Origin of the sequence: Pseudomonas sp. B14(2022) (assembly GCF_012030485.1) — a bacterium.
Taxonomy (GTDB): domain Bacteria; phylum Pseudomonadota; class Gammaproteobacteria; order Pseudomonadales; family Pseudomonadaceae; genus Aquipseudomonas.
The window spans coordinates 1-56,712 of sequence record NZ_JAAUVM010000025.1; the positions used below are offsets into that span (position 1 = coordinate 1).

A 56,712-nucleotide genomic window follows, 5' to 3' on the forward strand; every position below is an offset into this window, starting at 1 on the left:
AAAGTCGCGTGGTTGAAGTAGGCGTGGGCTGACACGCCTCGGTCTGAATGTGGGAGGGGGCTTGCTCCCGATGACGGTGGATCAGCTAATAAATCAGTTGACTGACACTCCGCTATCGGGAGCAAGCCCCCTTCCACAGTTGGGTCGTTTTACTGCTCTTGGCTGCAATCCCGCGGCGTGATGCCTTTTTCCTGGGCCAGGCGCAGCGCTTCGACGTTGAGAATGCCGTTGACCACGCCCAGGTTGTAATCCACGGTGCCGAAACGCTTGGGGTCGGCCAGGTTGCCCTTGCCGGCGTCCCCGCACTCGGCTAAAGCAAGGGAGCTGCCAAGACCATTGCGCAATTACTGGAAAACTACCCAAGGAATACACCCATGCGTGAACGAAAGGCCGCACGACTGCTGGTGATCAACCCCGCGCACGAGGTGCTGTTGTTCAGGTTCGCCCATAAAGACGGCGCATTGGCCGGTAAAAATTACTGGGCAACCCCCGGCGGCGGCGTTGAAGCCGGGGAGACTTTCGAGGCGGCTGCCATCCGTGAACTGCGCGAGGAAACCGGTATCCAGGTGCAGGTCGTTACTGCGTCCATCGCTGAGCGCCGATTTGCGCTGATGCTGCCCAGCGGTGAAACGGTGTCGGCCGTCGAGCACTACTTTGTGGTCCGCGCCGCCAGCAGCGAACTGTCCAAGGCCGAATGGACGCTGGAAGAGACCCAGGTAATGGCGGACCATCATTGGTGGTCGGCCCAGGCGCTGCGTGCCACCGAGGAAACGGTGTGGCCCGAAGCGCTGGTTGACATGCTGGCGCAGGCCGGCGTGTTCAGCGCAGAGCGCTGAGAATCCCAGCCGTCTCGAACACCCTGGCGTAGTCCATTGCCAGGTTGCTCAGCGACAGCGCGTGCACGTCCTCGGCCGGCCACAGGCGCCCGGACAAATCGGTTTGATCGAAGGTGTAGCAGGCGTCGGCGGCGACGATCACGTCAAAGCCAAGATTGCCGCCTGTGCGCGTCGTTGCTTCGACGGAGTTGTTGGTGATCACCCCGGCGATCACCAGTTGCTTGATCGAACGCGCATGCAGCCAGCGTTCCAGCCCCGTGGCGGTGAAGGCACAAGGTACGTTCTTTTCCACTACGTGTTCGTGGGCCAGCGGTTGCAGCGCAGGCTGAAATTCGCAGCCCGGCTGGCCCGGCCAGAATACAGAGCCGGGGGTACGGGAGATGTGCCTGACGTGTACCACAGGCCGCCCCGACTGCCGCCAGGCGCCAAGCAACTGCTGCAACTGCTGCTCGGCCTGCGGATTATTGCGGCGCCCGAGCTTCGAATCATTCATACCCTGCTGCATGTCGATGATCACCAGTGCAGCGTTGGTGGCTAACGGTTCCATGGCACATCCTTTGGCTCGTGAGGCACAAAACATAGCAGCCATTGAGTGCGCCTAAACAGCGATTTGTTCGAAGCCTTCGCCATTTGCCTTTACACTGCCGCCCCCGAATTTCAGCAAGGATGCGTTGGATGCGTACGCGACTCAGCGGTGTACTCCTGTCCCTGGCCCTGGCCGCTCCCGTCATGGCCGAGCCCCGTTCGTTCTCGGTCAATGACCCCAGCGGTCAATACCTGGTCGAGGTGTTGTTCCCGGAGTTGCCGCAGGACTTGCAGCACCTGGCGCCGGCGCTCATCACCCTGCGCGATAAAAGCTCACTCGAAATCCTTCAGCAATTGCAGACCCCGGATGCCCATGTGCCGTTGGACCAGCAAGGTAAAACCGAGGACTGGCGCCTGATGGGGGAGAACGGCGTGGTGTACTTCGCCGATATCAACCAGGATGGCCGCCAGGACCTGGCGATCCGCAATGGCAACGGCGCGGATAAAGACTTTCAGTCGAGTTACGACGTCTACCTGCAAGACCCGCAGAAGCCCCACTGGGTGCTCAATGGTCCCTTGACCGAGCTGGCCAACGAGACCTCCGGCGGGATGTTTTCGGTCAATCCCAAGGACGGCACTATCCATTCGCAGACCGACCGAGGTTGCTGCTGGACCCGCGCCAGCCGCTATCAGATGCGCGACGGCGAACTGGTAAAACTCAGCTCGTACACTCAGGCAGAAGTGCCCGCGACCGACGATGACGCCAACAACAGCATGCCCAGCGGCTACATGCTGCGCACCACCGGCGAGTGGAAGGACGGTCAATGGCTGGAAACGCCAAGGCTGGAAGGGCCGGTAAACGAAGACCCCGAGTTCCTGGCCGGCACCCTCAACGGCAAGATCCCGGTGCAACTCTGGTACCAGCAACAGGGCGCGGTGCTGATCGGTGAGTTGCGCTACACCAAAAGCGGCAGCGGCAAGCCGATCAAGCTGGTGGGTAATCAGGGTGAATACGGCGACCAGTCGTTTATCTACCTGCACGAATATGCCGATGACGGCCGTCAAACCGGCATCTGGCGCATCACGCGGGAAACCGTCGAACCCTATGCCTACGCGGGCACCTGGGTCAGCGGCGCCAAGGGCGACCAGCCTGAACTGCAGATTCAACTGCACAGGCAGGACCGGGAGCCTGAGTACGACAAACTCGGCGACGTGGCCCGTGACCAGCGCGATGGCCATTACCAGATGCGCGACGACTTCCTCGGCCGCGACGGTGACCTCGACCTGAAAATCCTTCCCGACCGCGATGCCCAGGGCCGGGAGGTGGCGGAACTTAGCGTGACGCTCAAAGACACCGGCACCGACAAGGTCATCATCACTACGCACCAACGCGTGCCGATGGAAACCGCAAACCTGATCATCGTGCGCACACCCCAGGCGCCGCCTCGGGCCGGGCCGTATCACATCCAACTGGTGAAGGGCTTCGCTGTGATCGAGCACAACTCGGCGCCGGACAGCCAGGACTATCTGACCGGGTTTTATCGTAAGCAGCCCTGAGGCAAGGGAGCAATGCTGCCTGAGTGTCGATCCTGGCTCAGGCGGTTAAGCAAATCGGGTATCTTTAGCCGTTTCAGCCGCCGGCCTGCCTCAGGCCCCGCGCGCAATCGATTGATCAGGGAAACATGCAATGGCACTCAGGGTGATGGTGATCGGCGGCTACGGCAACTTTGGCAGCATCATTTGCCGGCACCTGGCGGGCGCGCCGGGCATTGAACTGGTGGTCTCGGGCCGCCACCCACAGAAGTTGCAGGGCAAAGTCGATGCGTTGAAAACGTCCTCCGGCCGCGTCTGCGAAAGCTGGTGCGGCGATGCCATGGCGGCCGGGTTCGCTGGCGTCTTGCAGTCGATGGACATCCAGTTGGTGATCCACACCGGCGGCCCGTTCCAGGGGCAATCCTATGCCGTCGCCCAGCACTGCATCGACGCGGGCGTGAACTACTGCGACCTGTCGGATTGCCGGACCTTCGTCAATGGCGTCGGCGTGCTGGATGCGAAAGCCCGGCAGGCGGGCGTGGCCGTCCTCAGCGGTTGCAGCTCTGTGCCGACGTTGTCGTCCGCCATCATCGACCGGTACCGCTATCGCTTTATGCGCATCGACACCATCGAGCATGGCATTTCCTCTTCGGCGAAGATGCCGGGGCTGTCGACCATCGAAGGTGTGCTTGCCTACGCGGGCAAACCGATCAAGCAACTCAAGCAGGGCCAAGTGCACGAAGTGCTGGGCTGGCAGGACCTGACCCTGCGCAGGATGCCCCAGCTCGGCACGCGGGTGCTGGCCAATGTGGACGTGCCTGACATGGATATATTCGCTGGACGTTATGGCGCCCATACCCTGCGCTTCAAGGCCGGTGCGGGGCTCAAGCTGGGCGGTGTCGCCAATTATCTGCTGGCGCAAGCGCTACGCATGGGTATCGTGCGCGACCACCTTGCATGGGCCGCCAGACTGCATCGCCTGGGCACCTGGTTCGAACGATTGGGTGATGGCAAAAGCGCGATGTACATCGACGTGCAAGGCCTGGGCATGCACGGTCAGCCGCTGACCCTGGCGGTGCAACTCACGGCCCTGGACGACAAGGGCCCGGAAATCCCCAGCTGCGCAGCCGTCGCCCTTGCCACCAAAATGGCCCACGGTTACGTGCCCGAACCCGGTGCCCGCCCGTGCGTAGGCGAAATCAGCGTCGACGAATACATGGCCGCCATCAACGAACCGACCAAGCTGAGCCTGACGGTGCACTTCTCTGACGGGCAGGCCTGACGGATGCTCTACCTGTGCCTGAAGTACCTGCACATCATCGCGGCGATTTTCCTGTTCGGCTTCGGCATGGGCTCGTACCTCTACCTGATCGCCGCCAGTCGCACCGCCAACCCGCAAGTGATCGCCCATGTGGCGCGCATGGTCGTACGGTTTGATACCTGGATTACCACGCCGGCGGGCGTTATTCAGATCATCACGGGCCTGCTGCTGATCCAGCTTGCCGGGCTGTCTGTGACCACCGAATGGGTACTGACCGCGTTGATCATCTTCCTCTGCGTGGGCTCGCTGTGGCTGCCGGTGCTGGTACTGCAGAAGCGCTTGCAGCAGATGGCCTCTCGGGCGGTCGAGACCGACACGGTGCTGGATGATGGATACCGTGGTGTGTACCGGCAATGGTTCTGGCTGGGCGTCTTCGGGTTCTTGGGGATGTTTGTGATCGTGATGATCATGGTGACGAAGATGACGCCGTGGCAGTTGGTTGGGCTATTGGCGGGGGCTGAATAAACGAGCGGCGAGTGGTACGGCGGCAATCAGGTTTTTCTATCAGCACTGGATGTTGCGCTCAGGTGAGCGCCCTCTGAGGGCTTGGCACACCAAGCCACCGCGCACAGCGCTAACCCAGCGACATTCAGCGACACAGGATTAAACGCCTCCCTGAGCAGCGCCGGACTGAACACCGCCACATCCACCAGCAGCCCCGCCAGTGACATTGCAGCCACCGCAATCGGCCAGGCACTGCGCGGCGAAAGTACTATCCATAACGCCAGAGCTATCTCCCCAACCCCAGCCAGCATGGCAACCACCTGCACCTGCTCGATCCCATGCGCGTGGATCATCGTCCGCTCGCCCTCGCTCAACCACAGCAGCTTTGGCACCAGCCCATGGTAGCCAAACATGAACGCCAAGCCGCCCCGGGCGATCCAGTTAATGCGCACCAAGGTGTTCATAACGGCCCCTTCAAAAAGCGCTGCTCATGATCCGCATCCGGCAACAGGCAAGTGTCGTATTTGCCGAAGAGCCGATAGCGATTACGCGCGATGCGATCGTAGGCCCAATCCCGCAGTACGCGCGGGATACCGCGCAACAGCAGCAAGGGACGCCAGGCGCGAGGCAGTTGCGCGATGATTTCCAACACTGCATCCGAACGCACCCAATAGTGCCTGTCGCGAATCACCGCCAGGGTGTCGAACTGATCCAGCGGCAACCCGGCCCAGGCCAGCAGTGCCTGCCCTTCGGGGGATTGCACCGCTGCCAGCCGCACGCGTCGTTGACGGTCATGGCGAATCAGGAACCTTGCCCAGCCGTTGCACAGTTTGCACACGCCGTCGAACAACACCACGGTTTCGCCGGGCTTGAGCAAGGGCGCGGGAGCAGGGCGGGTTTGGGAGGTGGGCATATGCGTGGGTCCAATCGGCCGGGGGCAGCCTGGATCATACCCGCTCAGTGGCGTGTGGCGCTGTTGTTCAATTGAAGCGTGAGGACCCGATAAGCAAAGGGCATCCCGTGTAGCAGCTGACGAGCTTCAGCGAGGCTGCGTCGGCCGCTGCTACGGTTTGGATGGTGTGAGTGCTTAACGCGAGAGCAGCGGCGCCGGGCTTTTGTCCTCATCGCCCACGTCATGCAGCGAAATCCTCGACGTCTCCGGCAACGCCAGGCCACCCGCCAACGCCAGCAACGCCACGGCAATCAGGTAGAACGCCGGTGACAGGTTGCTGCCTGTGGTGCTGATCAACCACGTGGCCATCAGCGGCGCGGTACCGCCGAAGATCGTATACGCCATGTTGTAGGTGATCGCCGAGGCGGTATAGCGCGTGCGGGTCGGAAAGGTCTCCGACAGCAACGCCGCCGTGACCACCCCGCACAACACCGCGCCCACCGCCAGCAACATCACCCCGACGATAGATGCCGCGAAGGAGCCGGAACTGGCCATCAGGAACGACGGATACACCACCACCATCAACAACACGCACGCCGTCATCACCGTGACCCGACGCCCCACGCGATCCGAATACAGCCCCGCCAGCGGGCAAATCGCCGCGGCGAAGATCAGCGCGATCAGCGACACCAGCAACGCCATCGCCCGACTCAGCCCACCGGCCACTTGCAGGTACGTCGCAAAGTAGGTGGTGAACATATAAAACGACAGCGCCGTCAGTGACACAAAAGCGCCCAGGCAGCAGATCGCCGCACCATGGTTGCGCAAGGTTTCCTTGAGCGGAGAGTGGGCGACCGCGCGCTCCTGCTTCACGGCCTGGAAGGCAGGCGTCTCATCCAGCTTCCAGCGCAGGTAAAGGCCCACCAGGCCCAGCGGCGCGGCGATCAGGAACGGCAGGCGCCAGCCCCAGCTGCCCATCGCCTCGGCGGACAACGACGCTTCAAGGGCGTATGCCACCACGGCGGCGGCGGCGAAGGCGGAGAACGTCGACACCGGCACGAAGCTGCCGTACCAGGCACGTTTGTCGCTGGGTGCATGCTCCATCAGATAGGCACAGGCACCGGCGTATTCGCCGCCGGCGGAGAAGCCCTGGGCGCAGCGGATCAGCGACAACAGAATCGGCGCCGCGACGCCGATGGCGGCGTAGGTGGGCAGCAGGCCGATCAAGGTGGTGGCGCCGGCCATCAGCAGGATGGTCATGGCCAGGGTGCGTTTGCGCCCGATACGGTCGCCGAGCATGCCGAAGAAAATCCCGCCCAGGGGCCGGAAGGCAAATGCCACGGCGAATACCGCGAAGGTTTTGAGCAAGGCCGCGCTGGCGTCGCCACTGGGGAAGAATTGTTGGGCGATGGTGGTGGCGAGGAAACCGTAGACGGCGAAGTCGAACCACTCGACGAAGTTACCGATGCCGGCGGCGATAATGACCTTGCGCAGGGTCTGGGGGCTTACCTGTTCGGTGGAGGGGCTCGTCATGGGGAAGGCCTCGGAAGGGGTCGGGGATGCTGGATTATCCGGGGAAGGGGGATAGGCGGCCGGGCTCAAAAGAGTCGTCCGCATAGTCAGTAGCGACTGGTTGGGAGTGGAGGAGGCAGGAATTGGGCCAGGTCAGGCGGGGATCTATCGTTACCGCGCAGACTTGCGATACGTCAGCAGCACAATCCCGGTCACCACGATGACGCCGCCGAGCATCTGCCCGGCGCTGAGCATTTGATCGAGCACGATCCAGCCCATCAGCAACGTCGCCAGCGGCTCAATGTTCATGACCGGCGCATTGCGCGGCATGTCCAGGCGCGGGACCGAAATGAACAGCACGATAAAACCGGTGCCATACAGCACCACCAACGTCGCGAGTGCCAGCCAGCCGGTACTGGTGGCCGGCAGGTTCAGGCCGCCGGGAAGGGCGCCGCTGAGGCCGGCGAGGTTGACGCTGCTGAACACGACGAAGATCGTCAGCAGGCTGCGCACTGAACCGCGAACCTGGGACAACTTATGGTCGGTGATCCATAGCGCGCAGGCGAACACGAAGGCGGCGCAGAAGGCCAGGCTGACGCCGAGCAGCCATTGCGGGCCGATATCGGCGCTGGTTGAGAGGCGGCCGGGTACGTCCAGCACAAACACCAGGCCCAGCAGGATCAAGCCCATCAGCAAGGCGGTGCGCGTCGTTGGGCGTGGGCCGCCTAATACCCAGGTGAGCAGGGCGAGCAAAATCGGGAATACGTTACCCACCAGTAGCGCGAGCGCTACCGGCACGCGGGCGACGGCGGAGTAGAGGCACAGGCTCTGGGTGGCGATAAGCAGGCCCAGCAGCACTTGCCAGCGCCATGCACCTGCCGGCAGGCGCAGGCTTTGGCGTTGCCACAGCACCAAAGCGGCCAGCACCAGCAAGGTGCCACCCGAGCGCAGCAGAATGGCCAACAGCACACCGGCGCCATCATCGAAGGCGACGCGAGCGGCGATGTGATTGCCGGCGAAGGCACAGCCCATGCAGAGCAGAATCAACACGGCAATGGGGCGGGAGAACAGGGCAGGGGTGCTTTGCAGGGAGACGGGGGCAGTCATGAAGGGCTCGGGCAGTAGGCACCATCGTCGGGGATGGGGATTTGTTTTTAGGTTGTCGTACAACTTCGTGGTGGGATTTGTAGCGTGTTTGTGTCGAAGGGGCAAGGAGGTATTTCGTTTGAGTGGTTATAGTTGTGGCGAGCCCGCTCGCCACAACTATAAGAGAGACTTGTCTGCCTTTAGCGATTGAAGCGCTCAACCAACGCGTATTGGGTGGACGCGGTATTCGTCAATTCCTTGCTCAGGTCCGTGGATTGATGGGCTTGTATCGAGGTCTGGTCGGCCAGTTCGGCGATGGTGGTGATGTTGCGGCTGATCTCCTCGGCGACGGCGCTTTGTTCTTCGGTGGCGGCGGCGATCTGGGTGGTCATCTCGGTGATATGCGACACCGCTTCGCTGATGCCCACCAGGGCCTGGTCCGCTTCCAGCACCCAGGCCACGCCTTCCTGGGCTTGGCGATGGCCGTTTTGCATGCTTTGCACCGCGTTGTTGGAGGACGCCTGGAGCTTGGTGATCAGGCCATGGATCTGGGTGGTCGATTGCGAAGTGCGCTGGGCCAGTTGGCGCACTTCGTCGGCTACCACGGCAAACCCTCGGCCTTGCTCGCCGGCCCGCGCCGCTTCAATCGCAGCGTTGAGGGCGAGCAGGTTGGTCTGGTCGGCGATGCCTTTGATCACATCCACCATACTGCCGATTTCGTCACTGTCCCTGGCCAGTTGCGCCACGGTCACGCCGGTCTCCCCGACGACGACGGACAGGCGCTCGATGGCTTCGCGGGTATCGCGCGCGACTTCGCGGCCGCGGCCGGTCAGGACATTGGCCTGCTGAGTGGCATCCGCAGTGCGCTGCACATGGCTGGCGACTTCCTGGGTGGTCGCGGCCATCTGGTTGACGGCCGCCGAGACCTGTTCGGTCTCCTGGCGCTGGCGGTCCAGGCCTCTGGCGCTGGCGCTGGCCAGCTGATCGGATTGCCCGGCCAGGGTACTCAGTTGCTCGGCGCTGTCCTGCAGGCGGGTGAGGCAGGTCTTGAGGCGTGCGGCCTGGCTGATAAACGCGGTTTCCAAGCGTGACTGCGGGCCACGTGCATCACTGTACATCTGCGCGATCAAGGCATCCGACGTCGAGGGCTCAACCCCCTCCAGCAGCCGCAAGGTACTGCTCTGGCGCCCGCGTGAGCACAACAGGCCTACCGGCAGCGCGACAGCCGCAGCCACTGCGACAGCCACCGGTGCGCTGAGAAACAGCCCGGCGACACTGCCAGCAATGGCGGTTGCAACATAAGGCACGCAGCTCAAGGCCGCCGGCAGCCAGGCATCCTGGCGGGGCACGCCCGGCTGGCCTTGGCTGAGACGCCGGTAGAGGGCCTGGGCGCGGCGGATTTCATCGGCTGTGGGCTTGACCCGCACAGACTCAAAACCAACCACCCGGCTGCCGTCGAAGATTGGCGTGACATAGGCATTGACCCAATAATGATCGCCATTCTTCGAGCGATTCTTGACGATGCCCATCCACGGCAAGCCTTGCTTGAGCGCACTCCACATGTGCGCAAAAACGGCCGGCGGAACATCGGGGTGACGCACGATGTTCTGGGGGGCGCCGATCAGGTCGACGCGTTCAAAGCCGCTGATATCGACGAAGGCGTCGTTGCAATAGGTGATCATCCCTTGAACATCGGTGGCGGAGATGAGTTTTTGCGAAGGCGCGAGTGAAACCTCGCGCTGTGTAACGGGCTGATTGTTGCGCATTCCGATTACTCCCTGGTTCCAAACAGTCCATCGGCGCGAACGTGCAGAAGATTAATGCACATTGACGATTTCGTCAGCCACTGGTCAAAAGCCTGAAACTTCCCAATGAAAAACCTCATAATAGCGGCCATTTTTGTTTAGCCCGTTATTCTGGTGTGCCCCCATGGAAATCAAGGTCAACTTTCTCGACAACCTCCGGCTTGAAGCCAAGTTCGATGACTTCACGGTGATTGCCGACCAGCCTATTCGCTATAAAGGCGATGGCTCGGCACCGGGGCCGTTCGATTACTTCCTGGCTTCGTCGGCGTTGTGTGCGGCGTACTTCGTCAAGTTGTACTGCAGCACGCGCAACATCCCCACGGACAATATTCGCCTGTCGCAAAATAATATTGTCGATCCGGAAAACCGCTATAACCAGATCTTCAAGATCCAGGTGGAGTTGCCGGCTGATATTTCCGATAAAGATCGCCAGGGCATCCTGCGTTCCATCGACCGTTGCACCGTGAAGAAAGTGGTACAGGCCGGGCCGGAGTTCGTGATCGAAGAAGTCGACAACCTCGACGCCGATGCCCAGGCCTTGTTGATGCCGAGCGCGGGCAGCGAGGCGGGCACTTATATTGCGGGCAAGGACCTGCCGCTGGAGCAGACCATCGCCAACATGTCCGGGATCCTCGCCGGCCTGGGTATGAAGATTGAGATCGCCTCGTGGCGCAATATCGTGCCGAACGTGTGGTCGCTGCATATCCGCGATGCGCACTCACCCATGTGCTTTACCAACGGCAAGGGCGCGACCAAGGAGGGCGCCCTGGCGTCGGCGTTGGGCGAGTTCATCGAGCGACTCAACTGCAACTTCTTCTACAACGACCAGTTCTGGGGTGAGGAACTGGCCAATGCGCCGTTCGTGCATTACCCGGACGAACGCTGGTTCCAGCCGGGCCCGAATGATGAACTGCCCAGCGAAATCCTCGACGCCTACTGCTTGAAGGTCTACAACCGCGACGGCGAGCTGCGCGGCTCGCACCTGTTCGACACCAACTCCGGCAATGAAGCGCGCGGCATCGTTTCGCTGCCGTTCGTGCGCCAGTCGGATGGCGAGGTGGTGTATTTCCCGTCCAACCTGATCGAGAACCTCTACCTCAGCAACGGCATGAGCGCGGGCAACACCTTGGCCGAGGCCCAGGTTCAGTGTCTGTCGGAGATTTTCGAACGGGCGGTGAAGCGCGAAATCATCGAGGGTGAATTTGCCCTGCCGGACGTACCGGCTGACGTGCTCGCGAAGTACCCGAGCATCCTGGCGGGTATTGCAGGCCTGGAAGCCCAGGGGTTCCCGGTGCTGGTCAAGGACGCGTCTCTGGGCGGCGAGTTCCCGGTGATGTGCGTGACCTTGATGAACCCGCGCACCGGCGGCGTGTTCGCCTCGTTCGGTGCGCACCCAAGCCTGGAAGTGGCGCTGGAACGCAGCCTCACCGAACTGCTGCAGGGCCGCAGCTTCGAAGGCTTGAATGACCTGCCGCAGCCGACCTTCGAAGCCCAGGCGGTGACCGAGCCGAACAACTTTGTCGAGCACTTTATCGACTCCAGCGGTGTGGTGTCGTGGCGCTTTTTCAGCGCCCAATCGGACTACGAGTTTGTCGAGTGGGACTTCTCCGGCCAGGGTGAAGATTCCAACGCCCAAGAGGCCGCGACCTTGTTCGGCATTCTGGAAGGCATGGGCAAAGAGTCCTATATGGCGGTGTACGAACACCTCGGCGCAACCGCCTGCCGCATCCTGGTGCCGGACTACTCGGAAATCTACCCGGTGGACGACCTGATCTGGGACAACACCAACAAGGCGCTGTTTTTCCGCGAGGACATCCTCAACCTGCACCGCCTGGACGAAGCCGAACTGCAGGCGCTGGTCGAACGCTTGATCGAAAGCGAGCTGGACGACTACACCGACATCACCACCCTGATCGGCATCGAGTTCGACGACAACACGGCCTGGGGCCAACTGACCATTCTCGAATTGAAGCTGCTGATCTTCCTCGCCTTGCAGCAGTACGAAGAGGCCAAGGAGTGCGTGGAGATGTTCCTGCAGTACAACGACAACACCGCCGAGCGTGGCCTGTTCTACCAAGCGATGAATGCGGTGCTGGAGATGGAACTGGACGACGACCTGGAACTGGCGGACTACGAAGCCAACTTCCGCCGCATGTTCGGCAATGAGCGGATGGACGCGGTGATCGGCTCGGTCAACGGCAGTGTGCGCTTCCATGGGCTGACACCGACCAGCATGAAGCTGGAAGGGCTGGACCGGCATTTGCGCTTGATCGAGAGCTACAAGAAGCTGCATTCGGCGCGTGCCAACATAATCCAGGCGTGACGCCTACTCAATGTAGGAGGGGGCTTGCTCCCGATGGTGGTGGTTCAGACAAATATTCAGTGCCTGACACGCCGCTATCGGGAGCAAGCCCCCCTCCCACAGTTGATCTTTGTTGGCTGGGGGATTTATATCCGTGCCAGGGCCTGCGCCAGGTCCGCTCGTAGATCCTCTACATCTTCAACCCCCACCGACAACCGCACCAACCCATCACCAATCCCCAACTGCGCGCGGGTCGCTGCCGGGATGCTGGCGTGGGTCATGATTGCCGGGTGTTCGATCAGGCTTTCCACGCCGCCCAGGCTTTCGGCCAGTGCGAAGAGCTTGACGGTTTCCAGGAAGCGCGTGGCGCCGGCCAGGTCGCTGTTCAAGTCGATTGAAATCATTCCGCCAAACCCGCGCATCTGCCTGCGTGCCAGTTCGTGCTGTGGGTGGGACGCCAGGCCTGGGTAATAAACCCGTGATACTTGCGGTTGCTGTTCCAGCCAGGTGGCCAGGTCGAGGGCGTTGCTGCAATGGCGCTCCATGCGCAGGGCCAGGGTTTTCACGCCGCGCAGGGTGAGGAAGGCGTCGAACGGGCCGGCGATGGCGCCGACCGAGTTTTGCAAAAAGCTCACGCGCTCTGCCAGTTCGGGGTTGTCGCCGACGATGGCGATGCCGCCGATCACATCGGAGTGGCCATTGAGGTACTTGGTGGTGGAATGCACCACGATGTCGACACCCAATTCCAGCGGACGCTGGATCCACGGGCTGGCGAAGGTATTGTCGGCCACGCAGAGAATGCCGCGGCTGCGGCAGATCCGGGCGATGGCACTGAGGTCGGTAAGGCTCAGCAGCGGGTTGCTCGGGGTCTCGACCCAGACCATGCGGGTGTCGTCCTGCAAGGACGCTTCGAACGCCGCCACATCACTCAGGTCGACAAAGCTGAAACGGTGCCCGGCGCTGCGCTGGCGCACCTTGTCGAACAGGCGGAAGGTGCCGCCGTACAGGTCGTTGCCGGACACGATATGGGCGCCGGCATCCAGCAACTCCAGCACCGTTGAGATCGCCGCCAGCCCGGAAGCGAAGGCAAACGCCTGGCTGCCGCCTTCGAGGTCGGCCACGCAGCGCTCCAGGGCAAATCGCGTGGGGTTGTGGGAGCGGCCGTAGTCGAAGCCCTTGTGTACGCCGGGGCTGTCTTGCAGGTAGGTGGAGTTGGCGTAGATCGGCGGCATCAGCGCGCCCGTGGTCGGGTCGGGTGATTGCCCGGCGTGGATCACACGGGTGGCAAACGCGCTTTTATCGGGCTGGCTCATGCAAGGGATCTCCGCAGGTGGTTGAGCAGGTCGACGCGGGTGATCAGGCCGTGAAAGCCCGTCGCGTCGGCAATGATGGCGACCAGGCCACGGTCCAGTTCGGCCTGCAGTTCGGCCAGGCTGGCGCCGGGGTCCAGGGTTTGCAATTTGTCGCTCATGGCGCTGGCGACAATCATGGAGAAGTCCGCCGCATCATGATGCAGACCCAGCAGGATGTCGGACTCATCGATCACTCCCACCAGTTCGCGGCCGCCCACCAGCACCGGCAGTTGCGACACGTCCGCCAGGCGCATGCGCTGGAAGGCGGTGAGCAGGGTGTCGTCGGGGCTCACGCTGATCACGCGGCCATCTTCGAAGCGCCGCGCGATCAGGTCGCGCAGGTCGCCGTAGTGCTTGTAGTGCAGCAAGCCGGCATCGGTCATCCATTGGTCGTTGTAGACCTTCGACAGGTAGCGGGTGCCGGTGTCGCAGACGAAGGTGACCACGCGCTTGGGCACGCTCTGTTCGCGGCAATAACGCAGCGCCGCCGCGAACAGGGTGCCGGTGGATGAACCGCCGAGAATGCCCTCGGCCTTGAGCAGTTGGCGGGCGTGGTCGAAGCTGTCTTCATCGCTGATGGAGTAGGCGTGGCGCACGCTGGACAGGTCGGCAATCGACGGGATGAAGTCTTCGCCGATGCCTTCCACCGCCCAGGAACCGGGTGTTTCCAGTTTGCCGCTGCGGCTGTATTCGGCCATCACCGAACCCACCGGGTCGGCGAGGACCATTTCCAGCTCGGGCTGCACCCGCTTGAAGAAGCGCGTCAGGCCGGTGAGGGTGCCGGCCGAGCCGACGCCCACCACAATCGCGTCCACATCGTGTTGGGTTTGCGCCCAGATTTCCGGCGCGGTGCTGGTTTCGTGGGCCAGGGGGTTGGCCGGGTTGTTGAATTGGTCGGCGAAGAACGAACCGTCAATATCCTTGGCCAGTCGCGCGGCCATGTCCTGGTAATACTCGGGATGGCCCTTGCCGACATCGGAGCGGGTGATATGCACCTCGGCGCCCATGGCCTTGAGGTGCAGCACTTTTTCCGTAGACATCTTGTCGGGCACCACCAGCACCACCCGATAACCTTTCGCCCGGCCGACCAGCGCCAGGCCCAGGCCGGTGTTGCCGGCGGTGGCTTCAATGATAGTGCCGCCGGGGCGCAGGCGGCCGTCGCGTTCGGCGGCGTCGATCATGGCCAGGCCGATGCGGTCCTTGATGGAGCCGCCGGGGTTTTGGGATTCAAGCTTGAGGAACAGTGTGCAGGGGCCGGTATCGAAACGGCTGACTCGCACCAGCGGCGTGTTGCCGATCAGTTCGAGTACGGCAGGGCGGGGTAGTGTGGGCATGTCGTCACCTGGGGGCTTAGGGTGGGGGACAGCAAATGGCACAGCATGGTCTGGAACAGTAGGTCGGTATCGGGTCGGTCGCAACCGAGGGGGCCATTGAATGTCTTTTTTTGGCGCATGGGCGATGCCCGGGTGCGCCATCTACGCGCACGTTTTGCGGCGATACCCGCGTAATCATTGGCAGAGTGACCTGGCGTGGGCTTTGCTTTAGAGAAATCCAAACTTGGATACAAGATGGAGTTTCCCATGCACAACGTTTTTGGCTGGACCCTCGGTGAATGGCAGGCCGCTTACCGCAGCGGCGCGATCACCCCGGATATTCTGCTCACGGTGGCCACCCAATACCCCGCCGAGGACACCGCCTGGATCGCCCACGCTCAACCGCAGGCATTGGCCGGGCAACTGGCACAGTTGAGCGAACGGCTGGCAGCGCTGGGCGGCGATATGACCAAGCTGCCGTTGTATGGCGTGCCGTTTGCGATCAAGGACAACATCGATGCGGCCGGCTGGGACACCACTGCCGCCTGCCCCGAATTTGCCTACCGGGCGACGCAGGATGCCTCGGTCGTGCAGAAGCTGCGCGCAGCCGGCGCGATCCTGATGGGCAAGACCAACCTCGATCAGTTCGCCACCGGCCTGGTGGGCACGCGCTCTCCGTATGGTGCGGTGGGCAACAGTTTTGATGGGGGTTACGTCAGCGGCGGCTCCAGCTCCGGCTCTGCGTCGGTGGTCGCCCGTGGGCTGGTGGCGTTTTCCCTGGGCACCGACACGGCGGGCTCCGGGCGTGTACCGGCGGGGTTCAACAATATCGTCGGCTTGAAACCGACCAAGGGACGGTTGTCCAATACCGGCCTGGTGCCGGCTTGCCGTACGGTGGATTGTGTCTCGGTGTTTGCGCTGACCGTGGAAGACGCCGAGACCGTGGCGCACGTCGCGGCGGGATATGACCCCAGCGATGCCTATTCCCGCGCCAATCCCAACACGGCGCCGGTGGCGGTGGGCGCTTCGATCAAGCTGGCCATCCCGCAGGCCCTGGAGTTTTTCGGCGATACCCAGAACCAGGCCGTGTTCGAACACGCGGTCGAACACTTCAAGGCGCTGGGCGCGGTGATCACCCCGGTAGATTTCACTGCGTTCAAGGAACTGGCGGACCAGTTGTACTTTGGCCCTTGGGTCGCTGAACGTACCGTGGCCGTGGAAAGCATGCTGGAAAACCAGCCCGAGGCAATCAACCCGGTGGTGCGCGGCATTGTCGAAAATGGCCGCCAGTACAGCGCCTGCGATGCCTACAAAGCCGAATACCTGCGGGCCGAACTGAGCCGGCGCATCAATGACAGCCTGGCCGGTTTCGATGCCTTGCTGGTGCCGACTTCGCCAACCCTGCGCACCCTGGCCGAGATGGCTGAAGAACCGGTGCGCTACAACTCGCAGTTCGGCTACTACACCAACTTCACCAACCTCGCCGACCTCTCGGCCCTGGCGCTGCCGGCCGGTTTGCGCGCCGATGGCTTGCCCAGCGGCATTACCCTGCTCGCACCGGCCTGGCATGACACGGCGCTGGCGCACTTGGGCAAGCGCTGGCAAGCCAGCCTGGAGCTGCCTTTGGGCGCCACCCAGCGCTCTCTGCCGGCACCGTCCGCACCCGCCCAAGCGCCCGGCTGCGTGCGCGTGGCGGTGGTGGGCGCGCACCTCACCGGCATGCCGCTCAACGTGCAGCTCACCCGCCGCAACGCGGTGCTGGTGGAGCAAACCCTGACGGCCGACACGTACCGCCTGTACGCGCTGCCGGGCACCGTGCCGCCCAAGCCAGGGCTGGCCAAGGCGGACAGCGGTCGGGCGATCATCGTCGAGCTGTGGGACATACCCCTCGCACGCTTCGGCGAGTTCGTCGCCGAGATCCCCGCGCCGCTGGGGATCGGCAACCTGCTGCTGGCGGATGGGCGCAGCGTCAAAGGCTTCATCTGCGAGCCATGGGCGCTGGCCGATGCCCTCGACATCACCGAGTTCGGTGGCTGGCGCGCCTTTATTGCGAGTCGCGGTTAAGGATGCGGGCCAAGACACGCCCCGACAGCCTGGCCGAGCAGATCTACGCACAGCTCAAGGCGGATATTTTCGACTTCCGCCTGCTGCCAGGTGATCGCTTCAGCGAAGGCGAGGTGGCCGAACGCATGCACGCCAGCCGCACGCCGGTGCGTCAGGCACTGTATCGCTTGGAGCGGGAAGGGTATCTGGAGGTGTATTTCCGCAGTGGCTGGCAGGTGAAACCGTTCGATTTCGCCTACTTCGAAGAACTCTACGACGTGCGCATCGTGTTGGAACTGGCCGCTGTCAGCCGGTTATGTGCGATGGACGAACCGAACCCGATGCTGCACGCGTTGCAGGCCACCTGGCAGGTGCAGGAGGACGAGCGCCTGCGGGACGCCCAGGCCGTATCGGCGCTGGATGAGCGTTTTCATTGCGCGTTGGTGGAAGCCACCGGTAACCGTGAAATGGCGCGCATGCACTACGCGCTCACGGAGCAGATCCGCATCATCCGGCGGCTCGACTTTACCCAGGCGCCCCGTATTGCAGCGACGTACGAAGAGCATGGGCAAATACTCGCGGCCATCGTGCAACGGCAGGGTGAACAGGCGCAGCATCTGCTGAAGCGGCATATCGAACTGAGCAAGCAGGCGGTGCGCGAGATCACGTTGCACAGGCTGCATATGGCCCGGCAAGTGGGGGGGCAGATTTCCTGATGCCCTGAGCTTCTGTGGTGAGCGGGCTTGCCCCGCGCGAGGCAAGCTCGCTCACCACAGGTTACTGGGCGTGGCGTGAAAGCCGTTGCAGTTTTGCGATGACCGCCTCGGTTGCCCGCTGCATCGGCGCCCGCAACTCACTGTCGATCAACCCCTCCAGCGCCAGCGCGGCTTTCACTGGCGCGGGGTTGGGCTGCATGAACAGCGTGTTGATCAACGGCACCAGGCCAAGGAACGTCGCCCGCGCCTCAGCCAACTGGTTATCCCGTACCTGTTGCCACAGCGCCACAAACTGTTCGGTGCACACATGGGCCGACGCGGCAATCGCGCCGCTGGCGCCCAGGCACAGCGCATTGAAGATCTGCAGATCCTCGCCACACAACACATCCGCCTCACCGCTGGCCAACACCGCCAGGGTATTGCCCAGGTTGCCGCCGCAGTCCTTGATCGCCACGATCCGCGGGTGCGCGACGATGTTCAGCAAGGTGGCCTGCTCGAAGGTCACGCCGGTGCGGTAGGGAATGTCGTAGAGAATGATCGGCACGCTGGACGCATCGGCCACCGTGCGAAAGAACGCTTCAAGGCCGGCCTGGGAAGGGCGGATGTAACTCGGCGCCGGCACCAGCAAACCCGCCAGCGGGCGCTTGAGGATCTCGGCCTGGAATTGCAGCAGCTCAATCTGGTTGTTGCCCGCCAGGCCCATCACCACACGGTGGGACGGCACTTGTTGCAATACCGCATCCAGCACAGCCAGCTGTTCCTGGCGGCTGAGCGATGCGGCTTCGCCGGTGGTGGTGCACACCATGATCCCGGCCACGTGCTTGTCCAGCAGGTGGCTGACCAGGCGGTGCAGACCGACAAAGTCGATGGCGCCATCCTGGAACGGCGTGACCACGGGAACCCAGATACCTTGAAACGATGACATGCACTTCTCCTGATGATTGACCGCTTGAGTCACCGTCAGAAGGGCATGGGCAATTGTGCAAGGGGGAGGGAGTCCGCGCTCAATGTCCTGTCAGCTCATCTGACGGGACAGCGCGCCCCGGTCACATGAGCGACTGTTTCTTCGATTTGAGGGCGTGCGCAACGCAACCTTGCGCCTTGGCAATCAAGCCAATGACGGAAAGGTTAACGACTGAGGTTGCGGACATTTACTAACACACCCTGAATGAGGCCTCCATCTTCAGGGGGTGTCAGTAAATGTGTCAAGGGCGTTGCAGGTGTTCACGCACAAATGCACGGATTTCCTGTGCAAGCTCTGCATCTTCCGGCGCGCCCATGAAACCGCCATGGGGCATCGCTTCGAACACGTGCAACTGCGCCGGCACCCGTGCCTGGCGCAAGGCCCGGTGCAGGCGCACGGTGTTGGACAGGAACAGATCCCGCGTGCCGCTTTGCAGGAAGGTGGGCGGGAAGCCCCGGCTGAAATCACCGAACAGCGGCGACAGGTACGGGTGGGCCAGGTCCGCGTCGGCGGCATACAGCAGGTTGGTGCCCATCAGCGGGTTGGGCAGCACCACGTCTACCGTGCGGTTGACATGAAAACTGTCGCCCGATTCGGTCAGGTCCACCTCCGGCGACAACAACACCAGCGCCGCCGGCAGGGGCAACCCTTCGTCGCGGGCACGCAATACCAGGGCCGCTGCGAGGTTGCCGCCGGCCGAGCGGCCACCGATCACGATACGGTCCGGGGCGTGATGCTTGAGCACATGGCGGTAGGTGGCCATGCAGTCATCCAGTGCCGCTGGGTAGGGATGATCGGGTGGCATGCGGTAGTCCACGCCATAGCAGACCATGTTGTGCAGGTCGGCCTGCCTCCCGGCCGCGACGCGGCAGTTTTCGCCACCGCCGAATACCAGGGCACCGCCATGCAGGTCGATGTAGGCGCCGCCCGTTTGATCCGACGGCGTCGCCACGTGCACGGTCGCGTTTTCTACGCGCAGGGTATGCAGGCTCGCGCGCAGTGAGGCCGCCTGGCCGGCGGTGGTTGCGGCGAAGTGCTCGGCAACGGTGGCCTGCATGCGGCGCCAGCCGTCGTGGTCGTCGGGCGCCGGCATGACGTGCAGAGCGTTCAACGGTACGCCATCCTCACCCACCATGCGCTTGAGCATCGCCTGGGCTTCGGGGCTGATCGAAGAGGGCACCGGAATGGTCCGTGGGCTGATACGCACGCCGTCGCTCATGGTCGGTTACTCGAGGGTGTCGATGTGTGCATCGAAGTGGAAAACGTCATTCTTGTCTGTGCTCGCTTCGTAGACGTAGGCGGTCAGCCCTTTATCGCGGCTTCTATCGCCGCAATGTCGATTTTGGTCATGGTCATCATCGCGTCGAATGCACGCTTGGCAATGGCCGGATCAGCGTGTGCCACCGCATCCGTCAACACCCGAGGCGTGATCTGCCACGATAACCCCCACTTATCCTTGCACCAACCGCAGGCACTGGCCTGGCCGCCGTTGTCGATAATGGCGTTCCAGTAGCGATCGGTTTCGGCCTGGTCGTCGGTGGCCACCTGGAAGGAAAACGCTTCGCTGTGGGGGAATATCGGGCCGCCATTTAGGCCGATACACGGGATGCCCAAGACGCTGAACTCGACGGTCAATACGTCGCCCTTTTTACCCGAAGGATAATCCCCCGGTGCCAGGTGCACGGCGTTCACCGCACTGTCGGGGAAGGTCTTGGCGTAGAAGTTGGCAGCCTCCTCGGCGGTGCCGTTGTACCAGAGGCAGAGGGTGGTTTTGCTTTTCATGATCGGGCTCCACGTGAGAATGGGTGCGTGAAGTCTAGCCGGCCAACTGCTGTTCGATCGCCGCCTTGTCGATGACCGACCAGACCTGCGCGATTTTCCCGTCGACGAACGTGTAGAAAACGTTCTCCGAGAATGCCACCTGGCGACCATTGATAGGCAACCCGAAAAACTCGCCCCTGGGCGTGACATTGAAGTTCAGCCGGCTGGCGACGGTGGGCGGGTCGGCGATCAGCAACTGGATGTGGAACCGCAGGTCGGGGATCTCGCGAAAGTCGCGCTCCAGCATGGCGCGATAGCCCTCAAGACCGACCATCTTGGCGTTGTAGCTCACGTCCGGGTGGACGAAGTCGCCTAGTCGGTTCCAATCCTGTTGGTTGAGGCAGTCGATGTAGCCGAGGTACAGGTCGGAGAGTTCGTTGCGGGTCATGTTTTTTCCTCAAGCCCTGCGCGCGGTCAACAACACCGTCGCCGCCGCCGACAACAATCCCGCGCAGCAGCGATTGAATAGGCGTTTGCCACGCGGCTCGGCAAACCAGCGACGCATGTGCAGACCCATATAGGCATAGGCGCTGATGGCGATCCATTCCAACACCAGGAACATCGCGCCCAGCAGGGCGAATTGCGGGGTGATGGGTTGGCCTGGCACCACGAACTGCGGAAGGAACGCGGTGAAGATCAGAATCGCCTTCGGGTTGCCTGCCGCCACCAGAAACTCCTGCCGCGCCAGTGCCCACAGGCTTACCTTGGCGGTTACCGATTCCGCCTCCGCCTGGGGATTCGCGCGCCACAGCTGAAACGCCAGATACAACAGATACGCCGCGCCCAGGATCTTGATCGCGTAGAACAGCAGTTCCGAGGTTTGCAACACCACCGCCAACCCCGCAGAGGCGAGGGCGATCATGCCGGCGAAGGCCAGCAGGCGGCCGATGCCGGCCAGGCATGAAGTGCGATAGCCATAGCGGGTGGAGTTGCTCACGGATAGCAGGTTGTTGGGGCCGGGCGCCATGTTCAGGGCGAAGCAGGCGGGGAGGAAGAGGGCTAGGGTGGCGAGGTCCATGGCGGCTCCGATTTTGGACGGACGGGGAGCGTCGAGGATAAGGGGAGTGGGGGTGGTTGGACAATGCGCGTCCGCAGTCCGGCAACCATGGTGCCTACCGAGGCCAGGCGCGCTGTGGCGATCGACGACTGAAGTGGAATCCCCCGCCAGATCATCACTGGTACCGTTAAAAACACACTTCGACCCAAAGGCCTTGGATTTTTATACGTTCTGTGGCGCGACTGCACCGTCCCCAACGTAGAGGACCTCACTACGGACCTTTAAAGAGTTTTGACTGCGCTGCCTGCAATTAGCAGGCGACGTTCAATGCACAGGCAAGCCAACGACGTCGAGAATGTCACTGAATTTTATGAGGTTAACGGCTTTGCAATCGTCGGGCAGAGATCCATAGCCCCAACTGGCAAAGGCAAACGGAATTCCATACGCACGGGCAGCTTCAAAATCGTTCCAGTTGTCTCCGATCATTATCTTGGAAAGCTTTTCATAATCGGCCAACGCCACCACTGTACTTAGGTGTCTAGGGTCAGGCTTCTTAAAGGACACGCTATCCCCACCACAAACCACATCCATAAATCTCAACAGGTCGGTTTGCTTGAGAATATCGATGGCAATCAATTCGTTTTTATTCGTACAAACCGATATTTTCCATCCCGCGTCTCGCAACGCGCTGAGGGTTTCAATTACCCCCTCATAGGGTTTTGTCATCAGGTGATCAGTATGTTCGTAGCGCGAGATGAAGGTATCGATCGCTTCTTCCATATCATTCACGCCCCGCAAGCAGAACGCCCGCCTGGCAAATGAACGCATTCCGTCGCCGAGGAATAATGAAGTTGTTGCGACCAAAACTGGCTCAAGATTCCGCTCGATAAGAATAGTGTTCAGTTGCGCTGTCATGTCGCCCGCAGAGTCGACGAGAGTGCCATCAAGGTCAAAAATGATTGCGTCAGTCCCAACCGGATGAGTAGTTTTCAGGTCATTTATCGACATATATGTTTACTCATGTTTTGCAGGGCTCTGGCTCTGGCTTTTTTTGCTACGCATCAGCACATACACCGCAGCGGATGCGAGTAGCGAGATCAGAAAGCGTTTATCTGAATGCAGCTAGCCCGGCCTGAGCGATCTCTTCATCGTGCTGGGGTGTGTCCGCGGATACGCCTACGGCCCCAACGGTGTGCCCGTTGACGACGATCGGAAAACCGCCACGCATCAGCACAAAGCCCTGGGCGGTGATGGCGGCAGGTCGGGTGCCGTTGATAGCGTCTTCTAACGCACCGCTGGGACGGCGGAATAGAGCGGCTGTGCGTGCTTTCCCGGGGGCCAGTTCAACGCCTGCTGGCACAGCGGCGTTGTCCATGCGAGCCAGGAGAATGGGCAGACCAGCACTATCGACAACTGAGATCACGCATGGCCACCCAGCCGTTTGCGCCTTCGTTTGCGCTGCCGTGAGGATCTGTTGAGCGGCGGCAAGCGTCAGAACTGGCTGGTTGGGCAAATCTAATGCTGCGGCTGCTGGCAAGGAAACAAGTGTGAGGGATCCAGCAAGGCCAACAGCGACTGCGATGTGGGGGAGACGGAACATGGTGAACTCCTAGGAAAGTGAGTCCATGATTGAAACAGGGGAGACAATTCAGAACAATAAAGCCTATTAGTCATATAATTCAGAAAAACTGAATATGGGAGTCAAGTGACATGGACATTCGTCATCTTCGCTCCTTCGTCACAGTTGCGGAAAATCTACATTTTTCACGCTCAGCTGAGCAACTGGGCGTGTCTGCCCCAACGCTCACTGCGCAGATCCAGGAAGTCGAGAGCTTGTTAGAAGCCAGGCTTTTTAATAGAACAAAGAGGTCTGTCGCTTTGACGCCGGCTGGGGAAGCGTTTCTGACAGAAGCCCGCTCAACCCTTGAACAATTTGAGAGGGCTATTAACGTGGGCCAACGTGCAGGCCGAGGCCAGGTTGGTCGAGTGGAAATCGGCTACGTGGGTTCAGCCGCCTTTTTCGGGGTACTCCAAGACCAAGTCCAGCGCTTTCGCAGTCAGTGGCCAGACGTCATGGTGAACACCAAGGAACTCCCTACCGAACAGCTCACGGCACTTCTTGAGGATGGGCGGATTGATGTAGCCTTTGTCCGCATGCCCTTACAGCTACCTGATGCAATCTCCAGCCGTATTTTGGCGCGAGACCGCTTCTGCCTGGCGTTGCCAGCTGACCATATCCTGGCAAAGACAGATGATGACATTCGCCCGAGCGCGCTTGCGAGCGAGTTGTTTGTGCTACCTGAACAAGCGTCAGGGTTGCGTGAGGTGGCCAAGCGCGGGAGATTCGATCCATATATTGGTTCGGTTCCCGGAAGTCTGGTCGCAGTACTGACACAGGTGGGACTGGGGGTGGGTATAGCGGTCATTCCCAACGTTCTGATTCAAACTATCCAACTGCCGAATGTTGTCTTTAGGGCGATAGCTGGGCCTCCCATTTTTTCAGAGGTGGGGGGTTTGTTTCGTCGCCATGAGAGGCTGCCGATTGTGTGCAACCTCATTAGCCAGATACTTGAGACCGATGAGCGCGTGTAAATAGGCGATCCATCTGCGGACTGCACGCAAAGAAATGCTGTGAGGGAAGTTTCACCGTGACCTGTATGGCGAGCAATAGACCTTTTCAGTGCTCCGACCACGAGATGGTGACTGACATCAGCGAATGCTGCGGCAGTTTCGGGCCGTTTACTGCCCATCCGCAGCCTTGCTCTAACCTGGCGAGTCGCACGCCCGCGAGGGCTGATGATCAGAACAGCCCGCCCAAGGAAATCGTCGCGCCGCCCCCAGCCTGCAGTCCAACGTTAAGGCCAGCGGCGACGATCACGCCTTTGGCTGAGCGCAGCAGGCGCGTCGTGCTGTCGTGGGGCAGGAGCAGGTTGCCCATAGGCGTCAGTGTGGCGGCGGCCATGGCCAGCAGCTTGGGGTCCAGACCGAACAGCATGGCCGAGCCGCTGGCTCCGCCGACCAGGCCCACGCCCGCTTCAATGAACACACAAGCGCCTTGGAAGTCCTCCCGGGTCAGACCGCGGGCAGCGATCGAGTCTGCAACCAGCACTTGGCCAAACGCCGGAAAGTCTTCGCTTGCGCCAGCGGCCCCGACGCTCTTGCCGCGCACGTGCAAGTTGACCTTGCCGAAACGTGGCAGGCGCGCGCCGATGCCCATGCCGACCCCGACCGAGCCATAACGAAACTGCTGGTCGACTCCCTTGGGGTCGGTCAGTGTCAATGCACCGCCAGCGGCGGCCGCGAATACTACGGTCAAGCCGCCGCTGCTGGCTGTCTTGTAGCGCCAGTCACTGACAGTGACGGGTAATGGGATTTGCATTTGAATATCCTTATAGGTGCCGCGCTATCTGGCGCCGACGAATCCACGCGGCCACATGGTAGCCGCCGCCTGCGATAAACACGATTGCGAACAGACCCGTCAGTAGGCTCGCGCCCCATAGCGCACCACGGTCTTCAATGATTGCGGTACTGGAGGGGGCATCGGCGCGGTAAAACACCGTCACTGAGTCGCCCACCGCGTAGCCGAATATAAACCCGCTCTCGGGGTAGCTGACCGCCTTGCCTACGGCGTCGGTAAAATCAATTTGTGGGTGGCTGCCGCCCGCGTTCAGGGCGCTGACATGCCCTTCAGCGCGTTGCGCCTGGGCCAGAAAGCTCAGCCGGTCTTCGACCAGCCATAGGGTGAGGTAGAGCAGGCACAGGCCCAGCGGGATGAATATCAGTGCGCGGGGCAGATCGCCGCGCCCGGGAGAGGGTCTCTTGGTCATGGCAGGTCCCTTGCGTCATGCATAAACGGCGGCTATTACAATCAACCGGTGGGACGCTGTCAATCGGCCGGGCAAGAACTGCGCCTGACCCCGTCCAGCGTTCATGTGCGGTAAAGCCGCTGCACCGGGCTCTACAAACAGATAGCCGATCTTGCCGTTGGCAGTACCCGATTGTTGTGGGCAATTTTCAAGGTATGCCTCCAAAACCGGGAAAGGAAAAACCTGATCGGATAGCGGCCGGGGCAGGGACATTAACCGGGGGAGGGCTTGATTGAACAGGTTTTGCAGAAGCCCCTCACCCCGCCGCAGAGTCAGAAGCTCTCAAGACGCACGTGGATTCCCGCTCGTCCAGCCAGCTCGATAACCTCTTCGAGACGATCCGCGTCAACAATGAAGCCGTCGTAATTTTCACCTCCGGAGTCCAGGTGAAGAAACCGTTTACCGAACTGGGCCAGCCACTGATCAAAGTTATCTAGAACCTGTGGCATGGATGAAGCGTCTTCCCTTACATAGGCGTAGGGCGCCTTCAAGCCACTGGCGCTGACCAAAAAGGGGGCTTGATACTCAAACACGTCATAGCCCTTCCAATCCAGGCTAAGGAGAACGAGGTTTTCAAGTTTTTGTCCCCTTGAGTCATTCAGGAAGCCTTCCGTGAGGGCACTGCAGGGGTCATCTCCCATCGCGTATCTGCGCATAACGCGGCGGACAAGTCTGGCACCTTCTTTTTCCGCAGTGGTCGCCACCAGCGCCTGGGCGAAGGCTTCGAGGGCTTTTTTCTGGTTAGGGTCGCTGCGCTCGGGCCGCAGCTCTTTCATGATTGCTGAAGCGCTGAGGTTGGTTTCCTCGGGAGGAGGCATGGTAAAGCGTCCACCAAACAACCGATCCAAAATGCCCATGTCTGTCCCTGTATGAGTGTGAGGAAAACCATTGAGTTACGTGCCGCTGTCGTTCAACAACTGTCCAGGGACGATCAAGGCAAGGGCGCTGGGGTCACGGTGTACCAGCCCGGTGGGGTTTTGGCACACACCTGAGGTTTCAGCGGCGTTCAACGGTGATGTCGGCCTGGGTGGAAAGTTGGCGGACGGCAATCACGCAGCCGGCCTTGAACGTACTGAGTTTTATCACTTGAAGCTTCATTTGGTGGCCGCAACCATACTATGAAGGGGATGTACTCGCCCACTGACAGGCGCATGCACGGCCATCAACTCAGCCACCCATTCGATAAACACGCGCAGCTTGAGGCTGATATGCCGGTTTGGCGGAAAGGCCACGTAAAGCGGCATCGGATCGAGGGTCCAGTCTTCGAACAAGGGCACTAATTCACCCCGGTCCGCGAAGGCTTTTGACATGTACGTGGGCAGCCACAGCACCCCAAGACCAGCCAGGCCTGCGGCAAGGTAGGCGTTGCCGTCGTCGACCGCCAGGGCGTAGCGGCCCTTGATCTGGAGAGTTTCAAGGTGCTTGCGCATCGCATAGGGCAAGGGCTTGCCGGTGCGGGCCCAGAGGAAACCGACGATACGGTGGTTGGAGTCTTCCAGTTCCTGTGGGTGAGCGGGCGTACCTACGCGTGCCAGGTAGCTCGGCGCCGCAAAAACGCCGAGGGGAAGGTCGCCTACCCGGCGCGCCATTAGGGATTGATCGGTGAGTTCGCCGCCGCGCACCACACAATCGACGTTCTCATCGATCATGTTGACGATACGGTCGCTGACGCCCATGTCGATCTGGATGTCCGGGTACCGGGCGTAAAACCCAGGCAATGCGGGCACGAGGATCATGCTGGCCAGTGGGCTCGGCACATCCACGCGCAGGCGGCCCCTGGGCAGCGTCGCCGCGCCGGACAGGCTGGTCTCGGCGTCGTCCATATCGGCCAGCAGTTGCAGCACGCGTTCGTAGTACACGGCGCCGTCGGCCGTGACGTTGACTTTGCGCGTGGTGCGGTTAAGCAATTTGACCCGCAGGCGTGCCTCCAACTGCTGCACCAGTTGCGTCACGCTGGTCTTGCTCATGTGCAGGGTCTCGGCGGCCTTGGTGAAGCTGCCGGCTTCCACCACGCGAGCAAATGCCTGCATTGCATCAAAACGGTCCATGACGGCCTCGGCGATCGATTGTTTGGGTTTCACAAACAGTGCTGGCTAAGGTTGCTGGTTTATCGCCCTGGCACAACCCCCTAGAGTCTGCCCATCGTTAATTGCGGGTCAATTTCGACCCTTTGATGGAGGCTTCCATGACGCAGCGTAATGTGGTTTTTCCGCCTGGACGCCAGGCGCTGTATGAGCGCAATCGCTATTCACCCGCCATCAAGTCCAATGGCTTTTTATTCGTGTCGGGGCAGGTCGGCAGCCATGAAGACGGCTCGCCCGAACCCGATCTGGAGGATCAGGTCCGTCTGGCGTTCAACAACCTGAATGCGATCCTGGGCGCTGCCGGTTGCACCTTTGACGATGTGATTGACGTGACGGTGTTTATCGTCGATCCCGAATCCAGGTTTGAGACGATCTGGAAGGTGGTGCCGGAGTTCTGGGGCGAAGCGCCACACCCGACGCTGACTGGCGTAGGGGTTACGTGGCTGTATGGGTACCAGTTTGAGATCAAGGTGATTGCCAAGCTTCCAGACCCGGGCCCCGCGAGCACTTAAGGGGCCGACGAGGTCCACACCGCCAGTTCATAACCATCCGGATCAATGAAGTGAAACCTGCTCCCGCCAGGGAACGAAAAGGTTTCCCGGCTGATCACGGCGCCGATGGATTTGAGCCGCTGCTGCGTGCCTTCAAGATCATCCGCGTAGAGGATCACCAACGGTCCACCCGGTCGAACGGGCTCTCCGGTAGTGAACCCGCCGGTCAGCCTGCCATCGCTGAACTCGGTGTAAGTGGGGCCGTAATCAACGAATACCCAGCCGAACACTGCGCCGTAAAAGGCTTTGCTGCGGGCGATGTCACCCACGTTGAACTCGATATTGTCGATCTGTCGGTCTTGACCGCGAACGCTCATGGTTGCCTCCTTGGCGGATGGTTGAGGTGCGAGTGTAGCGGTTTACGCCCAAGACTGGGTTACCATGCCGCCGCGAAATTCCCGCCGAACCCTCTGGCTACTTATGTCCTCCAACGCGCTGTACACCGACCTGTCCATCTACTACGACCTGATGTGCGCCGACATTGACTACCGCGCGCAAAGCCACAGCGTGCGCCGCCTGCACCAATTGTTCGGCAATGACGGGCGCCGCCATCTGGACCTTGCCTGTGGCACCGGGCCCCATGTGCGCCACTTCCTCGACTTCGGCTACCGCAGCGCCGGCCTGGACATCAGCCAACCGATGCTGGACCTCGCCCAACTGCGCTGCCCCGAAGCACAGTTCAGCCGCCAGGACATGGCCGGTTTCCAGGTGGACGAACCGCAAGACCTGATCACCTGCTTCCTGTACTCGACCCATTACAACCCCGGGCTGGCCCAACTGCGCGCCTGCTTCGCCAGCGTGCACGGCGCACTCGCAGACAACGGCGTGTTCTGCTTCAACGCGGTGGACAAGCTGCATATCGACAACCGCTTGCTCGTACGCCATAGCGTCGAGTTTGAAGGCAGCCACTTCACCTTCGGGTCCGGCTGGTATTACAGCGGAGAAGGGCAGCAGCAGGCGCTGCGCCTGAGCATCGAGAAGACCACGGCGGGGGTGACGGAGGCTTGGCAGGATGAGCATGCCATGGTTGCGCTGAGTTTTACTGAGTTGCAGGCACTGTTACAGCCGCACTTCGAGGTGCAGGTGTTCGAGCATGACTATGAGCGGATCACGCCCTGGGAGGGCGTGACCGGGAATGCGTTGTTTGTGTGTGTGAAGCGTTAATAAACTGCCGAAGAGTGCTAGTGATGAAACCTCCTTCCCAACGCATCCAACCGCACCGCAATCGGCGGCAACTGCTCGCTGCTCCTGGCCAGCATCTCCACCTCGTCAGCGGTGTTTTGAGCAATGCTCTGCACCGACTGCAACCGCCCCACAATCTCCAGGTTCGCCGAGGTCTGCTCGCGGGTAGTCATCACAATCCGCCCATTCAACTCGTCGATCTGGGTAATGTCGTTACCCACCGCTTGCAGCATTTCCACTGCCAGCTGACTGTCCTCCACACACCGTTCCACGCCCTGGCGGCTGTCGTGCATGGCTTCCACGGCCTGGCGGCTGCCTTGTTGCAGGCCTTCGATGATGGTTTTGATTTCTTGGGTGGAGACGGCGGTGCGTTGCGCCAGGTTGCGTACTTCGTCGGCGACGACCGCGAAGCCGCGGCCTTGTTCGCCGGCGCGGGCGGCTTCGATGGCGGCGTTGAGGGCGAGGAGGTTGGTCTGATTGGCGATGCTGCTGATGACTTCGAGCACGGAGCCGATTTGCTCGGTTTGCGTGGCCAGGCCTTGGACGGTCTGGTTGGTGCCTTCCAGGCGTGAGGCGAGTTGGGTGATTTCGTCCTGGGCGCGGCCGACGCTTTCCTGGCCGCGCAGGATTTGTTTGCTGGCTTTGCCGGCGTGTTCCACCGCTTGTTCGACATGCACGGCGATGTGGCCCATGGCGTCTTCCATGCGTTGCATCGAGCCGGTCATCTGGGTGATTTCCGCCAGTTGGTGCCGCGCTCCTTTTTCCAGGGTGCCGCTGGCGCTGGCCAGTTCCTGGCCCAGTTGGCCCAAGCCATGGGAGTCGCGGGCGACACCGTCGATCAGGTGGGTGAGTTGCTGCAGGAAGTGCTCGAAACGCCTTGCAAGGGACACGCGTACCTTGCCTTCACCCTGAGTGCTTTCTCCGGTGAACTGGGACGTGACGGCGAGCATCTTCTCGAGCATTTCCTGGCTCTCGACGGCTTCGGCCTGGCTGTGTACGGCGAGGTAGAGCAGGGCGACGGTTTCCATCACCACGTAGAAGGCGTGGACGAACACCATGGTCCAACCGCCGTGATGCGCCATCACGAATACCGGGAAGCCTTGATGTTGCAAGGCGTGGAACACCACGTGGTGCACGGCAATGGTGAGCGCCGCCACCAGGATCGGCAGCCAGTCTCGATAGAACGTCAGCACTGCCAGCAGCGCGAAAATCCCGAAATGCGCTTCGATCACGCCTTGTGCCTGGTTGATCTGCAGCGCTGCCATCACCATCAGGCCAGCGCCCAAGGCACAACGCATCACACGGGTGCCGCTGATGGCTCGATAGAGCGCGGAGAGCGCCACGCTGGTGCCACCACCCACGACTATGGCCTGGAGCAATGTGTCGTGCCAGAACGCCAGGCCGAGGGAGAACAGGAACATCAGCCAGATAAGTGCCAGCATGATGCGGTCGGCCTTGCGGTAGTGCTCGAAAAAACGCGTACGGGTGGGCATTCACACTTACTCCATGTGGTCTGGCCGAGACAAAGCGAGGGGCAGGGTGGAGCGAATCAGGTGTTTTTGGTTTTTATTGGATTCAGTGACGCCAAGCGTATATCGGCATCAGGGGACGGGACTTGAGGAACGGCTACCCGGGTCGGTAGCCGTTTATCGGGTGGCGGTCAGAAGCTGTACTTTGCCGTGACGCCAAAGCTGCGCGGGTTGCCGTAGGTGTCGGTAGAGCCCCAGATCGGGCTGGTGCCGATTGCCGAGTAGTAGGTGCGGTCAAAGATGTTGTTTACGTTCAACTGCAGGTCCAGGTGCTTGTTCACCTGGTAGCCGGCCATGACGTCCGCAACTGCATAGCTGCCTTGTTCCAGGCGATAGGTATTGCTATTGGCGAGGACCACATCGTTGTACATGCGGCTCTGCCAGTAGACGTTGCCACCGATGCGCAGTTTTTCCAGTGGGCCCTGGAAGCGGTAGGAAGTGGTGAGCTTGAACAGGCGCTCCGGGGTGTCGGTGTCGAAGCGCTGGTTGTCGTTGGCCGGCTTGGTGTCCTTGATGTAATGGGCACGGGTGTAGGTGAAACCGCCGCCGACTTGCCAGTTCTCGGTGAGCGCGCCTTGCAGTTCAAGGTCTATACCTTGGCTGCGTACCAGGCCCGAGGCTTCATAGCAGGCAGTGATCGGGCATCCGACCTGGCTGTCTGGCAGCGTTGCGCGGTTTTTCTGGTCGATCTGGAATACCGCCAGGCTGGCGTTGAGTGCGCCGTTGAAGTATTCGCCCTTAATACCGACTTCGTAGTTTTCGCCAACGATAGGTTCCAGCGGCTTGTCCGAAAAGTCTCGGCTTGTCTGCGGTGTGAAGATGTCGGTGTAGCTGGCGTAGACCGAATATTGATCATTCAGGTCGTAGATCACACCGGCGTAGCGCGTGAGGTTGCGGGTGACTTTGTAGTCGCCGTCGTCCTGACGGTCATCGTAGTCGTACCAATCCACGCGTGCACCGAGGATCACCTTGAGCGGATCTGCCAGGTTCAGGCGGGTGGTCAGGTATACGCCATCTTGAGTGGTGATGCTGTGGCCTTTGCCATCGCGTACGAAGTCCGGCTTTGCCCCATTGAGCGGGTAGTTGGTGTCGTAGGGGCTGTATTCCTTGGACGTCGCGTCGTAGATGCGCTTGCTGGTGCCGACGACCACCTCATGGGTGCGGCCAAAGGCTTCGACGGGGCCGCTGAAGAAGGTGTCCAGGCCGTACTGTTTGTCGTCCTGGTGGGATTGGTAGGCGGTGCGCGCAAGTGTGGTCTTGTAGCGCGACTGATAGGTACCGGTGAATACGCCGTCCAACTGTGACGACGAACCCGCGACGTGGAGCTTCCAGCCGTTGTCGAAGCGATGTTCGATGTCACCAAATACGGTGTCAATGGTCAGCTTCTTGTTTTCCCAGTCTGAGCCGGGGTTGGTGGAGCGGGGCAGGTTCAGGTGGTGGCCGTCGGTGCCGATGGGCAAGCCCCCCCAGAAGAAGTTGGTCTGGTCCTCTTGGCGCGAGAAGCCCAGGGTAGCGGTGGTGTTTTCGCTGAGGTCGGCTTCACCAATGGCGTAGAACAGGCCGTGGTCGCTTTCTTCCCCGTCGCGGAAACTGTTGGCGTCGCGGTAGGAGCCCACTACGCGGCCGCGCAAGGTGCCGCTGTCATTCAATGCATTGGAGGCGTCGAATTCGCCGCGATAATCATCCCAACTGCCGGCGGCACCGGTGATCGATACCTGCGGGGTGGCGGTGGGGCGCTTGCGCACAAAGTTGATCGCCGCGGAAGGGTTACCGGCGCCGGTGACCAGGCCTGTGGCGCCACGAATCACTTCCACACGGTCGAACATCGCCAGGTTGGGCTGCACGCTATTGGCGTAGCCGGAATAGGAGCTGGGGATACCATCGAACATCATGTTGTCGATGTCGAAGCCACGCGAGCTATACGTCTGCCGACCAGGGCCGCTGGATTGGCTGAGGAACAGGCCGGGGGTGTTCTTGACCACGTCGTTGACGCTGGTCATGGCCTGGTCGTCCATGCGCTGACGGGTGATGACCGTGACAGCCTGGGGCGTCTCGCGCATCGTCAGTGGGAGCTTGGTGGCGGTGGCCATCTTTCCGGTGGTGTATGACTGCGTACCTTCAGTGGTTTCGCCAAGCTGCTCTTCGCCAGAGATTTGCGTGGCACCCAGTTCAAGGATGGTGGGCGGCGCTTCGGTATCGACGGCGAAGGCCGCTTGTGAAGCAGCCAGACACACCGCCAACGCGATCAAACTGAGTGTAAAACCTTTACCGCCGTGTTGTTGCACAGACATGAACCGAACTCTCCCGACTACCGTTCTTGGCAAATAATAAATCTGTTGATAATTATTCGCATTAGTTTGGCAGGTTAAGCCTGCAAGAAAAAGCCTTTGGGGAGAATTAGTTAACGAATTTTTCACATGCTGAGGGCAGGCTTTTAGCCATCACCTGCCGTGTTCAATGTCTTCTTTAGCGCGTTCAATCGCGTTTTGGAATCGCCACCCGACTCGTCGCCTTCACCTCGCGCAACGCCAGGCTCGACTGGATCGACGCAATCCCCAGCTGCCGCCGCAGCACGCTCTCGACAAACTCGCTGTAGCTGTCCAGATCCTCCGCCAATACCTGCAACAGATAGTCCGCATCGCCAGTGATCTTGTGGCAAGACAGCACCTGAGGCAGCTCTTTGATCACCGCTTCAAACGCATCCGGCGCATGGTCGGTGTGGATCGCAAAACGCACGTGTACAAACGCCATGATGTCCAGGCCGAGCAGCTTGCGATCCAGGTTGGCCTGGTAGTCCTTGATCACACCTTCTTCTTCCAAGCGTTTGCGCCGGCGCCAGCAGGGGGTGAGGCTCAGGGACAGACGCTCGCTCAGTTGGGCGTTGGAAATACTCGCGTCTTCCTGCAGCAGGGCGAGGATGGCGAGATCGGTGTCGTCAAGAACGACCTGTTTGGTTTTATTTTTCATATTTGGCTATCGCGTGGGTAAAAACACCCGATAAAGCTATCAGCGTCAGAAGTAAAAGCAAAGAAAGCCCTGCGCTGCCAGAACAAAATAGACCCTGTCTTTTACTGGCGGATGTATCCAAATGCTGACTGTTTTTAGTGATGACCACCGTTTGCACCACGGCACCGAACTCAAGGACGGCGTGCTCAAGCCCTCATTCGAACAACCCAGCCGCGCCGACACCGTGCGTGACCGCGTCCGACACGTTGGGCTGGGCGATATCATCGTGCCGCGCAGCTTTGAGCGTGCCTGTTACGTCAACGCCCACAGCGAACGCTACGTCAGCTTCCTCGAAACCGCCTGGGCCGAATGGACCGCCATCGGCCGCAGCCATGACGCGCTGCCGCTGGTATGGCCGGTGCGCGACCTGGCCAATCAACAGGTGCCGGACTTTATCGACGGCAAGCTGGGCTTTTTCGCCATGGACGCCGGCTCGCCGATCACCGCCACCACCTGGCACGCCGTCAAGACCAGTGCAGATATTGCGCTCACCGGCCTCGCGCTGATCGACGAAGGCCACAACAGCGCCTTCGCCCTGTGCCGCCCACCGGGGCACCATGCGGCCCGCGAATACATGGGCGGCTATTGCTACCTCAACAACGCCGCGATTGCCGCGCAACAGGCCATCACCCAAGGCGCCAAGCGCGTCGCGGTACTGGATGTGGATTTCCACCACGGTAACGGTACGCAGAATATTTTCTACGACCGCCCGGATGTGCTGTTCATCTCCCTGCACGGCGAGCCTTCGGTGTCCTATCCGTATTTTTCCGGCGCCGCCAGCGAACGCGGCGCAGGTGCCGGGGAGGGCTTCAACCTTAATTACCCTTTGCCGAAAAACACCACGTGGGGTCAGTACAAAACCGCGCTGATCCACGCTTGCCAGCAACTGAAACACTTCGCCCCCGACGTGCTGGTGATCTCCCTCGGCGTCGACACCTTCAAGGACGACCCCATCAGCCACTTCCTGCTCGACAGCCAGGACTTCCTCAGCATGGGCGAGCTCATCGCCAGCGTCGGCGTCCCGACACTGTTCGTGATGGAAGGCGGCTACATGGTCGATGAGATCGGCATCAATGCCGTCAACGTCCTGCACGGCTTCGAAAGCAAGACCGCCTGAGCCAATAACAACACGCGCTCGATTCTTTTTTCTGCCAAAACTCAAAAACATAACAAGAGGTTTTGTGATGAAAACAACCACGTCCGGGTTTTGTGAAAAGCCTGCATTGCAACGCACCCTGAGCAACCGCCATATCCAGTTGATGGCCATGGGCGGTGCGATCGGCACCGGCCTGTTCATGGGCTCCGGCAAGATCATCGCGTTGTCCGGTACCTCGATCATCCTGATCTACATGATCATCGGGCTGTTCGTGTATTTCGTGATGCGCGCCATGGGTGAGCTGCTGCTGTCCAACCTCAACTTCAAGAGCTTCGCCGACTTTGCCGGCGCTTACCTGGGGCCGCGTGCGGCGTTCTTTCTCGGCTGGTCGTACTGGCTGAGCTGGAGCGTGGCGGTGGTGGGGGATGCGGTGGTGGTCGGCGGGTTTTTCCAGTACTGGTTCCCGCATGTGCCGGCGTGGATCCCGGCGGTGGGCATGCTGCTGACGCTGTTCGCGTTGAACGTGCTGACGGTAAAACTGTTCGGTGAAGTGGAGTTCTGGTTCGCGATCATCAAGATCATCGCGGTGCTGACCCTGATCGGTGTGAGTGTGGTGCTGATTGCCAGCTCGTTTGTCTCGCCCACTGGCGTCACGGCGTCCTTGAGCCACCTGCTGGATAAACAGGCGGCGTTTCCCAATGGCCTGTTCGGCTTTTTCGCCGGGTTCCAGATGGCGATCTTTTCCTTTGCCGGCACCGAACTGATCGGCACCGCAGCGGCTGAAACCCGTGCGCCGGAGAAGACCTTGCCCAAGGCGATCAACTCGATACCGCTGCGCATCATCCTGTTCTACGTGCTGGCCCTGGCGTGCATCATTGCGGTGACGTCGTGGCAACAGGTGTCGCCGAGCAAAAGTCCGTTCGTTGAGTTTTTTTTGGTAGCAGGCTTTCCGGCTGCGGCGGGGATCGTCAATTTCGTGGTGCTGACCTCGGCGGCATCGTCGGCCAACAGTGGAGTGTTTTCCGCCAGCCGCATGTTATTCGGCCTGGCAGACCTGGGGGACGCACCGGGTATCTTCGGTCGGCTGTCGAAAAGCAGCGTGCCGTTTATCAGCCTGGCATTTACCACGTTTTTGATGCTGCTCGGCCTGGCGCTGCTGTTTGTGGTGCCGGAGGTGATGACTGCCTTCACGATTGTGTCGACGGTGTCGGCGATCCTGGTGATTTTCACCTGGTCGACCATCCTCGCGTCCTATATCGCCTACCGTAAAAAACGCCCGGATCTGCACGCCAAATCCCTCTACAAGATGCCCGGCGGTGTGCCGATGGCCTGGTTTTCCCTGGCGTTCCTGGCCTTCGTGTTGTGCCTGCTGGCGTTGCGGCCGGATACACGCTTGGCGCTATGCGTAATGCCGGCCTGGTTTATCTGGCTGGACATTGCCTTTCAGTTTTCACGCTTCAAGGCGGCCGGGGTGGTCAATCCCGGTCATAGGTGATTAGAAATCCATTCTCAGGCCGACCGTGCCCTGGCGGCCGTTGAAGGTGTTGCTGTCCAGGTTGCGGTTGTAGCCCACCTCGGCGTACAGGCTGATGCCCGTGGCCACCTTCAGCGTGGCGCCGGCGCTCAGGTCCAGGGTGGTGGACTTCTGCTCAGTGTCGATTGCTGTCACGTCGTTGAAGGTGACGGTGTTCTGCCCGGCACTGGTGTGCCAGACATTCGCCCGTACGTAGGGTTGAAGCGGCATGCTGCGGACCTGATAGTCACCGCGCAGGCGTACACCCAGGCGGCTGGTGACGGTGGTGTCGGCGTCATAGGAGACGTCAGAGATCCCGTCGTTTTGCTTATCCAGTTTGGTCTTGCCGACGATCAGTTGCGCCTGGGGTTCAACCACCCAGTTACCCATCCCGGCAAACGGCCAGCCGACTTCGGCGGACGCCGTGACATTGTGCCCCCGGGTGTCCATCTTCACGCCACGATCCGACTCGTTATTGCCGTCGAAGCGGGTGCCCATCAAGACCAGGTCGAGGTAGGCCTGGTTGGCCCTGATCAGTGTCCAGTAAACCCCCAGGCTGTCCCCGCGCAAGGTGGTCTTGCCGGCGTCCTTGTCCTGCCAGCCACCGTTGAAGCCTTTGATATTGCCTTTGAGGGTGCTGTGGCCGACGAAGAACCCGCTGCGTTGGGTCAGGCCATTGTCGTAGGTGCTGGCGTACAGGTCGCTACCCACTTGGAAGCCGGTCACCGAACTGTCGAGCGACGGGCTGACCGTCCCGGTAAAACTCTGGCGCGTGCTATTACCGTAGGTCCGTCCCCAGCCCGACGTGAATGGGCCGGTGTGCAACTGTTGGCTTTGGTCACCCATACGCTGGTGGAAGGTGCCGAGCATGCCCTGCACGAGTTGCTGTGCGGCGGGAAACAATGCAGCGTAGATCGGCACTTCCGGACGATAAATAGGGATCGGTTCGGTCCCGGGATTGGGCGGCAGCGGTGGTTCACCGGGAACCGGGGTGGGTAACGGCACGATAATCACCGGGCCAGGCGGCACCACGGGGATCGTCGAGCGCAGGTAGTAGTTCTCCGCCGTACCGGCCGTTACGCCGCCCTTGAACAGGTAGTAGTCGAACGCCCCGGCGGACACCGGCCCGACCAGCGTAAACGCGTTACCGCTGCCAGAGGCGCCGTTGAGGGCCTGCACCACCTGGATGCCGTCCTGCAGGGTCGCCGCCCCCGCGCCGCCGAGGTTCGTGACGTTGAGGGCGGTGGTACCGGCGAGGGTGCCCTGGTTGATAATGAGTTTGTCGCTGGGGGAATCATCCGCACCCAAGGCGCTTTGCAGTGCAAGCCGCCCGTTGTCGCCGGTGTAATTGCCATTGATGGTCAGGGTGTCGCTGGTACGGGTGTTGCCGGTGGTCATGTTGAGGGTGCCGCTGTTAGTGACGTTCACCCATTGGCCAGCCGTAAATGGGTCGATCACCCCTGTGCCGATCAACAGTTCACTGGTCCCGTCGATGCTCAGGCTGCCGGTGCCGGTGGCGCTGTCACCCAGTTTCAGCGTTCCGCCCAGGGTCAGCTGCGACTGGTTGTCCAGACGAATGCTTTCCCAGTTGGGAAACAGGCCCGGATCGCCTGCCTTGGTATTGTCCAGTGTGAGCGTGTCGACACCCAGGCCGCCGTCGACCAATTGCGCCGCAGCCAGTTGGGCATTGACCAGGTTTTGCAGCACCGCAGTATCGTCACCCGCGCCCATCAGCACGAACGAGTGCAGGTTTCCGCCCGTCCAGCCGAACTCGTCGTTGCCAAAGCTGAGGAGTATCTGCCCGTTGACGTCGCCACCCGAGACGGTCACGACGTCGTTGCCACCGCTGACACTGATGTTGCCGCCGACAAAGGCCGTGCCCGAGATCAGGATGGTGTCGTTGCCGAAGCCGGCCACCAGGTTGCCGATGATCCTGCCACCCGACATATCGAACAGGTTGTTGTCGAGCTTCATGTCGACCCGGCCGATGCTGCCACCGCTCATCTTGGCCTGGTCGCCATCCTCGAAGGCTCCGGTGATGGTGCCGCCACTCATGTTGAAGGTATCCAGGCCATCGCCTTGGGCCAGTGAAGCAATGGTGCCGCCGCTCTGGGCGTAGCTGTCGACACCTGCGCCTTGGGTGACGGCGCCGGCCTGGCCGCCGCTGATCTGTGCCACATCCGCGCCCGAGCCCTGGCTTACGCTGCCGGTGATGCTGCCCAGATTCAGGCGGAAAATATTACTGCCATCGCCCTGGTTGAGGTTGCCGTCGATCCCGGCACTCGGCCCGTTCACATCCACCAGATCGTTGCCGGCGCCATAGGTCACATTCCCGGTAACTCGTCCCGTGGTGCTGATGTTCAGGGTGTTGTTGCCCGCGCTGTCGGTAAACCCCGGCGCCGTGCCGCTGTCGCAGGAAGAGAGGTCATCGCCGGCGGTGTTGCTGATGGTACACGCCCCGTAAGACGCGGGCGGCAACGTCGCCAAGGCAACCAGGTACAGCAGGGGCAAAGTCTGTGAGCGCATGATCCGTCCTCGCGAGAGGGGAGAGTTGCACCGATACCGGCAAAGGCAGGTGCAGGCCAGACCATGACAACGTGACGCGCGATACGGATCAGGGACGACGGGTTACCTGTTCGAAAACACCGGCCAATGCAAAGGGTTGGCATGGCTTTCTCGACTGCACCTCAAGCTGTGCAGCGCTTTTTGCACCATAGCCACACATCGTGCGGGGCGCCACTGTCAGAAATAACAGGTACAGACGAGTGGGCGATTACACAAACACAATTTCGTAAGGCTCGCGCATACGCTCCAGCAGCACCTGGGCCAATATCGGCGCCAGGCCAATCTGCGGGTCGCCCGCCAACTGGCTGGCATACGCATGGGCGGCGTGGAGCTTGCGCGCCACGGTCCAGGTGTCCAGGCGTACCTTGCGTGCCCGTTGCCAGGGGATCATCGCACCCTCGCGGGCGGGGCAGTGCCAGGCCCAGATCGGCAGTTCATACAGTTGCGCACCCACCAGGCTGCAGGCTTTGGCGCTGGCACGGCCGACGACGTCATGGTCGTCATTGCCGTCGTTGCGCCACGTGGTAAACACCACGTCGCCCGGTTGCAGGTAGCGCGCGATAAATTGGCTCAACTGCGGCTCGCGAGCGGCGAGGGCGTTGTCGCAGAAACCGCCGCGAATCCACTTCAGGCTGTGCAAGGGCATGCCCAGGCGGCGCAGCGCTTCGGCGCTTTCCTGGGGGCGCACCACACTCAGGCGTCTGGCCGGCCATACGCATGAGCCCGGGTGGCTGGCGCTGCCGTCAGTGATGGAGATCAGTTGCAGAGGGTGTTCCAGGGTGCTGAGCAATTGCAGTAGACCACCGCAGGCCACCACCTCGTCGCCGGGATGGGGCGCGATGATCACCACGCGCGCGCCGGCGGGCACCAGCGAAGCGGTAGAGATAGGCGGGATTTGCGCCAGCTGCGGTGCGCTGTTCCAGATTTGCGCGGGGCCGCGATGGCCTTCACTAAGAGAGGCAGGCTTCATGGGAATTACATCCTTGTCGGTTGATGCTGGGTCATGCCCCGTTGATGGGACGACTCTATTTATTCACCACAGACTCCGCCGTGGTGTGCGCATGGCAATCCAACCCTGAATTACCAGCAAGGCGTCATCAGCATAGACAAGGATTGGTCACTTTTACATTTTGCAATGTCGTTTTTTTCAAGACGCGCACATCAGGCTCTTCAAATAATCGCCGAACCCGCCTTGGGCACGGGCCTCCAGACGCGCGCTGGTGATGACTTGCGGGGCGTGGCTCCAGGCGATGGACGCACCGCAGCGCTCGAGGTCGCGCACCAATTGCACATCTTCGTGACAGGGCAGCGGTTCGAACCCTCCGGCGCGCACATACGCCCCGGCACTGATGCCCAGGTTGGCGCCGTGGATATGACGGTGACCGTCCCGGGCCTGGTATGCCTGCTGGTAACGGATCTGCGCCGCCGGCTCGAACCCTTCGCTCCAGGCGTCGACGGTCACCGTGCCGCACACCGCGTCGGCGCCCAATGCCAGCTGGGCTACCAGCCAATCGGGGGCCACGCGGCTGTCGGCGTCGGTGCACGAAATCCAGCGTGCGCCCTGGTTGAGCAGGTGCCGCGCGCCTACCCCGCGCACGTGGCCGACGTTACGTGCCTGGACTTCCAGGCGCTGCACCGGGAAACCCTCGGCAATCGCGGCACTGGCATCGCTGCAACTGTCGAGCACCACCAGGATCTGCACTGTTTCGCCCAGCAAGCCTGGGTGGCTGGCCGCGACCAATGCTGCCTCCAGGCAGCCGCCGAGCAACGCCTCTTCGTTATGTACCGGGATCAGAATGCCGATCATCGCAGGCCCTCGAGGGTGGCGACCGAAGTGCCGTCACGGCTCCACAGGTCGAGCAGGAAATCGTGTTCGTGGTGGGTGGCGACCAAGGGCATCGCCAGCCGCTCATGGAGCAGGGCATGCACCTGTTCGGCGGTTTGCGGGCAACCGTCGATAGCCGGGCGCCAGTGGCAGGCCAGCACCTGGCCATTGGCGGTGAGGCTGCTGAGGACGCGATCGATCAAGCGGCACAGGTCATCGCTGTCGAGGTAGTAGCACAGTTCGCTCAAGACGATCAGATCGAATTCGCCTGTCGGCCATTGCTCGGGCAGGCGGCTCTGCTCCAGCTGGGCATGGGCAAAGCCCAGCAAGCGGCTGCGTGCCAGGGCGACGGCGGCCGAGGCCGTGTCGCAACACAGCAGGTGGTCACAGCGCGGGGCCAGCTCGAAGCTCAATTCGCCATTGGCGCAGCCGGGTTCGAACACCGAGGCATAGCGCGGCCGAGTCAACAGCGCCAGGGTCAGCGCACGTTTGCGTCGCTCGTACCAGCGTTGTCGAAAGGCCCAGGGGTCGTCGTTACCGGCAAACAGTTGATCGAAATACGGCGTCGCCACACTCATACAAATACCACTTCAAAAGGTTGCAGCAGACGCTCCACCACATAGGGCGCCAGCACCGGCGGCAGTCCGATCTGCGGGTCACCCTCCAACTGGCTGGCGAACGCGTGGATGGCGTGGCGTTTACGCGCGACGGCTTCACAGCTCAGCGGGAGCTTGCGGGCGCGGTGCCAGGGCACCAGGCTGTTCTCGGGAGATGCCCAGTGCCAGGTCCACACCGGCAGCTCATAGAGGGCCGCACCCACCGCGTGCGCCGCCTTGGCGCTCGCGCGGCCAACGGCCTCGTGATCGCAATGGCCGTCTTCGCGCCAGGTGGTAAACACCACATCCGCGGGTTTGAGGTGGCGCTGGATGAAGGCGCTGAGCTGCTCTTCCCGCGCCGCCACCTGGCCGTCGCTGAAGCCGGCCCGCAACCATTTCAGGCTGTGCAACGGCACGCCGAGGCGATGCAGGGCCTGTGCCGACTCCTGCGGGCGTACCACGCTCAAGCGCTCCACCGACCAGTGTGTGGAACCGGGGTGACTGGCGCTGCCATCGGTGACCGAAATCAATTGAATGGGCCGGCCCAACTCGGCCAAGCCTTGCAACAGGCCGCCACAGCCCAACACTTCGTCATCCGGGTGCGGGGCGATGATCACCGCGCGGTGGCCCTCGGGTACCAGTTGTTCGACGCTGATCTGCGGCAGTTCGGCCATCAGCGCCGAGTCCTGCCAGCGGTGCAGTGGCGTGCCCTGGCCTACAATCGGGTTGGGTTTCATAATTGCCACCTGCCTGTGGGGTCCCCGGCGACCAGTTCGCCGAGGCCGGCCAGGTCGCGTTCGGCATGGCTCTGGCGGACATACACCGGCAGGTCCGCCATCAACTGGGCAAAGTGCGGATCCTTGCAGTACGGCCCTGCGCCCACAGCTCGGCCGACATGCCGCATGACCTGCTCGACGCTGTCCTCGATGCACGCGCGTACCTGCTGGGCCAGTTGCCGGGCGTCAGCCTTGGGTTCGCGGTCGATCTGCAGAGCGCTGGCGCGCAGCACACAGGCCGCGCCGTTCAGTGCACTGTCAACGGCGCCGAGGTGCGCGAGGGCATGGGGTTCCGGGCGCTTGCTGCAGTGATCGCGCAGCACCTCTGCCAGGCGTTGTGCCGCACCGTACCAGCAGGCGGCAATGCCAATGCCGCCTTGCCAGAACCCAGGGCGCGAGAGGTAGTCGCCGGGGCCGCCCACGGCAATGCCATGAGCGCCGTCAAAGACGACCTCGACGCTGCCAGTGGCGGCCATACCCACGGCATTCCAACCGTCGTTGGTGACAGTGATGCCCGGCTGATCCATCTGCACCGCCACCAATTGCTGGCTGCCTTGTTCATCCCAAGCCGTCAACAAACCATGGCTGACCACCGCCGCCCCGGAACACCAGGCTTTACGCCCGTCCAGGCGCAGGCGATGACCATCGCGGCGCACCTGCACTTTGGCGCTCGGCGGTTCTGCAGCCCACATGCCCCAGAGGCTGCCCAGGGGCGGCAGCGGGCTGTCGAGTTCGGCAATGATCGCCAATGCGTCGGTGTGGCCTTCGAACAGTTTGCATAAGCGCAGGTCATGGCCTGCCACTTGTGCAAGGCGGCTGAACCGCCCCAGTGTGTCGCCGCTGCCAGGCAGTGGCAACTGATCCAGGCCAACCTCCTGAAGTGCCCTCAGGGCCTTGCCCAGGTCCTGCGTGTCCGCATAGTCCTGGAAGCCTTGAAGGAATCCATGCAGTGCCATGTCACACCTCGTCGTCACGCTGCAGTTCGAACAGCAGCAGCGAGCGCCCGGTCACGCCGTACTCGTGGTCGAACTCAAAGCGTTCCTGGCCACGCACTGCTGGCTCGTTGGTGTCGAGCATGCAGGTCCAGAACTCACCCTCTGGCACCGGCGGCAGACGGAAATTGACCACGTCGTGGTGGGCGTTTACCACCAGCAACAGAGTGGCGTCGGCACCTGCACGGCGAATCCCGGTTTCCTGGGCGCGGCCATCCATCAGCATGCCCAGGCAACGGCCGTGGCTGTCTTCCCACTGTTCGGTGGTCATCTCGTTGCCGTCCGGCGACAACCAGGTGACGTCCTTGACGCCGATGTCTTCGTTGTAGTCGCCCACCAGGAAGCGTCCACGACGCAGGATCGGGTAGGCCAGGCGCAGCTTGATCAGGCGCTTGACGAACTTGAGCAACGCCTTGCCGTCATCGTCCAGTTCCCAGTTGACCCAGCCGATCTCGCTGTCCTGGCAGTAGGCGTTGTTGTTGCCGTGCTGGGTGCGGGCGAATTCATCTCCGGCCACGATCATCGGCGTGCCCTGGGCCAGCAGCAGCGTGGCAAAGAAGTTGCGCATCTGGCGCAGGCGCAGTGCGTTGATTTCCGGGTCGTCGGTCGGGCCTTCCACGCCGTGGTTCCAGGACAGGTTGTTGTTGCTGCCGTCCTGGTTGTTCTCGTCGTTGTCTTCGTTGTGCTTGTCGTTGTAAGACACCAGGTCATGCAGGGTGAAACCGTCGTGGGCGGTGATGAAATTCACCGAGCTGTAGGGGCGGCGGCCACGATGGTTGAACATCTCGCCCGAGGCGGTCATGCGCCCGGCGAAGTCTGCCAGTTGGCCGTCATCGCCTTTCCAGAAGGCACGTACGGTGTCGCGGAAACGGTCGTTCCATTCAACCCAGCCCGGTGGGAAGTTGCCCACCTGGTAGCCGCCGGGACCGCAGTCCCATGGCTCAGCGATCATTTTCAACTGGCGCAGCACCGGGTCCTGGCGGCAGGCCACGAGGAAACTGTGGCGCTCGTCAAAACCGTCGCGGTAGCGCCCAAGAATGGTCGCCAGGTCGAAGCGGAAGCCATCGACGTGCATTTCGGTAGCCCAGTAGCGCAGGGAGTCGGTAACCATTTGCAGCACGCAGGGGTGGCTCAGGTCCAGGGTGTTGCCGGTGCCGGAATCGTTGATGTAGAAGCGCTTGTCGTCGGGCATCAGCCGGTAGTACGAAGCGTTGTCGATGCCGCGCATGGACAGGGTCGGGCCCCGCTCGTTGCCCTCGGCGGTGTGGTTGTAGACCACGTCGAGGATCACTTCCAGCTTCTGCTCGTGCAGGTGCGCAACCATCTCCTTGAACTCGGCGATCTTGCCGCTGGCCAGGTAACGCGGGTCGGGGGCGAAGAACGCAATGCTGTTGTAGCCCCAGTAGTTGGTCATGCCTTTTTCCAGCAGATGCTGGTCGTTGACGAAGGCGTGTACCGGCAGCAATTCCACCGACGAGATGCCCAACTGGCGGATGTGCTTGAGCACGTCATCTTCCATCAACCCGGCACAGGTGCCGCGCACGTCTTCGCCCACCGAAGGGTGGCGCATGCTGATGCCGCGCAAGTGGGTTTCGTAAATGATCGTACGGTCCCATGGCACCCGCACCGGCTGGTCGTTGCCCCAGGTGTGCGCCGGGTCGATGACCTTGCACTTGGGCACGAACGGTGCGCTGTCACGCTCGTCGAAACTGAGGTCGTCATCCGGGTGGCCGATGGTGTAGCCGAACAGCGCTTCGGACCATTTGAGTTCGCCCACCAGCTGTTTGGCGTAGGGGTCGATCAGCAATTTGTTGTGGTTGAAACGATGACCATTGGCCGGATCATAAGCGCCGTACACACGGTAGCCGTAGATCAGCCCAGGGTGGGCGTCGGGCAAGTAACCGTGGAATATTTCGTCGGTGTATTCGGGCAATTCGATGCGCTCGAGTTCCACTTCGCCGGTGTCGTCGAACAGGCACAGTTCGACTTTCTCGGCGTTGGCCGAGAACAGCGCGAAGTTCACACCCAGGCCATCCCAGGTAGCGCCGAGGGGGAAGGGCAAACCTTCACGAATCCGCGACGGCTCGTTACCCGGCGTCGATGGGGTCTTATGGGGTTTGCTCATTGAGTTGCTCCTGCAAGGCTATTTTTTCGGGCCGAACGCGGCCCTGCTGACGTGTGTTCAGCGGATGAGAAGAAGAGTGAAGTCGCCTTTTGCCGACAGCGCCGGCAAAAGGTTCGTGGCGCCGTGCGCGTTAAGCCTTGGGCTTTTTCGGCGCTGGCGGCTTCTTGGCCGCCGGGGGCGCCGGTTTGCTCGCGGTTGGCGCAGGTGGCTTGGCCTTTGCCGCAGGCTTGGGGGCGGTCTTGGGCTTGGCGGCGGGCTTGGGTTTGCTCGGCGTCAGTGCTTCGGCTTCGGCCAGCTTGCGCGCCATCTCCCAGTGGCGCGCGTCTTCCCCGTGGGGTTTGCCTTCAGACTCCCAGATCTGATGCGCCAGTTCGCGTATGCGTTTGTCTTCAGTACTCATCACAATGCTCCTCACAGAAAATTTTCAGCTTTCTTGATCATCAGAATTGATAAAGACATTGACCGGGAAATCCCCCAGGGCAGTGCTGATCAACAGCTCCTTGTCTGGTGTGACTGCGCCTGTATGAAAAAGTCCCTTCCAGTTTTGCGTTGGCATGGCGAACGGTAATTTCACCCGGGTATCGCCCCAAACCTGCGCATTGATCTGGGGATGCACACCGTTTTCAAGCAGGTCATGGGACCAACGTGGCACCACCACCAGCAGGCGTTTGCCCTGGTGTTCGCGGCAGAACGCGACCACCCGTTCGGCGTGTCGGCCGACGACTTCCAGTGCTGTATAGCGGCCGTTGCGGAACACGTCCGGATGGGCCTTGCGCAAGGCCAGTACGTGGGCAATCAATGTTTGCTTGATACGCCCGTCACGCCAGTTGAACAACAGTTCGCCGATGTCCGGCAGGGTATTGAGTGCGTGTTGCCGCGCGGTGAAATCCACCGGACGACGGTTGTCCGGGTCCACCAGGCTGAAGTCCCAGAACTCATCGCCCTGGTACAGGTCCGGCACACCCGGCACGGTAATGCGAAGCAAAGTTTGCGCCAGTCCGTTGACCGCGCCGGCGGGGGCGATGGCCTGGGCGGCGCTGCCGATTGCGCTGCGCAGCGGCTGACCTTCATCACTGAGCAGCAGACGTGTGAGAAAGGCTTCGACCCCCTGTTCATAGGCCTCGTTGGGCGCGCTCCAACTGCTCTGCAACTTGGCTTCGCGCAGGGCTTTTTGTTGCCACTGCCACAGTCGCTGGTGATAGCCCTCGAAGTCTTCGGCCTGGTCCAGCGGCCAACTGCCCAGCAGCACCTGATACAGGATCAGCTCATCGCCGGCCGACGGTGTGGTCGCGTCGTCGCGCAACGGTGCTGCCAGGGTGCGCCAATGCTCCACTTGCTCGACGTACCACGGCGCGCACTCGCTGAGCACGGCCAGGCGCGCACGGGTGTCTTCGCCACGCTTGTGGTCATGGGTGGCGGTGGCCAGCAGGTTGTCGGGGAAGGCCTGCAAACGCTGTTGATTGATGGCGTGAAACTCGGCCAACGGCGCGCTGAACTGCTCGGTACTGAAGCCCACATCGTTGCGCGACAGCAGCACGGCCGAGCGGTAGAACGCGGTGTCTTCCACGGCCTTGGCGGCAGCCGGCGAGGTCAGTTGCTGGAAGCGCACACAGGCATGCTTAAGGATCTTGCGCTCACGGCCCACCGGGCGATTGCGCCAGGGTTGGCCGCCGAGCCATTTTTCCAGGTGTTCGAGCACCGGCCAGTCGCCCTCGCCAAGTGTCGTACGGGCGCCGTCCAGGGCCTGCTGGAACACTTTGTCGTCGTCGGCGCTACGGCCGCGGGCGCTGATATAGGTGCGGTACACCGGGAAATGCACGATCAGCTCCTGCAACGCGCGACGGATCGCGCCGAGGGTCAGGTCGCGGGTCATCACATCGTCGCGGGCCACTTGCAACAGGGCCTGGGCCACGCTTTCAAAGTCGCCGCCGAGGGAGCCGTTGAGGATTTGCTGGCGGGCCAGCCGCGCCTCTTCGATAAACGCCGAGGGCCGTTCGCTGTGCCGCGTCCATAAGTCCGCCAGCGGCGCAAAGCCCTCGGGATGGTGTTGCAGCAGCGACAACTGGTTCATGAATTCGTAGCCGGTGGTGCCGTCCACTTGCCAGTCTTCGCGCAGGGTTTCGCCCTCGCCGAGGATTTTTTCCACGAAGATCGGCAAGTGCCGCTCGGGCGACAGCGAATCCACCCGACGCCGCAGCTTGCGGCAGTAACCGCGCGGATCGGCCAGGCCGTCGATGTGGTCGATGCGCAGGCCATCCACCAAGCCTTCGCTGATCAGTTCGAAGATCTTGCCGTGGGTGGCTTCGAACACAGCGGTGCGCTCCACGCGCAACCCGCCGAGTTCGTTGACGTCGAAGAAGCGCCGCCAGTTGATGTCGTCTGCCGCCGTGCGCCAGCTGGCCAGGCGATAGGCCTGTTGCTCGAGCAGGTGGTGCAGACGGTTGAAGCCCTCCGGCGTGCGTCCGTCGAACTCGGTCAGCCGCTGTTCGATAGTCTCCAGGACTTCTGTGGCGCGTTCGGCCAATACCTGCTTGAGCCAGGCGGCTTCGGCGTAGGCATCATCCTGATAGGCCAGGGCGCTGAAGCGGTCGGCCAGAGGTTTGAGCCGCTCGTCGGCACCGAGGATGGCCGCGTAATCCCGTGGGCAGATAGGGAAGCGGTGTTCGTAGTGCTCAACGTAAAACACGCCGTGTGCCGCATCGAAATGCAGCGTCAGCGTACCGCTCTGCAAAGCTTCGCCGTAGTCGCTGCCGAGGAAGGGCATGAGCAATTGGCCCTTGAGCAGCGGGTCGGGCGAATGCCATTGGATGTCGAAGAATTCGCTGTAGGGGCTCAAGCGGCCCCATTCCAACAGGTCCAGCCACCAAGGGTTGTCGGCGCCGCCCACAGCCATATGGTTGGACACGATATCGAGGATCAGCCCCATATCGTGTTCGCGTAGGGCTGCGACCAGACGGCGCAAGGCCGGTTCGCCGCCCAGCTCCGGGTTAACGCTGGTGGGGTCGACCACATCGTAGCCATGCATGGAGCCGGCGCGGGCGCTCAACAATGGCGAGGCATACAGGTGGCTGATGCCCAATTGGGCGAAATACGGCACCAGGGGTACCGCGTCATCCAGGGTAAAACCTTTGTGAAATTGCAGGCGCTGGGTAGCGCGCAGGGGGAGGGCTTTCATCGGTCTCGCTCATAGGCTTGGTTGCGCGCGACGGCCAGCAGTTCGAGGCGGCGCGCGGCACCGGCGTTGTCGAGGAGGCTGGAAGCCTCGCCCGGTAAACGACGGCGCCAATTAGGGTGGGTGTCGGTGGTGCCGGGCAGGTTGGCTTGTTCTTCGAGGCCCAGGGCGTCTTCCAGCGGCAACAGCACCAGCGGCGCACGGGTGTGGCCGAGGTAGCGCACGCTGGCGTCGATCATGTGGTCGGTTTCGTTGCGGATCTCATCGACGAAGTTCTGCGGGTCCTGGCTCAAGGCCTGGCGCAGCGCCTGGCGTTCACGCAGGCGGTGTTCGCTCCATTGCTCCACGGTAGGGGCATCGATCAGGCCCAGCTGGACGTTCCAGTCGATATCACCGCTGTGCCACCAACCGTTGAGGGTCGGCAAATCGTGGGTGCTGGTGGTGGCCAGGGCGTTATCCGGCCAGTCCAGGATCGGGTTGAACTGGCCATCGTGGCCCTGTTCGAACAACAGCACGCGCATGCCGAGGATCGAGCGGGCGATGAGTTTTTCGCGCAGCCCATCGGGCACCGTGCCGAGGTCTTCTCCGAGCACGATGGCCTGGTGGCGGTGGGATTCCAGCGCCAGCAGGCGCAACAGGTCGTCTACCGGGTAATACAGGTAAGCGCCTTCACGCGGCGAGGCGTCCATGGGAATCACCCACAGGCGTTGCAGGCCCATTACATGGTCGATGCGCAAGCCGCCGGCATGGGCGAAGTTGGCCCGCAGCATCTCGATAAACGCGCGGAAGCCGTTGCGCTTGAGACCCTCGGGCGAGAACGCGGAAATGCCCCAGCCCTGGCCGGCGCGGTTAAGGATGTCGGGTGGCGCGCCCACGGTCAGGTCGGCCAGCAACTCATCCTGGCGGCTCCAGGCCTGGCTGCCACCGCCGTCGGCGCCGACGGCCAGGTCAGCGATCAAGCCGACCCCCATGCCGCTGCCTTTGGCGGCTTGTTGGGCGCGCTCCAGGCAACGGGCGATCAGCCATTGGCCGAAGGCGTAGAAGCCGATCTCGGCGTGATGCTCTTCGGCGAACGCAACCAGCGCAGGGCTCTGCGGCGAACGCCACTCTTCGGGCCAGTGGCGCCAGTCAAGGTCCTCGCCTGCAGCGGCGCGCACAGCCTGCACGGCTTCGAAGCGGCAATGGTTCTCCAGGGCCTCGCCACCGGCCTGGCGAAAGCTCAGAAAGTCGGCGTGCTGCGGGTGATGGCCGTGACGGAAGTCTTCATACAGCGCGCGTAGCAGGCGCTGTTTGGCCTGGGCGGCGACAGGCCAGTCGATCAGGGTGTGCTGTTCCAGCGCGTGCAACTCTTCTTCCAGGCCAATGGCTTCAATCGCATTGCGCACCTCGCGTTCACCCAGAATACAGGCGGGCGAGGCATACAGGCTGTTGAGGAACAGGCGGCTGGACGGCGAGTACGGGCTGTAGCGTTCGGTGTCGGCACTGAACATCGCGTGCATCGGGCTGATCGCCAGCGCATCGGCGCCGCGTTCGGCGGCGGAGCGGGCCAGGTGTTCCAGGGCCAGGGTGTCGCCGAAACCGCCATCGCCCAAGCGGCGCAGTGAATACAGCTGGGCGCTCAGGCCCCAGGCGCGGGCGGGCCGGGTGTCCACCGCTTCGGCCACGCTGTAGCAATGGGTGGGTGCGACGGCCAAGGTGAAGCTTTGGTCGTTGATATGCACGTGGTGGTAGCCCAGGGCGATAACGCCGGGCAATACGGAGTCGCCGTCGAGGCGCAGCTCCAGGGTCTCGCCGCCTTCGAGGTTGACCCGGCACAGGGTGTCAGGTTCGAAGTAGCGAGCCAGGTCGAGGCCTTCACCGCTGTCGACGGTCATCAGGGGCGGCAGGTGCTTGTCTTGTTGCACGCGCTCCAGTTCAAGCAGGCTGGCGTTGATGTCGGCATCGCTGTCGGCCGGGTGGCCCAGGCCTTTGAGAACCGCGCGCAGGGCGTCGGGTGTCACTCGTTGCGGGCGGCCGTTTGCATCGATCCAATCGACGGCCAGGCCCGCGCGGCTGGCGAGGATTTCCAGGTTCGCTTCGCTCAAGGGTGCTCTCCAACAGGGGATAAAGTGACGCGGGCGCTGAAGGGCGGCAGTTGCGCACCTTGTAGGGCCGGCGTTTCAAACAGGACCGGCGCGGTCGCCGGGTGATCCAGCGGCGTGGCGCTCAGGTTCAGGTCGATCTGCAGCAGGCTGCCGTTACCCAGGCGCCAGCGCGCACTGACGGCCGCGTAGGCAAGCACCTGCGCGCCCAATGCCTCGGCGCCAGGCAGGTGCGGCACGATATGCCGATGGCGCAGGCTGAGCAGTTGGCGATAGAGCTGAGCGTGTTCGTTGCCGGCGATCACTGGGGCCGATTGCTCGAATGTCGACAGCGCGTTGGGGTCGGGGATGCGTTCACGTCGCTCGGGATCGTGGAACGCTGCGAAGTCGGCAAACTCATTGCGCCGGCCTTCACGCACCGCTTCGGCCAGTTCACCGTGGTGGTCGGTAAAAAACAGGAACGGCTCGCTGGCGTTCGCCTCATCCCCCATGAACATCAGCGGAATCATCGGCGACAACAGCAGCAGGGCGGTTGCAGCCTTGAGCGCCTGGGGCGAGCAAAGCTGGTGCAGGCGTTCGCCCAGGGCGCGGTTGCCGATCTGGTCGTGGTTCTGCAGGAAGGACACAAAGGCCGTGGGCCGCAGTTCACTGCTCGGCTCGCCACGTTCATGACCATGGCGGGTGGTGTGGCCCTGATAGATAAACCCTTCGCCCAGGCAGCGGGCGAGTTTGGTCGTGGGGTCCTGGGCAAAGTCGCTGTAATAGGCATCGGTTTCGCCGGTCAACAACACGTGCAGCACGTTATGGAAGTCATCATTCCATTGCGCGTCGAAATCCTCCTTGAGCAGGCTGGCCTGGTTCAGCTCGTTTTCCAGCACCAGCCACACATGACGACCGGTATCCACCTGCTGGCGTACCCGATGCGCGAGTTCCTGGAGGAAACCGGGGTTGTCGATAGCGTGCACCGCGTCCAGGCGCAGGCCGTCGAAGCGGTACTCGAGCAGCCACATCAGTGCGTTGTCGAGGAAGAAATTCCGCACTTCACGACGCTCGAAGTCGATACCGGCCCCCCACGGCGTGTGCACGTCTTCCTGGAAGAAGCCCTTGGCGTATTGGCCCAGGTAATTGCCGTCAGGGCCGAAGTGGTTGTAAACCACGTCGAGGATCACGGCGAGGCCGTGCTCGTGGGCGCTGTCGATCAGGTGTTTAAGTTGCTCGGGCGAGCCGTAGGAGGAGTGTGGTGCGTAGGGCAGCACGCCGTCATAACCCCAGTTGCGCTCACCGGGAAATTGCGCCAGCGGCATCAATTCAAGCGCGGTGACGCCCAGCTCGGCCAGGCGTGGCAGGTGCTTTTCGACTTCGGCGTAGCCGCCCATCGCGCCTACGTGCAATTCGTAGATCACCGCTTCGTGCCAGGGACGGCCTTGCCAATTGGCGTGGCGCCATGGGTAGGCGAGCGGGTCGACTACCAGGCTCCAACCATGCACGTCCGAGGCCTGGGCCCGGGACGCGGGGTCGGGAACATCCATTTCCCCATCAATGTTGTAGCGGTAGCGCGTGCCCGCCGGGCACTTTACTTCAGTCTCGAACCAGCCATCTGCCTGGGGCAGCATGGCGATGGATTTACCGTTTTCCAATTCAACGCTGACATAAAACGCGTCTGGCGCCCACAAGGCAAAACGCGTGTGTTGCGCGTCCAGCATGAATGCGCCGTGGGGCCAGGTTTCCAAAGTCCGTAACGGCATCTATGAAGACCTCCCTTGATTATTTAGTCGATTTCCCCAAGGCCTTGGCCACCAGTTGTTCATACAGCTCGGCGTACGGTTCCACCGCCTGGCACCAGTTGAAGGGTTGGGTCATGGCGCGGCTGCGCATGGCGTTGAGCAGGCCTTTATTGGCGAATACCCGGAACGCGCGGCTCAGGGCTTCTTCGTAGCTTTCTACGGTGGACTCATTGAACAGGAAGCCGGTGACGCCATTCTCGATGGTGTCCGCCAGCCCGCCGGTATTACGTGCCACCGGCAGCGAGCCGAAGCGCTGGGCATACATCTGGCTCAGGCCGCAGGGCTCGTAGCGCGAAGGCATCAGCAGAAAGTCACTGCCGGCGAACATGCGCCGCGCATCGGTCTCGTTGAAGCCGATGCGTACACCGACCTGGCCTGGGAAGCGCAGCGCCAGTTCACGCATGGCCTGTTCTTCTTCCGGCTCGCCGCGCCCGATAATGGCGATCTGGCCGCCGTTTTCGACGATAAAGCTGGCTACTGCTTCGGTGAGGTCCAGGCCCTTCTGGTAAACCAGGCGCGAGACCACCGCGAACAGCGGGCCGGTGGAAGCATGCAGGCCGAACAGTTCGCGCACGTGGTCGGCATTGACGGCCTTGCCTTCCCAGTCACCGATATTGAAGTTATGGGTCAGGTGCGTGTCGGTGGAGGTTTCCCAGCTTTCATCGATGCCGTTGGGGATGCCACTGAGCAGGCCTTGCTGGGTCTTGGCGGCGAGGAAACCGTCGAGACCACAGCCGAATTCCGGCGTGGTGATTTCCTGGGCGTAGGTCGCGCTCACGGTGGTGATGTGGCTGGAATACGCCATGCCCGCCTTGAGGAACGACATCTTGCCGTAGAACTCCATGCCTTCCTGCTGCAGGGCGTGCGGCGGAATGCCCAGCTCCGGTGTAGAGGCCAGGCTGACCACGCCCTGATAGGCGAGGTTATGAATGGTGAACAGGGTCGGTGTGCGTGACCCACGCCAGTGCATATAGGCGGGTGCCAGGCCAGCGGGCCAGTCATGGGCGTGCACCAGGTCCGGGCACCAGTGGATCTGGGCGAGGTTGGCGGCCATGTCGGCAGCGGCCAGGCCCAGGCGGGCGAAGCGGATATGGTTGTCGGGCCAGTCGCGACCATTGTTGGCGCCGTACGGCGTGCCTTCGCGCTCGTAGAGCTCGGGGCAGATCAGCACATAGATGACCAGGCCGTCCTTGAGGTCCATGCGCCCGATCTTGCACGGCGGCAACGCGGCGTGGCCACCCAGCTCACCGATGATATGGATCGGGTTGTCGCTTTCCATCACCTGCGGATAACCGGGGATCAGGACGCGAACATCGTGCAAATGAGCCATGGCGCGCGGCAGGGCCGCGGACACGTCGCCCAGGCCACCGGTTTTCACCAGGTCGGCGAACTCGGAGGTGACGAACAATACCTTCTTTCGATTGGGATTATTACTCACGATCGGCCGCACAGTGTTGGGCAGGTCGGCCAGTGACGTTGGCCCCTCTGCCGCCTTACTAAAACGCTCTCCCTGAGTATCTACAGCGGCACTGATCATAGTTCTCTCCCAATGTTGGTTGGCTAATGGCCCGCTGCCACTAGCTCCGAAGACCGCATCCTGCGGCCAGGCGCACAAGCGCTATACAAACTGGCAAGGCTTATGCCAGTTGCACGGTCGGCTTAAATAGATTGGATAGACGGGCATCGGGCTGTGAACCGTATACGCTCGCCTTACCTTAAAACTGGACCTACGGCAGAGTTCGAAAGTTTCGATTTTTTGCGGGGTTTTTGTTTTGGAACGGACCCATCGGTCATCAGTCTAGGACAGATCCCAGAGCCTGTAGGGTTTATGTGGGAATTTTGTAGGACAAAAACTTGTAACGATATGCGAAGTTGTACGCTACGAGATTTTTGTGGGGGCGGGGGGCCTGTGGCGAGGGAGCTTGCTCCCGCTGGAATGCGAGGCGCTCCCTGGATTTCAGGGCCGCTTCGCGCCCCAACGGGAGCAAGCTCCCTCTCCACAGTAGCGCAGCCGCCCTGTAATGGTGCGTCAGCCGAGCACGCGAATGGGCGCGCCATTGGTCCAGGCCTGGATGTCTTCAATCATCTGCTGATAGAACTGCCGGTAGTTCTGCTCGCTTACATAGCCCACATGCGGAGTGGCGAGTACGTTGGGCAAGTGGCGGAACGGGTGATCGACCGGCAACGGCTCTTCGGCGTACACATCCAGTGCCGCGCCTGCCAGGCGACCAGCGGTCAATGCCTGCACCAGCGCCTGCTCATCAACAATCGGCCCGCGCGCGGTATTCACCAACCGGGCCGTCGGTTTCATCCAGCTCAATGCCTCGGCGTCGACCAGGCCACGGCTGCGGTCGCTGAGCACCAAATGAATCGTGAGAATGTCGGCCTGCTCAAACAGCTCGCGCTTGCTGACCCAGGTCACCCCGGCTTGCGCCGCGCGCTCCGGCGTGAGGTTTTCGCTCCAGGCCAGCACCCGCATACCGAATACCTGGGCGAACTGCGCGACCTTCTGGCCAATGCTGCCCAGCCCGAGAATGCTCAGGGTCTTGCCGTACAGGTCGCCTCCCAGGCCCACCTGCCAGCCACCCGCGCGCAGTGAGCTGGCTTCGGCCAGCAGATTGCGCGTAGACGCCATGATCAGCGCCCAGGTCAGCTCCGGCGCCGCTTGCTTATAGCTGTCGGTGCCGCACACCTGGATGCCCAGGGCCTTGGCGGCGGCAAGGTCTATGGCGGCATTGCGCATGCCGCCGGTGACCAGCAACTTGAGGTTGGGCAGACCCTGCAGCAGGGCTCTGTCGAAGGTCGAGCGTTCACGCATGACGCAAATAACCGCGAACCCCTTCAAACGCTCAATCATCGTGGCGGTATCTGCCGGGTAATCGTGCAGGAAATGCACCTGCCCCACGGCCTCCAGCACCGACCAATCCACCACGCCACTGGCCACATTCTGCCAATCATCAATGACTGCGATCTGTACCGACATGCTCGCGTGCCTCGAAAAAGTTGGATTAAAGGGCGTTCAACCCCTGCAACAGCGCCTGGTGAAACTTCGCGGGCTCTTCCATCTGCGGCGCATGGCCCAGGCCTGGGAACTCCACCAGTGTGGCGTGGGGAATCAGCTTGGCCACTTGCTTGCCCAATACCGCGTAGTTGCCGATCCTGGCCTTGACCGCCGGCGGCGCAATGTCTTTGCCGATGGCGGTGGTGTCGGCGGTACCGATGAGCAACAGGGTGGGCATCTGCAGGTTCTTGAACTCGTAGTACACCGGCTGGGTGAAGATCATGTCGTAAATCAACGCCGAGTTCCATGCGACCAGCGTGTGCCCGGGGCCATTGCTCAGGCCCGCATACATGTCTACCCAACGCTCGTACTCAGGCTTCCAGCGCCCGACGTAATAGGTGTTGAGCTGGTACTTGCGAATCCCCTCGGCGCTGACTTTTTGCTCCCGCGCATACCATTGGTCGACGCTGAGCGAGGGCACGCCCAAGGCTTTCCAGTCTTCCAGGCCAATAGGATTGACCAGCCCGAGCTGTTCGGTCTGCTCGGGGTACATCAGCGCGTAACGGGTGGCGAGCATGCCGCCGGTGGAATGGCCGAGCAGCGTGGCCTTCTGAATGCCGAGTTTTTCCAGCAGTTGGTGGGTGTTGAGGGCCAACTGCTGGAAGCTGTACTGGTAGTGGTCGGGCTTGCTGGAACTGCAGAAGCCGATCTGGTCCGGTGCAATTACCCGGTAACCGGCGTCGCTCAAGGCCTTGATCGTGCTTTCCCAGGTGGCGCCGCAAAAGTTCTTGCCATGCATCAGTACTACGCTGCGGCCGTTGGGTTGCCCCTTGGCCGGCACGTCCATGTAGCCCATTTGCAGGGATTTACCTTGGGATTGGAATTGGAAATGTTCGAGGGGATAGGGGTATTGGAAGCCTTGCAGCTCAGGGCCATAGCTGGCGGCGAACGCCGGGGCGATGCTGGCCGTCAGCAGGCCGGCGATGCAAAAAGCACGGGATAGAGGCATGGGCGGGGCTCCGAGTAGAGTGCTCGGATGCTGTTTGCGGGGGATTAACGGGGGATTAACACCCACTGCAAGGTGATAGCGGCGAGTACCGCGTATCGCAGGCCCTTGGCCAGGGTCACCAGCAGCAGGAACCGCCACAACGGCTCACGCATCACCCCGGCCACCAACGTCAGCGGGTCGCCTATGACAGGCACCCAACTGAGCAGCAGCGTCCAGTGCCCCCAGCGTTGGTAATGGTGGCGGGCTTTTTCCAACTGCTTGTCGCTGACCGGAAACCAGCGGCGCTGCTTGAAGTGTTCCACCCAGCGTCCCAGCCACCAATTGACCAGCGAGCCGAGGACATTGCCCAAGGTGGCAATCCCCAGCAGTAACCACAGGCTGTAATGCCCGCTGATCAACAGGCCGACCAGCACCGCCTCCGATTGCAGCGGCAGTAACGTCGCCGCGCCGAATGCGGCGAGAAACAGCCCCAGGTAACCCACCGGCACCGATCAGTG

The 56,712-nt window shown here is 61.8% G+C and carries 52 protein-coding genes and 1 pseudogene (1 of these 53 only partly in view); 12 read left to right on the top strand and 41 right to left on the bottom strand.

Annotated features, from left to right (window positions below; all coding sequences use genetic code 11):
* Positions 1-149: 149 nt before the first annotated feature.
* Positions 150-344 (bottom strand): hypothetical protein, encoded by a 195-nt coding sequence (locus HCF10_RS26490; protein WP_145337717.1) that lies wholly within the window; start codon positions 342-344, stop codon positions 150-152.
* Between the two features lie 30 nt (positions 345-374).
* Here HCF10_RS26490 and HCF10_RS26495 point away from each other — a divergent pair, with 30 nt between their 5' ends.
* Positions 375-836 carry an NUDIX hydrolase gene (locus HCF10_RS26495; protein ID WP_167656723.1) on the top strand — a complete coding sequence of 154 codons (462 nt, stop codon included), beginning with the start codon at positions 375-377 and terminating at the stop codon, positions 834-836.
* On the opposite strand, the gene HCF10_RS26500 is transcribed toward HCF10_RS26495, so the two are convergent.
* Entirely contained in the window at positions 820-1,383 is a 564-nt protein-coding gene (locus HCF10_RS26500) for a cysteine hydrolase family protein (RefSeq protein ID WP_167656724.1), read from the bottom strand. The two genes, HCF10_RS26495 and HCF10_RS26500, sit on opposite strands and share 17 nt — an antisense overlap.
* A 128-nt stretch (positions 1,384-1,511) precedes the next feature.
* Between HCF10_RS26500 and HCF10_RS26505 the strand changes: the two genes are divergently transcribed.
* The 3 genes from HCF10_RS26505 to HCF10_RS26515 all read left to right on the top strand — a co-directional run bounded on the left by HCF10_RS26505 (position 1,512) and on the right by HCF10_RS26515 (position 4,680).
* Complete coding sequence (locus tag HCF10_RS26505) at positions 1,512-2,918, top strand: XAC2610-related protein (protein ID WP_167656725.1); 1,407 nt, start codon at positions 1,512-1,514, stop codon at positions 2,916-2,918.
* Between the two features lie 130 nt (positions 2,919-3,048).
* Positions 3,049-4,176: a saccharopine dehydrogenase family protein gene (locus HCF10_RS26510; protein ID WP_167656726.1), complete on the top strand. Its 1,128-nt coding sequence runs from the start codon at positions 3,049-3,051 to the stop codon at positions 4,174-4,176.
* Positions 4,177-4,179: 3 nt separating this feature from the next.
* The gene (locus HCF10_RS26515; protein ID WP_145337722.1) at positions 4,180-4,680 is read left to right on the top strand and encodes a DUF2269 family protein; all 501 of its coding nucleotides are present in this window, start codon (positions 4,180-4,182) and stop codon (positions 4,678-4,680) included.
* Between the two features lie 26 nt (positions 4,681-4,706).
* On the opposite strand, the gene HCF10_RS26520 is transcribed toward HCF10_RS26515, so the two are convergent.
* From HCF10_RS26520 to HCF10_RS26540, 5 genes are all read right to left on the bottom strand, one after another.
* The gene (locus HCF10_RS26520) at positions 4,707-5,123 is read right to left on the bottom strand and encodes a DoxX-like family protein (protein WP_145337723.1); all 417 of its coding nucleotides are present in this window, start codon (positions 5,121-5,123) and stop codon (positions 4,707-4,709) included.
* Positions 5,120-5,572, bottom strand: a complete 453-nt coding sequence (locus HCF10_RS26525) for a thiol-disulfide oxidoreductase DCC family protein (protein ID WP_131696113.1) — start codon at positions 5,570-5,572, stop codon at positions 5,120-5,122. Before HCF10_RS26525 ends, HCF10_RS26520 begins: the two co-directional genes overlap by 4 nt.
* A gap of 174 nt (positions 5,573-5,746) precedes the next feature.
* Complete coding sequence (locus HCF10_RS26530) at positions 5,747-7,084, bottom strand: MFS transporter (protein WP_167656727.1); 1,338 nt, start codon at positions 7,082-7,084, stop codon at positions 5,747-5,749.
* 150 nt (positions 7,085-7,234) lie between these two features.
* The gene (locus tag HCF10_RS26535) at positions 7,235-8,170 is read right to left on the bottom strand and encodes an EamA family transporter (RefSeq protein WP_145337724.1); all 936 of its coding nucleotides are present in this window, start codon (positions 8,168-8,170) and stop codon (positions 7,235-7,237) included.
* A 179-nt stretch (positions 8,171-8,349) separates the two neighbouring features.
* Complete coding sequence (locus HCF10_RS26540) at positions 8,350-9,915, bottom strand: methyl-accepting chemotaxis protein (protein ID WP_131696116.1); 1,566 nt, start codon at positions 9,913-9,915, stop codon at positions 8,350-8,352.
* A gap of 163 nt (positions 9,916-10,078) precedes the next feature.
* Between HCF10_RS26540 and HCF10_RS26545 the strand changes: the two genes are divergently transcribed.
* Positions 10,079-12,277: an OsmC domain/YcaO domain-containing protein gene (locus HCF10_RS26545; RefSeq protein ID WP_131696117.1), complete on the top strand. Its 2,199-nt coding sequence runs from the start codon at positions 10,079-10,081 to the stop codon at positions 12,275-12,277.
* Between the two features lie 125 nt (positions 12,278-12,402).
* On the opposite strand, the gene HCF10_RS26550 is transcribed toward HCF10_RS26545, so the two are convergent.
* Positions 12,403-13,569, bottom strand: a complete 1,167-nt coding sequence (locus HCF10_RS26550; RefSeq protein ID WP_167656728.1) for a cystathionine gamma-synthase — start codon at positions 13,567-13,569, stop codon at positions 12,403-12,405.
* A complete protein-coding gene (locus HCF10_RS26555) occupies positions 13,566-14,942 on the bottom strand; it encodes a pyridoxal-phosphate dependent enzyme (RefSeq protein WP_167656729.1) in 1,377 nt (458 codons plus the stop codon). Before HCF10_RS26555 ends, HCF10_RS26550 begins: the two co-directional genes overlap by 4 nt.
* 246 nt (positions 14,943-15,188) lie before the next feature.
* On the opposite strand from HCF10_RS26555, the gene atzF reads away from it, so the two are divergent.
* A complete protein-coding gene (gene atzF / locus HCF10_RS26560; protein ID WP_167656730.1) occupies positions 15,189-16,985 on the top strand; it encodes an allophanate hydrolase in 1,797 nt (598 codons plus the stop codon).
* Between the two features lie 2 nt (positions 16,986-16,987).
* Positions 16,988-17,680: a GntR family transcriptional regulator gene (locus HCF10_RS26565; protein WP_167656731.1), complete on the top strand. Its 693-nt coding sequence runs from the start codon at positions 16,988-16,990 to the stop codon at positions 17,678-17,680.
* 61 nt (positions 17,681-17,741) lie between these two features.
* Here HCF10_RS26565 and dapA read toward each other — a convergent pair whose 3' ends face one another.
* The 7 genes from dapA to HCF10_RS26605 all read right to left on the bottom strand — a co-directional run bounded on the left by dapA (position 17,742) and on the right by HCF10_RS26605 (position 23,062).
* Positions 17,742-18,605 (bottom strand): 4-hydroxy-tetrahydrodipicolinate synthase, encoded by an 864-nt coding sequence (gene dapA, locus HCF10_RS26570; RefSeq protein WP_131696122.1) that lies wholly within the window; start codon positions 18,603-18,605, stop codon positions 17,742-17,744.
* Positions 18,606-18,885: 280 nt separating this feature from the next.
* Positions 18,886-19,863, bottom strand: a complete 978-nt coding sequence (locus HCF10_RS26575) for an alpha/beta hydrolase (RefSeq protein WP_167656732.1) — start codon at positions 19,861-19,863, stop codon at positions 18,886-18,888.
* 83 nt (positions 19,864-19,946) lie between these two features.
* The gene (locus HCF10_RS26580; RefSeq protein WP_131696124.1) at positions 19,947-20,426 is read right to left on the bottom strand and encodes a VOC family protein; all 480 of its coding nucleotides are present in this window, start codon (positions 20,424-20,426) and stop codon (positions 19,947-19,949) included.
* Between the two features lie 34 nt (positions 20,427-20,460).
* Positions 20,461-20,853, bottom strand: coding sequence for an ester cyclase (locus HCF10_RS26585; protein WP_145337731.1), 393 nt, complete (start codon positions 20,851-20,853; stop codon positions 20,461-20,463).
* 9 nt (positions 20,854-20,862) lie between these two features.
* The gene (locus tag HCF10_RS26590) at positions 20,863-21,483 is read right to left on the bottom strand and encodes a LysE family translocator (RefSeq protein ID WP_131696126.1); all 621 of its coding nucleotides are present in this window, start codon (positions 21,481-21,483) and stop codon (positions 20,863-20,865) included.
* A 303-nt stretch (positions 21,484-21,786) separates the two neighbouring features.
* Positions 21,787-22,470: an HAD hydrolase-like protein gene (locus HCF10_RS26600; protein ID WP_167656733.1), complete on the bottom strand. Its 684-nt coding sequence runs from the start codon at positions 22,468-22,470 to the stop codon at positions 21,787-21,789.
* Positions 22,471-22,570: 100 nt separating this feature from the next.
* Complete coding sequence (locus HCF10_RS26605; RefSeq protein WP_167656734.1) at positions 22,571-23,062, bottom strand: GlcG/HbpS family heme-binding protein; 492 nt, start codon at positions 23,060-23,062, stop codon at positions 22,571-22,573.
* 110 nt (positions 23,063-23,172) lie between these two features.
* On the opposite strand from HCF10_RS26605, the gene HCF10_RS26610 reads away from it, so the two are divergent.
* A complete protein-coding gene (locus HCF10_RS26610) occupies positions 23,173-24,054 on the top strand; it encodes a LysR family transcriptional regulator (RefSeq protein WP_167656735.1) in 882 nt (293 codons plus the stop codon).
* Between the two features lie 208 nt (positions 24,055-24,262).
* Here HCF10_RS26610 and HCF10_RS26615 read toward each other — a convergent pair whose 3' ends face one another.
* From HCF10_RS26615 to HCF10_RS26630, 5 genes and pseudogenes are all read right to left on the bottom strand, one after another.
* Positions 24,263-24,841: a hypothetical protein gene (locus HCF10_RS26615; RefSeq protein ID WP_053129475.1), complete on the bottom strand. Its 579-nt coding sequence runs from the start codon at positions 24,839-24,841 to the stop codon at positions 24,263-24,265.
* A 10-nt stretch (positions 24,842-24,851) separates the two neighbouring features.
* Positions 24,852-25,289 carry a DUF3592 domain-containing protein gene (locus HCF10_RS26620; RefSeq protein ID WP_167656736.1) on the bottom strand — a complete coding sequence of 146 codons (438 nt, stop codon included), beginning with the start codon at positions 25,287-25,289 and terminating at the stop codon, positions 24,852-24,854.
* A gap of 108 nt (positions 25,290-25,397) precedes the next feature.
* A pseudogene (locus tag HCF10_RS32190) lies at positions 25,398-25,474 on the bottom strand (hypothetical protein); the annotation flags it as partial.
* Positions 25,475-25,600: 126 nt separating this feature from the next.
* The gene (locus HCF10_RS26625) at positions 25,601-26,185 is read right to left on the bottom strand and encodes a DUF6630 family protein (protein ID WP_167656737.1); all 585 of its coding nucleotides are present in this window, start codon (positions 26,183-26,185) and stop codon (positions 25,601-25,603) included.
* 237 nt (positions 26,186-26,422) lie between these two features.
* Complete coding sequence (locus HCF10_RS26630; protein ID WP_167656738.1) at positions 26,423-27,376, bottom strand: LysR family transcriptional regulator; 954 nt, start codon at positions 27,374-27,376, stop codon at positions 26,423-26,425.
* A gap of 137 nt (positions 27,377-27,513) precedes the next feature.
* Between HCF10_RS26630 and HCF10_RS26635 the strand changes: the two genes are divergently transcribed.
* A complete protein-coding gene (locus HCF10_RS26635) occupies positions 27,514-27,924 on the top strand; it encodes a RidA family protein (RefSeq protein ID WP_145337737.1) in 411 nt (136 codons plus the stop codon).
* Here the strand turns inward: HCF10_RS26635 and HCF10_RS26640 are convergent.
* Positions 27,921-28,280 (bottom strand): VOC family protein, encoded by a 360-nt coding sequence (locus tag HCF10_RS26640; protein ID WP_167656739.1) that lies wholly within the window; start codon positions 28,278-28,280, stop codon positions 27,921-27,923. The two genes, HCF10_RS26635 and HCF10_RS26640, sit on opposite strands and share 4 nt — an antisense overlap.
* Positions 28,281-28,383: 103 nt before the next feature.
* Between HCF10_RS26640 and HCF10_RS26645 the strand changes: the two genes are divergently transcribed.
* Positions 28,384-29,127, top strand: a complete 744-nt coding sequence (locus tag HCF10_RS26645) for a class I SAM-dependent DNA methyltransferase (RefSeq protein ID WP_167656740.1) — start codon at positions 28,384-28,386, stop codon at positions 29,125-29,127.
* Between the two features lie 17 nt (positions 29,128-29,144).
* Here the strand turns inward: HCF10_RS26645 and HCF10_RS26650 are convergent, their stop codons facing one another.
* The 3 genes from HCF10_RS26650 to HCF10_RS26660 all read right to left on the bottom strand — a co-directional run bounded on the left by HCF10_RS26650 (position 29,145) and on the right by HCF10_RS26660 (position 33,641).
* Positions 29,145-30,638, bottom strand: coding sequence for a methyl-accepting chemotaxis protein (locus HCF10_RS26650; protein ID WP_167656741.1), 1,494 nt, complete (start codon positions 30,636-30,638; stop codon positions 29,145-29,147).
* 167 nt (positions 30,639-30,805) lie between these two features.
* Complete coding sequence (locus tag HCF10_RS26655) at positions 30,806-32,965, bottom strand: TonB-dependent siderophore receptor (RefSeq protein WP_167656742.1); 2,160 nt, start codon at positions 32,963-32,965, stop codon at positions 30,806-30,808.
* A gap of 184 nt (positions 32,966-33,149) precedes the next feature.
* On the bottom strand, positions 33,150-33,641 hold the full coding sequence (locus tag HCF10_RS26660; RefSeq protein ID WP_131696139.1) for an Lrp/AsnC family transcriptional regulator: 492 nt from the start codon (positions 33,639-33,641) through the stop codon (positions 33,150-33,152).
* A 121-nt stretch (positions 33,642-33,762) separates the two neighbouring features.
* Between HCF10_RS26660 and HCF10_RS26665 the strand changes: the two genes are divergently transcribed.
* Together HCF10_RS26665 and HCF10_RS26670 are read left to right on the top strand one after the other, a co-directional pair.
* Positions 33,763-34,797, top strand: coding sequence for a histone deacetylase family protein (locus HCF10_RS26665; RefSeq protein WP_131696140.1), 1,035 nt, complete (start codon positions 33,763-33,765; stop codon positions 34,795-34,797).
* A gap of 67 nt (positions 34,798-34,864) precedes the next feature.
* Entirely contained in the window at positions 34,865-36,271 is a 1,407-nt protein-coding gene (locus HCF10_RS26670) for an amino acid permease (protein ID WP_167656743.1), read from the top strand.
* Here HCF10_RS26670 and HCF10_RS26675 read toward each other — a convergent pair whose 3' ends face one another.
* The 16 genes from HCF10_RS26675 to HCF10_RS26750 form a co-directional block, all read right to left on the bottom strand.
* Positions 36,272-38,815 carry an autotransporter family protein gene (locus tag HCF10_RS26675; protein WP_167656744.1) on the bottom strand — a complete coding sequence of 848 codons (2,544 nt, stop codon included), beginning with the start codon at positions 38,813-38,815 and terminating at the stop codon, positions 36,272-36,274.
* Positions 38,816-39,062: 247 nt separating this feature from the next.
* Positions 39,063-39,824, bottom strand: a complete 762-nt coding sequence (locus HCF10_RS26680) for a PIG-L deacetylase family protein (protein WP_131696143.1) — start codon at positions 39,822-39,824, stop codon at positions 39,063-39,065.
* 177 nt (positions 39,825-40,001) lie between these two features.
* Positions 40,002-40,661 (bottom strand): glycosyltransferase, encoded by a 660-nt coding sequence (locus tag HCF10_RS26685; RefSeq protein WP_131696144.1) that lies wholly within the window; start codon positions 40,659-40,661, stop codon positions 40,002-40,004.
* Positions 40,658-41,257: an SAM-dependent methyltransferase gene (locus tag HCF10_RS26690; protein WP_167656745.1), complete on the bottom strand. Its 600-nt coding sequence runs from the start codon at positions 41,255-41,257 to the stop codon at positions 40,658-40,660. The genes HCF10_RS26685 and HCF10_RS26690 overlap by 4 nt, the downstream gene beginning before the upstream one ends.
* Positions 41,254-42,012, bottom strand: a complete 759-nt coding sequence (locus HCF10_RS26695; protein ID WP_131696146.1) for a PIG-L deacetylase family protein — start codon at positions 42,010-42,012, stop codon at positions 41,254-41,256. The genes HCF10_RS26690 and HCF10_RS26695 overlap by 4 nt, the downstream gene beginning before the upstream one ends.
* Positions 42,009-43,007: an acyl-CoA dehydrogenase family protein gene (locus HCF10_RS26700; protein ID WP_167656746.1), complete on the bottom strand. Its 999-nt coding sequence runs from the start codon at positions 43,005-43,007 to the stop codon at positions 42,009-42,011. The genes HCF10_RS26695 and HCF10_RS26700 overlap by 4 nt, the downstream gene beginning before the upstream one ends.
* Before the next feature lies 1 nt (position 43,008).
* Positions 43,009-45,168, bottom strand: a complete 2,160-nt coding sequence (gene glgX, locus HCF10_RS26705; RefSeq protein ID WP_131696148.1) for a glycogen debranching protein GlgX — start codon at positions 45,166-45,168, stop codon at positions 43,009-43,011.
* Between the two features lie 130 nt (positions 45,169-45,298).
* Entirely contained in the window at positions 45,299-45,568 is a 270-nt protein-coding gene (locus HCF10_RS26710; protein ID WP_131696149.1) for a DUF2934 domain-containing protein, read from the bottom strand.
* Between the two features lie 24 nt (positions 45,569-45,592).
* Positions 45,593-48,343 carry a malto-oligosyltrehalose synthase gene (locus HCF10_RS26715; RefSeq protein WP_167656747.1) on the bottom strand — a complete coding sequence of 917 codons (2,751 nt, stop codon included), beginning with the start codon at positions 48,341-48,343 and terminating at the stop codon, positions 45,593-45,595.
* The gene (gene malQ, locus HCF10_RS26720) at positions 48,340-50,424 is read right to left on the bottom strand and encodes a 4-alpha-glucanotransferase (RefSeq protein ID WP_167656748.1); all 2,085 of its coding nucleotides are present in this window, start codon (positions 50,422-50,424) and stop codon (positions 48,340-48,342) included. The genes HCF10_RS26715 and malQ overlap by 4 nt, the downstream gene beginning before the upstream one ends.
* Complete coding sequence (gene treZ, locus HCF10_RS26725; RefSeq protein ID WP_145337753.1) at positions 50,421-52,166, bottom strand: malto-oligosyltrehalose trehalohydrolase; 1,746 nt, start codon at positions 52,164-52,166, stop codon at positions 50,421-50,423. Before treZ ends, malQ begins: the two co-directional genes overlap by 4 nt.
* 19 nt (positions 52,167-52,185) lie before the next feature.
* The gene (gene glgA / locus HCF10_RS26730; protein WP_131696153.1) at positions 52,186-53,742 is read right to left on the bottom strand and encodes a glycogen synthase GlgA; all 1,557 of its coding nucleotides are present in this window, start codon (positions 53,740-53,742) and stop codon (positions 52,186-52,188) included.
* A 492-nt stretch (positions 53,743-54,234) separates the two neighbouring features.
* Positions 54,235-55,188: a D-2-hydroxyacid dehydrogenase family protein gene (locus tag HCF10_RS26735; RefSeq protein WP_167656749.1), complete on the bottom strand. Its 954-nt coding sequence runs from the start codon at positions 55,186-55,188 to the stop codon at positions 54,235-54,237.
* 25 nt (positions 55,189-55,213) lie between these two features.
* The gene (locus HCF10_RS26740; protein WP_145337755.1) at positions 55,214-56,215 is read right to left on the bottom strand and encodes an alpha/beta fold hydrolase; all 1,002 of its coding nucleotides are present in this window, start codon (positions 56,213-56,215) and stop codon (positions 55,214-55,216) included.
* 44 nt (positions 56,216-56,259) lie between these two features.
* Complete coding sequence (locus HCF10_RS26745; protein WP_131696156.1) at positions 56,260-56,703, bottom strand: YqaA family protein; 444 nt, start codon at positions 56,701-56,703, stop codon at positions 56,260-56,262.
* Between the two features lie 3 nt (positions 56,704-56,706).
* On the bottom strand, positions 56,707-56,712 hold the 3' portion of the coding sequence (locus HCF10_RS26750; protein ID WP_131696157.1) for a DUF411 domain-containing protein. It continues 441 nt past the right edge of the window; only the last 6 of its 447 coding nucleotides appear in the window; the start codon falls outside the window, past its right edge; it ends in the stop codon at positions 56,707-56,709.

Excerpts from the sequence above, each read along its gene's own strand:
- HCF10_RS26495 (WP_167656723.1), top strand. The coding sequence starts at position 375 with ATGCGTGAACGAAAGGCCGCACGACTGCTGGTGATCAACCCCGCGCAC.
- HCF10_RS26500 (WP_167656724.1), bottom strand. The coding sequence starts at position 1,383 with ATGGAACCGTTAGCCACCAACGCTGCACTGGTGATCATCGACATGCAG.
- HCF10_RS26505 (WP_167656725.1), top strand. The coding sequence starts at position 1,512 with ATGCGTACGCGACTCAGCGGTGTACTCCTGTCCCTGGCCCTGGCCGCT.
- HCF10_RS26510 (WP_167656726.1), top strand. The coding sequence starts at position 3,049 with ATGGCACTCAGGGTGATGGTGATCGGCGGCTACGGCAACTTTGGCAGC.
- HCF10_RS26515 (WP_145337722.1), top strand. The coding sequence starts at position 4,180 with ATGCTCTACCTGTGCCTGAAGTACCTGCACATCATCGCGGCGATTTTC.
- HCF10_RS26520 (WP_145337723.1), bottom strand. The coding sequence starts at position 5,123 with ATGAACACCTTGGTGCGCATTAACTGGATCGCCCGGGGCGGCTTGGCG.
- HCF10_RS26525 (WP_131696113.1), bottom strand. The coding sequence starts at position 5,572 with ATGCCCACCTCCCAAACCCGCCCTGCTCCCGCGCCCTTGCTCAAGCCC.
- HCF10_RS26530 (WP_167656727.1), bottom strand. The coding sequence starts at position 7,084 with ATGACGAGCCCCTCCACCGAACAGGTAAGCCCCCAGACCCTGCGCAAG.
- HCF10_RS26535 (WP_145337724.1), bottom strand. The coding sequence starts at position 8,170 with ATGACTGCCCCCGTCTCCCTGCAAAGCACCCCTGCCCTGTTCTCCCGC.
- HCF10_RS26540 (WP_131696116.1), bottom strand. The coding sequence starts at position 9,915 with ATGCGCAACAATCAGCCCGTTACACAGCGCGAGGTTTCACTCGCGCCT.
- HCF10_RS26545 (WP_131696117.1), top strand. The coding sequence starts at position 10,079 with ATGGAAATCAAGGTCAACTTTCTCGACAACCTCCGGCTTGAAGCCAAG.
- HCF10_RS26550 (WP_167656728.1), bottom strand. The coding sequence starts at position 13,569 with ATGAGCCAGCCCGATAAAAGCGCGTTTGCCACCCGTGTGATCCACGCC.
- HCF10_RS26555 (WP_167656729.1), bottom strand. The coding sequence starts at position 14,942 with ATGCCCACACTACCCCGCCCTGCCGTACTCGAACTGATCGGCAACACG.
- atzF (WP_167656730.1), top strand. The coding sequence starts at position 15,189 with ATGCACAACGTTTTTGGCTGGACCCTCGGTGAATGGCAGGCCGCTTAC.
- HCF10_RS26565 (WP_167656731.1), top strand. The coding sequence starts at position 16,988 with ATGCGGGCCAAGACACGCCCCGACAGCCTGGCCGAGCAGATCTACGCA.
- dapA (WP_131696122.1), bottom strand. The coding sequence starts at position 18,605 with ATGTCATCGTTTCAAGGTATCTGGGTTCCCGTGGTCACGCCGTTCCAG.
- HCF10_RS26575 (WP_167656732.1), bottom strand. The coding sequence starts at position 19,863 with ATGAGCGACGGCGTGCGTATCAGCCCACGGACCATTCCGGTGCCCTCT.
- HCF10_RS26580 (WP_131696124.1), bottom strand. The coding sequence starts at position 20,426 with ATGAAAAGCAAAACCACCCTCTGCCTCTGGTACAACGGCACCGCCGAG.
- HCF10_RS26585 (WP_145337731.1), bottom strand. The coding sequence starts at position 20,853 with ATGACCCGCAACGAACTCTCCGACCTGTACCTCGGCTACATCGACTGC.
- HCF10_RS26590 (WP_131696126.1), bottom strand. The coding sequence starts at position 21,483 with ATGGACCTCGCCACCCTAGCCCTCTTCCTCCCCGCCTGCTTCGCCCTG.
- HCF10_RS26600 (WP_167656733.1), bottom strand. The coding sequence starts at position 22,470 with ATGTCGATAAATGACCTGAAAACTACTCATCCGGTTGGGACTGACGCA.
- HCF10_RS26605 (WP_167656734.1), bottom strand. The coding sequence starts at position 23,062 with ATGTTCCGTCTCCCCCACATCGCAGTCGCTGTTGGCCTTGCTGGATCC.
- HCF10_RS26610 (WP_167656735.1), top strand. The coding sequence starts at position 23,173 with ATGGACATTCGTCATCTTCGCTCCTTCGTCACAGTTGCGGAAAATCTA.
- HCF10_RS26615 (WP_053129475.1), bottom strand. The coding sequence starts at position 24,841 with ATGCAAATCCCATTACCCGTCACTGTCAGTGACTGGCGCTACAAGACA.
- HCF10_RS26620 (WP_167656736.1), bottom strand. The coding sequence starts at position 25,289 with ATGACCAAGAGACCCTCTCCCGGGCGCGGCGATCTGCCCCGCGCACTG.
- HCF10_RS26625 (WP_167656737.1), bottom strand. The coding sequence starts at position 26,185 with ATGGGCATTTTGGATCGGTTGTTTGGTGGACGCTTTACCATGCCTCCT.
- HCF10_RS26630 (WP_167656738.1), bottom strand. The coding sequence starts at position 27,376 with ATGGACCGTTTTGATGCAATGCAGGCATTTGCTCGCGTGGTGGAAGCC.
- HCF10_RS26635 (WP_145337737.1), top strand. The coding sequence starts at position 27,514 with ATGACGCAGCGTAATGTGGTTTTTCCGCCTGGACGCCAGGCGCTGTAT.
- HCF10_RS26640 (WP_167656739.1), bottom strand. The coding sequence starts at position 28,280 with ATGAGCGTTCGCGGTCAAGACCGACAGATCGACAATATCGAGTTCAAC.
- HCF10_RS26645 (WP_167656740.1), top strand. The coding sequence starts at position 28,384 with ATGTCCTCCAACGCGCTGTACACCGACCTGTCCATCTACTACGACCTG.
- HCF10_RS26650 (WP_167656741.1), bottom strand. The coding sequence starts at position 30,638 with ATGCCCACCCGTACGCGTTTTTTCGAGCACTACCGCAAGGCCGACCGC.
- HCF10_RS26655 (WP_167656742.1), bottom strand. The coding sequence starts at position 32,965 with ATGTCTGTGCAACAACACGGCGGTAAAGGTTTTACACTCAGTTTGATC.
- HCF10_RS26660 (WP_131696139.1), bottom strand. The coding sequence starts at position 33,641 with ATGAAAAATAAAACCAAACAGGTCGTTCTTGACGACACCGATCTCGCC.
- HCF10_RS26665 (WP_131696140.1), top strand. The coding sequence starts at position 33,763 with ATGCTGACTGTTTTTAGTGATGACCACCGTTTGCACCACGGCACCGAA.
- HCF10_RS26670 (WP_167656743.1), top strand. The coding sequence starts at position 34,865 with ATGAAAACAACCACGTCCGGGTTTTGTGAAAAGCCTGCATTGCAACGC.
- HCF10_RS26675 (WP_167656744.1), bottom strand. The coding sequence starts at position 38,815 with ATGCGCTCACAGACTTTGCCCCTGCTGTACCTGGTTGCCTTGGCGACG.
- HCF10_RS26680 (WP_131696143.1), bottom strand. The coding sequence starts at position 39,824 with ATGAAGCCTGCCTCTCTTAGTGAAGGCCATCGCGGCCCCGCGCAAATC.
- HCF10_RS26685 (WP_131696144.1), bottom strand. The coding sequence starts at position 40,661 with ATGATCGGCATTCTGATCCCGGTACATAACGAAGAGGCGTTGCTCGGC.
- HCF10_RS26690 (WP_167656745.1), bottom strand. The coding sequence starts at position 41,257 with ATGAGTGTGGCGACGCCGTATTTCGATCAACTGTTTGCCGGTAACGAC.
- HCF10_RS26695 (WP_131696146.1), bottom strand. The coding sequence starts at position 42,012 with ATGAAACCCAACCCGATTGTAGGCCAGGGCACGCCACTGCACCGCTGG.
- HCF10_RS26700 (WP_167656746.1), bottom strand. The coding sequence starts at position 43,007 with ATGGCACTGCATGGATTCCTTCAAGGCTTCCAGGACTATGCGGACACG.
- glgX (WP_131696148.1), bottom strand. The coding sequence starts at position 45,168 with ATGAGCAAACCCCATAAGACCCCATCGACGCCGGGTAACGAGCCGTCG.
- HCF10_RS26710 (WP_131696149.1), bottom strand. The coding sequence starts at position 45,568 with ATGAGTACTGAAGACAAACGCATACGCGAACTGGCGCATCAGATCTGG.
- HCF10_RS26715 (WP_167656747.1), bottom strand. The coding sequence starts at position 48,343 with ATGAAAGCCCTCCCCCTGCGCGCTACCCAGCGCCTGCAATTTCACAAA.
- treZ (WP_145337753.1), bottom strand. The coding sequence starts at position 52,166 with ATGCCGTTACGGACTTTGGAAACCTGGCCCCACGGCGCATTCATGCTG.
- glgA (WP_131696153.1), bottom strand. The coding sequence starts at position 53,742 with ATGATCAGTGCCGCTGTAGATACTCAGGGAGAGCGTTTTAGTAAGGCG.
- HCF10_RS26735 (WP_167656749.1), bottom strand. The coding sequence starts at position 55,188 with ATGTCGGTACAGATCGCAGTCATTGATGATTGGCAGAATGTGGCCAGT.
- HCF10_RS26740 (WP_145337755.1), bottom strand. The coding sequence starts at position 56,215 with ATGCCTCTATCCCGTGCTTTTTGCATCGCCGGCCTGCTGACGGCCAGC.